This is a genomic window from Actinoplanes awajinensis subsp. mycoplanecinus (assembly GCF_001509495.1).
In the GTDB taxonomy this organism is placed as follows: Bacteria; Actinomycetota; Actinomycetes; order Mycobacteriales; family Micromonosporaceae; genus Actinoplanes; species Actinoplanes palleronii.
The window spans coordinates 108368-164879 of sequence record NZ_LLZH01000342.1 but is presented as its reverse complement, the minus strand read 5'-3'; the positions used below and the strand labels follow the sequence as shown (position 1 = coordinate 164879).

47 protein-coding genes (1 of these 47 only partly in view) are annotated in these 56512 nt (G+C 71.5%); 18 read left to right on the top strand and 29 right to left on the bottom strand.

The window, feature by feature from the left end:
* Nucleotides 1-379 precede the first annotated feature (379 nt).
* Nucleotides 380-1963 carry an ABC-F family ATP-binding cassette domain-containing protein gene (locus ADL15_RS48955; protein ID WP_067707697.1) on the bottom strand — a complete coding sequence of 528 codons (1584 nt, stop codon included), beginning with the start codon at nt 1961-1963 and terminating at the stop codon, nt 380-382.
* Nucleotides 1964-2170: 207 nt separating this feature from the next.
* On the opposite strand from ADL15_RS48955, the gene ADL15_RS48950 reads away from it, so the two are divergent.
* Nucleotides 2171-3100, top strand: a complete 930-nt coding sequence (locus ADL15_RS48950; protein ID WP_067707694.1) for a TIGR03619 family F420-dependent LLM class oxidoreductase — start codon at nt 2171-2173, stop codon at nt 3098-3100.
* Between the two features lie 126 nt (nt 3101-3226).
* On the opposite strand, the gene ADL15_RS48945 is transcribed toward ADL15_RS48950, so the two are convergent.
* A complete protein-coding gene (locus ADL15_RS48945; RefSeq protein WP_067707691.1) occupies nt 3227-5956 on the bottom strand; it encodes an ATP-binding protein in 2730 nt (909 codons plus the stop codon).
* Nucleotides 5957-6093: 137 nt separating this feature from the next.
* Between ADL15_RS48945 and ADL15_RS48940 the strand changes: the two genes are divergently transcribed.
* Both ADL15_RS48940 and ADL15_RS48935 read left to right on the top strand, forming a co-directional pair.
* Nucleotides 6094-7122 carry a permease gene (locus ADL15_RS48940; protein WP_083972644.1) on the top strand — a complete coding sequence of 343 codons (1029 nt, stop codon included), beginning with the start codon at nt 6094-6096 and terminating at the stop codon, nt 7120-7122.
* On the top strand, nt 7119-7883 hold the full coding sequence (locus ADL15_RS48935; protein WP_067707687.1) for a TIGR03943 family putative permease subunit: 765 nt from the start codon (nt 7119-7121) through the stop codon (nt 7881-7883). The genes ADL15_RS48940 and ADL15_RS48935 overlap by 4 nt, the downstream gene beginning before the upstream one ends.
* A gap of 314 nt (nt 7884-8197) precedes the next feature.
* Here the strand turns inward: ADL15_RS48935 and ADL15_RS48930 are convergent, their stop codons facing one another.
* The 3 genes from ADL15_RS48930 to ADL15_RS48920 form a co-directional block, all read right to left on the bottom strand.
* Nucleotides 8198-9265, bottom strand: coding sequence for a hypothetical protein (locus ADL15_RS48930; protein ID WP_067707684.1), 1068 nt, complete (start codon nt 9263-9265; stop codon nt 8198-8200).
* Between the two features lie 116 nt (nt 9266-9381).
* Nucleotides 9382-10548: an RtcB family protein gene (locus tag ADL15_RS48925; RefSeq protein WP_067707682.1), complete on the bottom strand. Its 1167-nt coding sequence runs from the start codon at nt 10546-10548 to the stop codon at nt 9382-9384.
* 8 nt (nt 10549-10556) lie between these two features.
* Nucleotides 10557-10898 (bottom strand): STAS domain-containing protein, encoded by a 342-nt coding sequence (locus tag ADL15_RS48920; RefSeq protein ID WP_067707679.1) that lies wholly within the window; start codon nt 10896-10898, stop codon nt 10557-10559.
* A gap of 311 nt (nt 10899-11209) precedes the next feature.
* Between ADL15_RS48920 and ADL15_RS48915 the strand changes: the two genes are divergently transcribed.
* The 4 genes from ADL15_RS48915 (at nt 11210) to ADL15_RS48900 (ending at nt 15881) form a co-directional block, all read left to right on the top strand.
* Nucleotides 11210-11989: a SigB/SigF/SigG family RNA polymerase sigma factor gene (locus tag ADL15_RS48915; RefSeq protein WP_067707676.1), complete on the top strand. Its 780-nt coding sequence runs from the start codon at nt 11210-11212 to the stop codon at nt 11987-11989.
* Between the two features lie 31 nt (nt 11990-12020).
* Nucleotides 12021-13247 carry a sensor domain-containing phosphodiesterase gene (locus ADL15_RS48910; RefSeq protein ID WP_067707673.1) on the top strand — a complete coding sequence of 409 codons (1227 nt, stop codon included), beginning with the start codon at nt 12021-12023 and terminating at the stop codon, nt 13245-13247.
* A gap of 58 nt (nt 13248-13305) precedes the next feature.
* Nucleotides 13306-14292 (top strand): anti-sigma factor RsbA family regulatory protein, encoded by a 987-nt coding sequence (locus tag ADL15_RS48905; protein WP_232345096.1) that lies wholly within the window; start codon nt 13306-13308, stop codon nt 14290-14292.
* A gap of 404 nt (nt 14293-14696) precedes the next feature.
* The gene (locus ADL15_RS48900) at nt 14697-15881 is read left to right on the top strand and encodes a zinc-dependent alcohol dehydrogenase (protein ID WP_067707665.1); all 1185 of its coding nucleotides are present in this window, start codon (nt 14697-14699) and stop codon (nt 15879-15881) included.
* 49 nt (nt 15882-15930) lie between these two features.
* Here ADL15_RS48900 and ADL15_RS48895 read toward each other — a convergent pair whose 3' ends face one another.
* Nucleotides 15931-16314: a hypothetical protein gene (locus tag ADL15_RS48895; protein ID WP_232345095.1), complete on the bottom strand. Its 384-nt coding sequence runs from the start codon at nt 16312-16314 to the stop codon at nt 15931-15933.
* Between the two features lie 300 nt (nt 16315-16614).
* On the opposite strand from ADL15_RS48895, the gene ADL15_RS48890 reads away from it, so the two are divergent.
* The gene (locus ADL15_RS48890) at nt 16615-18903 is read left to right on the top strand and encodes a putative bifunctional diguanylate cyclase/phosphodiesterase (RefSeq protein ID WP_198171345.1); all 2289 of its coding nucleotides are present in this window, start codon (nt 16615-16617) and stop codon (nt 18901-18903) included.
* 188 nt (nt 18904-19091) lie between these two features.
* Here the strand turns inward: ADL15_RS48890 and ADL15_RS48885 are convergent, their stop codons facing one another.
* The gene (locus tag ADL15_RS48885; protein ID WP_067707663.1) at nt 19092-19931 is read right to left on the bottom strand and encodes a LysR family transcriptional regulator; all 840 of its coding nucleotides are present in this window, start codon (nt 19929-19931) and stop codon (nt 19092-19094) included.
* Between the two features lie 90 nt (nt 19932-20021).
* Between ADL15_RS48885 and ADL15_RS48880 the strand changes: the two genes are divergently transcribed.
* A complete protein-coding gene (locus tag ADL15_RS48880; RefSeq protein ID WP_067707764.1) occupies nt 20022-20744 on the top strand; it encodes an SDR family oxidoreductase in 723 nt (240 codons plus the stop codon).
* A gap of 91 nt (nt 20745-20835) precedes the next feature.
* Nucleotides 20836-21324: a hypothetical protein gene (locus ADL15_RS48875; RefSeq protein ID WP_067707661.1), complete on the top strand. Its 489-nt coding sequence runs from the start codon at nt 20836-20838 to the stop codon at nt 21322-21324.
* Between the two features lie 330 nt (nt 21325-21654).
* Here ADL15_RS48875 and ADL15_RS48870 read toward each other — a convergent pair whose 3' ends face one another.
* The 3 genes from ADL15_RS48870 to ADL15_RS48860 form a co-directional block, all read right to left on the bottom strand.
* Complete coding sequence (locus tag ADL15_RS48870; protein ID WP_232345094.1) at nt 21655-22461, bottom strand: MBL fold metallo-hydrolase; 807 nt, start codon at nt 22459-22461, stop codon at nt 21655-21657.
* A gap of 257 nt (nt 22462-22718) precedes the next feature.
* Entirely contained in the window at nt 22719-25178 is a 2460-nt protein-coding gene (locus tag ADL15_RS48865; RefSeq protein WP_067707658.1) for an ABC transporter permease, read from the bottom strand.
* An 11-nt stretch (nt 25179-25189) separates the two neighbouring features.
* Nucleotides 25190-25930, bottom strand: coding sequence for an ABC transporter ATP-binding protein (locus tag ADL15_RS48860; protein ID WP_067707656.1), 741 nt, complete (start codon nt 25928-25930; stop codon nt 25190-25192).
* 78 nt (nt 25931-26008) lie between these two features.
* On the opposite strand from ADL15_RS48860, the gene ADL15_RS48855 reads away from it, so the two are divergent.
* Both ADL15_RS48855 and ADL15_RS48850 read left to right on the top strand, forming a co-directional pair.
* A complete protein-coding gene (locus ADL15_RS48855) occupies nt 26009-27301 on the top strand; it encodes a sensor histidine kinase (RefSeq protein ID WP_232345093.1) in 1293 nt (430 codons plus the stop codon).
* 67 nt (nt 27302-27368) lie between these two features.
* Nucleotides 27369-28031 carry a response regulator gene (locus tag ADL15_RS48850; protein ID WP_067707762.1) on the top strand — a complete coding sequence of 221 codons (663 nt, stop codon included), beginning with the start codon at nt 27369-27371 and terminating at the stop codon, nt 28029-28031.
* 119 nt (nt 28032-28150) lie between these two features.
* Here the strand turns inward: ADL15_RS48850 and ADL15_RS48845 are convergent, their stop codons facing one another.
* From ADL15_RS48845 to ADL15_RS48835, 3 genes are all read right to left on the bottom strand, one after another.
* On the bottom strand, nt 28151-28528 hold the full coding sequence (locus tag ADL15_RS48845) for a hypothetical protein (RefSeq protein ID WP_067707650.1): 378 nt from the start codon (nt 28526-28528) through the stop codon (nt 28151-28153).
* Nucleotides 28525-28935, bottom strand: a complete 411-nt coding sequence (locus tag ADL15_RS48840; RefSeq protein ID WP_067707648.1) for a PNPOx family protein — start codon at nt 28933-28935, stop codon at nt 28525-28527. The genes ADL15_RS48845 and ADL15_RS48840 overlap by 4 nt, the downstream gene beginning before the upstream one ends.
* A 312-nt stretch (nt 28936-29247) precedes the next feature.
* Nucleotides 29248-30282, bottom strand: coding sequence for an alpha/beta fold hydrolase (locus tag ADL15_RS48835; protein ID WP_067707647.1), 1035 nt, complete (start codon nt 30280-30282; stop codon nt 29248-29250).
* A 139-nt stretch (nt 30283-30421) separates the two neighbouring features.
* Here ADL15_RS48835 and ADL15_RS48830 point away from each other — a divergent pair, with 139 nt between their 5' ends.
* Together ADL15_RS48830 and ADL15_RS48825 are read left to right on the top strand one after the other, a co-directional pair.
* Nucleotides 30422-31309 carry an RNA polymerase sigma-70 factor gene (locus ADL15_RS48830; RefSeq protein WP_067707642.1) on the top strand — a complete coding sequence of 296 codons (888 nt, stop codon included), beginning with the start codon at nt 30422-30424 and terminating at the stop codon, nt 31307-31309.
* 402 nt (nt 31310-31711) lie between these two features.
* Nucleotides 31712-32332: a hypothetical protein gene (locus ADL15_RS48825; protein WP_157442085.1), complete on the top strand. Its 621-nt coding sequence runs from the start codon at nt 31712-31714 to the stop codon at nt 32330-32332.
* A 93-nt stretch (nt 32333-32425) separates the two neighbouring features.
* Here the strand turns inward: ADL15_RS48825 and ctaD are convergent, their stop codons facing one another.
* Complete coding sequence (ctaD, locus tag ADL15_RS48820; RefSeq protein WP_067707634.1) at nt 32426-34198, bottom strand: aa3-type cytochrome oxidase subunit I; 1773 nt, start codon at nt 34196-34198, stop codon at nt 32426-32428.
* 113 nt (nt 34199-34311) lie between these two features.
* Here ctaD and ADL15_RS54840 point away from each other — a divergent pair, with 113 nt between their 5' ends.
* Nucleotides 34312-34569, top strand: a complete 258-nt coding sequence (locus ADL15_RS54840; protein WP_067707632.1) for a DUF3040 domain-containing protein — start codon at nt 34312-34314, stop codon at nt 34567-34569.
* A gap of 325 nt (nt 34570-34894) precedes the next feature.
* Here ADL15_RS54840 and ADL15_RS48810 read toward each other — a convergent pair whose 3' ends face one another.
* The 3 genes from ADL15_RS48810 to ADL15_RS48800 all read right to left on the bottom strand — a co-directional run bounded on the left by ADL15_RS48810 (nt 34895) and on the right by ADL15_RS48800 (nt 36348).
* A complete protein-coding gene (locus ADL15_RS48810) occupies nt 34895-35080 on the bottom strand; it encodes a hypothetical protein (protein ID WP_067707630.1) in 186 nt (61 codons plus the stop codon).
* A gap of 150 nt (nt 35081-35230) precedes the next feature.
* Nucleotides 35231-35998 (bottom strand): hypothetical protein, encoded by a 768-nt coding sequence (locus ADL15_RS48805; RefSeq protein WP_157442084.1) that lies wholly within the window; start codon nt 35996-35998, stop codon nt 35231-35233.
* Nucleotides 35995-36348, bottom strand: coding sequence for a PadR family transcriptional regulator (locus tag ADL15_RS48800; protein ID WP_067707625.1), 354 nt, complete (start codon nt 36346-36348; stop codon nt 35995-35997). The genes ADL15_RS48805 and ADL15_RS48800 overlap by 4 nt, the downstream gene beginning before the upstream one ends.
* A 162-nt stretch (nt 36349-36510) precedes the next feature.
* Between ADL15_RS48800 and ADL15_RS48795 the strand changes: the two genes are divergently transcribed.
* Nucleotides 36511-36984, top strand: a complete 474-nt coding sequence (locus tag ADL15_RS48795; RefSeq protein WP_067707623.1) for a Crp/Fnr family transcriptional regulator — start codon at nt 36511-36513, stop codon at nt 36982-36984.
* Between the two features lie 3 nt (nt 36985-36987).
* On the opposite strand, the gene ADL15_RS48790 is transcribed toward ADL15_RS48795, so the two are convergent.
* The 11 genes from ADL15_RS48790 to ADL15_RS48740 form a co-directional block, all read right to left on the bottom strand.
* Complete coding sequence (locus ADL15_RS48790) at nt 36988-38178, bottom strand: low temperature requirement protein A (RefSeq protein ID WP_067707616.1); 1191 nt, start codon at nt 38176-38178, stop codon at nt 36988-36990.
* Nucleotides 38179-38918: 740 nt separating this feature from the next.
* Complete coding sequence (locus ADL15_RS48785) at nt 38919-40394, bottom strand: sensor histidine kinase (protein ID WP_232345091.1); 1476 nt, start codon at nt 40392-40394, stop codon at nt 38919-38921.
* Between the two features lie 310 nt (nt 40395-40704).
* Complete coding sequence (locus ADL15_RS48780; protein ID WP_157442083.1) at nt 40705-41361, bottom strand: response regulator transcription factor; 657 nt, start codon at nt 41359-41361, stop codon at nt 40705-40707.
* 63 nt (nt 41362-41424) lie between these two features.
* Entirely contained in the window at nt 41425-42684 is a 1260-nt protein-coding gene (locus ADL15_RS48775) for a cation:proton antiporter (RefSeq protein WP_067707610.1), read from the bottom strand.
* The gene (locus ADL15_RS48770) at nt 42681-43961 is read right to left on the bottom strand and encodes a cytochrome P450 (protein WP_067707607.1); all 1281 of its coding nucleotides are present in this window, start codon (nt 43959-43961) and stop codon (nt 42681-42683) included. The genes ADL15_RS48775 and ADL15_RS48770 overlap by 4 nt, the downstream gene beginning before the upstream one ends.
* Entirely contained in the window at nt 43958-44950 is a 993-nt protein-coding gene (locus tag ADL15_RS48765; protein WP_067707604.1) for an alpha-hydroxy acid oxidase, read from the bottom strand. The genes ADL15_RS48770 and ADL15_RS48765 overlap by 4 nt, the downstream gene beginning before the upstream one ends.
* A 1-nt stretch (nt 44951) precedes the next feature.
* Entirely contained in the window at nt 44952-46589 is a 1638-nt protein-coding gene (locus ADL15_RS48760; RefSeq protein ID WP_083972640.1) for an NAD(P)-binding domain-containing protein, read from the bottom strand.
* Between the two features lie 219 nt (nt 46590-46808).
* Nucleotides 46809-46925, bottom strand: coding sequence for an SEC-C metal-binding domain-containing protein (locus ADL15_RS57325; protein ID WP_394327006.1), 117 nt, complete (start codon nt 46923-46925; stop codon nt 46809-46811).
* 166 nt (nt 46926-47091) lie between these two features.
* Entirely contained in the window at nt 47092-48153 is a 1062-nt protein-coding gene (locus ADL15_RS48750) for an FAD-dependent monooxygenase (RefSeq protein ID WP_067707596.1), read from the bottom strand.
* Between the two features lie 163 nt (nt 48154-48316).
* The gene (locus tag ADL15_RS48745; protein ID WP_083972639.1) at nt 48317-51358 is read right to left on the bottom strand and encodes a M4 family metallopeptidase; all 3042 of its coding nucleotides are present in this window, start codon (nt 51356-51358) and stop codon (nt 48317-48319) included.
* Nucleotides 51359-51428: 70 nt separating this feature from the next.
* Nucleotides 51429-52904 carry an aromatic amino acid ammonia-lyase gene (locus tag ADL15_RS48740; RefSeq protein ID WP_067707591.1) on the bottom strand — a complete coding sequence of 492 codons (1476 nt, stop codon included), beginning with the start codon at nt 52902-52904 and terminating at the stop codon, nt 51429-51431.
* 62 nt (nt 52905-52966) lie between these two features.
* On the opposite strand from ADL15_RS48740, the gene ADL15_RS48735 reads away from it, so the two are divergent.
* Nucleotides 52967-54484: an NAD(P)-binding domain-containing protein gene (locus ADL15_RS48735; protein WP_067707588.1), complete on the top strand. Its 1518-nt coding sequence runs from the start codon at nt 52967-52969 to the stop codon at nt 54482-54484.
* Nucleotides 54485-54495: 11 nt separating this feature from the next.
* Nucleotides 54496-55908 carry a class I adenylate-forming enzyme family protein gene (locus ADL15_RS48730; RefSeq protein WP_232345089.1) on the top strand — a complete coding sequence of 471 codons (1413 nt, stop codon included), beginning with the start codon at nt 54496-54498 and terminating at the stop codon, nt 55906-55908.
* Nucleotides 55909-56304: 396 nt separating this feature from the next.
* Here ADL15_RS48730 and ADL15_RS48725 read toward each other — a convergent pair whose 3' ends face one another.
* Nucleotides 56305-56512, bottom strand: partial view of a nucleoside hydrolase gene (locus ADL15_RS48725; protein ID WP_067707586.1) — the 3' portion only. 743 nt of this gene lie beyond the right edge of the window; 208 of the gene's 951 nt are visible here — the last part of the coding sequence; its start codon lies off the right edge, out of view; it ends in the stop codon at nt 56305-56307.

The following is a 56512-nucleotide window of genomic DNA, read 5'->3' as shown; positions in this document are numbered from 1 at the left end:
ACATCCGGGCCCGAACGGTTGCGCAGCACCTCCCGAGCCCGGCTGGTCGCCAGGCCTGTCTCCGCCCAGCGCACGCACCCCTGACGACCAGCCGACTTTCGTGAGCCGGCAGCGGGCTGGCTGTCAGGGGTGCCTCCGCGTGCCGGAGGCACCCCTGAGGACCAGCCGGGGACCGGGAGGCGCGTTGCGGTCCGGGGTGGGCACGGGCGTCGCGTGGCTCCCACGGCGGGGCCTTCCACGGCGGGGCCCTTCCACAACGGGGGCTCCCATGGCGGGGGGCTCGCACGGCGGGGGCCTCCCTCAGCGGGGGCTTCCCACGGTGGGGGCCCGCGGTGGAGGCTGTCGCGTGGGCTCACGGTGCGGGGGTGGTGCCTGGGGGCTACTGGGCGGTGAGGTGGCCGGTGGACAGGTGTAGGTGGCGGGTTATGCCGATTTCGGTGAGGAAGCGTTCGTCGTGGCTCACCACCACGAACGCTCCGCGGTAGGCGGCCAGCGCCGCCTCCAGCTGACCGACACTGTCCAGATCGAGGTTGTTCGTCGGCTCGTCGAGCAGCAGCAACTGCGGTGCCGGCTCGGCGAACAGCACGCAGGCCAGGGTCGCCCGCAGCCGCTCGCCCCCGCTGAGCACCCGGACCGGCAGGTGCGCCCGGGCGCCCCGGAACAAGAACCTGGCCAGCAGGTTCATCCGTTCCGCGTCGGGCAGGGCGGGCGCCCAGGCCGTCAGGTTCTCGGCGACCGTCCGCTCCGGGTCCAGCAGGTCGAGACGTTGGGACAGATAGGCCACCCGGTGTGCCGCCGGCCGCTCGAGGATCATGCGGAGGAGGGTGGACTTGCCGGCGCCGTTCGGGCCGGTCAGCGCGATCCGCTCCGGACCGCGAATGATCAGATCCACGCCGGGGGCGGCGAACACCGGCTTCCCGTCGTACGAAATCTGCAACCGCTCCCCGTGGAAGACCGTGCGTCCGGCAGGCACCGCGGTCCCCGGCAATTCCAGGGTGATCTTGTCGTCCTGGCGGGCGGCCCGGGACGCCTGGTCGAGCCGCGCCCGGGCCTCGCCGACCCGGTCGGCCTGCGTGTCGGCGAGGCGGCCCGCGGAGACCTGCGCGTCGCGTTTCAGCCCGCCCGCCACGATCCGGGCCAGTCCGGCGTCGCCCAGGTTGCGGGCCGCCGTGGAGGCCCGCCGCGCGGAGCGTTCCCGGGCCTGCTGTGCCTCGCGCTTCTGCCGTTTGAGGTCCTGCTCGGCCGTGCGGACCTGCCGCTCGACCACGTCGCGTTCGACGGCGCGGGCTTCCTCGTACGCGGTGAAGTTCCCGCCGTACCAGCGGATCCGGCCATGCTCGAGCGCCGCGATCCGATCCATGCCGTCGAGGAGCGTCCGGTCGTGGCTGACCACCAGCAGCGTGCCGGACCAGCCGCGCAGCACCTCGGTCAGCCGGTCGCGGGCCGGGCCGTCGAGGTTGTTCGTCGGCTCGTCGAGCAGCAGCACGTCGGGCCGGCGCAGCAGCTGGCCGGCAAGGCCGAGGGAGATCACCTGGCCGCCGCTGAGCGTGCCGAGCGGCCGGTCCAGCCCGATGCCGGCGAGGCCGAGGCGGTCGAGTTCGGCGCGGGTGCGTTCCTCGATGTCCCAGTCGGTGCCGACGGTGCTGAAGTGCTCCTCGGCGGCGTCGCCGGACTCGATGGCGTGCAGCGCGGCGATGATCCGCTCGACGCCGAGCACCTCGGCCACGGTCTGGCCGGCGGCGAACGGCAGGTGCTGCGGCAGGTAGCCGAGCAGACCCGCGACGGTGATGCTGCCGCCGGTCGGCCGCAGCTCACCGGCGATCAGGCGGAGCAGCGTGCTCTTGCCGGTGCCGTTGGCGGCGACCAGCCCGGTGCGGCCGGCCGGCACGGCGACGGTCAGGTCGTCGAAGACCGGGGTGTCATCCGGCCACGAAAAGGACAGACTGGTGCAAACGATAGACATGAGAAGACCTCAAGGGACGAAGGCGGGCACGACGGCATGGGCCACGCGGACAGCGCGTTCAGACGCGCGTCGGTGGCCGCAGCGGGGGATTCACCCCGAAATGTCGTCGTCCACGGACATGGTCGCCCCAATTCCTCGAACCGGAGACGATATTAGCCCGCCGAACGGCTGGTCCTCAGTGGAGTTGTGCACCGTTAGGCTGCCGCCATGCGGCTCGGTGTCAATCTTCCCCAGACCACCAGGTACGACCTGACGCGTGACGTCACCGAGTTCGCTCGCGCGGCCGAGGACATCGGCTTCGACAGCCTTTGGGCCTACGAACGGATCCTGGCACCGGAGGACACCAGCGGCGCACACGGCCTGTACGGCGTACCCGATCTCCCGTGGCCGGAGAGCTACGCCCACACCGCGGATGCCCTGGTCACCCTGACCCTGGCGGCCGCCGTGACCAGCCGGGTCGAGCTCGGCACCGGCGTGCTGATCCCCGGCCTGCACCTGCCGTTCCGGCTGGCCCGCAGCCTGGCCGCGCTGGACGCCGCGTCCGGTGGCCGGGTGCTCGCCGGGCTGGGCAGCGGCTGGTCGATCGACGAGTTCGAGGCCACCGCGCCCCGGCCGATCGCGGAGCGGGGCGCGGCCCTCGACGAGTTCCTGGACATCGCGGCGGCGACCTGGGGGCCGGACCCGGTCACCTACGACACCGGGACGTACCGCCTGGCGCCGAGCCGGGTCAACCCGAAACCGGCCCGGCGGGTGCCGGTCTACCTGGCCGGCGGCAACCGTACGGCGCTGGGCCGGATCGCCCGGCGCGCGGACGGCTGGCTGCCGACCGGCCTCCCGCCCCAGCGGGTCGGTGAGGTGCTGGCCGGGTTGCGGGCGCAGGCCGCCGAGGCGGGACGCGACCCGGCGGCGATCGGGTGCGTGTTCCAGCTGGGCATGCGCAGCCTGGACGCGGTGCCGACGGCCGGCCGGGCGCCGTATTCCGGCAGCCCGGCACAGGTCGCCGAGGACATCGTGGCGCTGGCCGAGGTGGGCGTCGAGCACGTGTACGTGACGCTGTCGTCGGCCGCCCGGGACCTCGAGGAGCTGATCGGAGCCGCGAAGAGCCTGCACGCCGCAGTCCGCGGCGCCGGCCTCTGACCTCGGCGGATCAGCCGAGCGAGGTGGAACCGTGAACGTGGAACGAGCAGCCGGGGATGTCAGTTTTCTTCATGGCAAAAGCGTATGAAGACCATCGGTGAAGCGGTATACGTCGCCTGACGTATCTCAGCGTTCCGCGGGTACCAAATCGCGCAGTTGGGTGCGGGACGTGACACCGAGCTTGGGGTACGCCTTGTAGAGGTGCGTCGACACGGTACGCGCGGACAGGAACAGCACCCCGCCGATCTCCCGGTTCGTCAGGCCGGCCGCCGCGAGCCGGACCACCTCGCGCTCCTGCCCGGTCAGGCTCGCCCAGGCGGACGGCGCCGGCCCGGCCGCGACCACACCTGCGGCCCGCAGCTCGGCGATCGCCAGGTCGGCCCAGGGCCGGGCGCCGAGCCGCTCGAAACCGGTCAGCGCGGTCTGCAGCTCGGCGCGGGCGTCCTTCGCGCGCTGCTGCCGGCGCAGCCACGCGCCGTACTCGAGGTGGGCGCCGGCCAGCTCGAACGGCCACTGCGCCGCGTCCGGTCCGGCGGTGGCGGCGCGGTGGAACGGCTCGGCGTCGTCACCGGCGAGGTGCGCGCGGGCCCGGGCGAGCTGCAGCTGCTGGCGGGGACCGGAACCGATCAGCCGCCGGCCGGCCCGCTCCACCACCGGGCGCAGCTCGTCGACCAGGCCGGCCCGGACGCCGGTGGCGACGTAGTGGGCGAACTCGCGGTACGAGGCGTGCGGGTGCAGGGGCTCGCCGTCCGCGTCAAAAAGGGATCGGATCGCGGCCCAGGCGCCTTGCGCGTCCCGCTCGGCGAACGCCAGATACGACCGGGTCACCTGGCTGATGATCTCCAGCACCAGGAACTCGCCGGTCTCCAGGGCGGGCAGGCCCGCGCCGCACATCGCCCGGCCGGCCTCGACCTGCCCGCGCACGGCGGCGACCCGGGCCCGCAGCTCCAGGCCGTGCTCGCCGGCGAACGCGTGCCGTTCCGCGGCGGCCAGGTCGACGAGCAGCCGGCCGGACTGGTCGGCGGCGTCCAGGTCACCGACGTCGAGCTGCAGGTGAGCGAGGGTCATCAGCGAGTTGGCCATGTTCGCCGGCGCGCCGGTGCGGTAGAGCTCGACGGCCCGGCCCAGGCGCATCAGCGCGGTGCGCGGTTCGTCGTAGAGCCAGGCGGCCGCGCCGAGCATCATCTCCTGGGCGGCGACGCCGGCCGGGGCGCCGTCCAGGACCGGCGCGGTGCGCACCAGCTCGAGGACCTCGGCCGACCGGGTGAGCGGGTCGAGCTGGACGCTGATCCAGGCCCGGGACGCGGCGTTGATCTCCTGGAACGCGCTGCCCGGTACCTGCGGCACCCGGTCGTAGCGGTCGAACCAGTGCCGGACCAGCTCGGTGTCCGACCCGCGCCGGTAGGCGAGCGCGGCCAGGGTGGTCAGCGTGGTCCAGCCCCAGTTCGGGTCCTCGTCGAGCAGCAGTTCCAGGGCGTCCAGCAGCGCGGCCCGGGCGTCGCGCTGCCGGGCGGTCTGCGACATCGCGTAGGCCAGCGCGTGGCTGGCCACCGCGCGGGTGGACCGGTCGGCCGAGCCGGTACGCAACGGCCCGGCCAGCCGGGTGATCCACTCGAAGAACCCGCCGGAGGCGGCCATCCAGGACGCGCCCAGGGTCCGTTTCTCCCGGTCGGCCGGCGACGGGCTCAGGTCGGCCGCCTTGATCAGGGAGCGGACCGCCTCGGCGTACGCGCCCCGCCGGTACGCCCGGTCAGCGGCCTCCTCCAGGGCGGTGGCGACGTCCTCGTCCGCGACGACGGTGGCCTCGGCCAGGTGCCAGACCCGCCGGTCCGGGTCGTCGTCGTGTGCCGCGGCGAGCTGCCGGTGCACCCGGGCCCGGTCCGCGCCGGCGCCCAGGGCGTAGGCCGCCGACCGGGCCAGCGGGTGCCGGAACTGCACCCGGTGCCCGGCGATCGACACCAGCCCGGCCGCCTCGGCCGGGGCGAGTGCGAGCAGCAGGGCGCCGGGCTCGGTCACCCGCCCGGCCGTCCGCAGATCGCCGTCACCCGCCGCGACCAGCAGCAACGCCTGCCGGGTCGGCTCGGGCAGCAGCCGCAGCCGGGCCGCGAAGGCCAGCTCGACACTCGTCGGCACGGCGCTGTCGGTGACTGCCGCGTGACCGAGTGCGAGCAGGGCGTTGTCGGTGAGCGCCGCGTGACCGAGTTCGAGCAGGGCGCTGTTGGTGGCCGCCGCGTGACCGAGTTCGAGCAGGGCGAGGGGGTTGCCGGCGGCCCGGCCCAGCACCCGGGGCAGGTCGGCGCCGCTCACCGGCACGCCGGCCTCGTGCAGCAGCCGGATCGCGTCCGGGTCGCTCAGCGGGGCGAGCCGCACCGGCGGCAGGTCGGCCAGGGGCTCCGGGATCTCGTCGTCCCGGCACGCCGCCAGCAGTGCCAGCCCACCCCCGCGCAGCCGCCCGGCGACGAACCCGAGCACGGACAGTGACGTCTCGTCGCACCACTGGGCGTCGTCGATGATGATCAGAACCGGTCGTTCGACGGTGGCCGCTTCGAGCCAGCCGAGCACGTCGAGACGCAGCCGCAACGGATGCGGCGACGCGCCACCGGCCGGTGCCAGGCTCGCCAGCAGCTGCGGCGACCCGGCCAGCAAGCCGGCCAGCAGGCCGAAGGGCAGATGCCGATCGCTGCGGGTCCCGGTCGCGGTCAGCACCAGATCGCCCCGGTCCAGGGCATTTTCTCGTACGGCGGTGAGCACCGCCGTCTTGCCCGCGCCGGGCAGCCCGGTGATCAGGGCACCGGCGTCCGGCCCGCGGCAGAGACTCCCGACCCGGTCCAGGGTCTCCGCGCGGCCGACGAGCACTGCGCCATCCTAGGTACCCCGCCGGTGACCTGCCTGTCGACATGAACACACGCACACTCGTCCACCCCTTCATCCGCGTGGAGCGCTCGCCCGTTTCCCCAGGAGGAGGCGGTAGTTTGTGACGCGGCCCGAGGACGATGAGGGAGCCGTTTGTGAGTACGACGACCACGACGACCACGCCGGACAGCAAGAAATCCGCGGACGACGCCGACCAGGGCATCCGGCTCGGTTCGCTGGAAGTGCTGGCCGTGCTGCTTGTGCTGCTGGTGCTGGCCCGGAGCCACCTGGCCGGGCTGCTCGCGAGCCCGGGGATGCAGACCTGGGCGACGGTGTTCGTGTCGGTGCTGGTCCAGGCGGTGCCGTTCCTGGTGTTCGGGGTGGTGCTGTCCGCGGTGATCGCGGTGTTCGTCCCGCGGAGCTTCTGGGCGAAGGCCCTGCCGAGCCATCCCGCCCTGGCCGTGCCCGCGGCCGGCCTGGCCGGTGTCATCCTGCCCGGCTGCGAGTGCGGCAGCGTGCCGATCGCCGGATCCCTGATCCGCCGCGGTGTCACCCCGGCCGCGGCCCTGGCGTTCCTGCTCGCCGCCCCGGCGATCAACCCGATCGTGCTGACCGCCACCGTGATCGCGTTCCCCGGTGAGCCGCAGATGGCGATCGCCCGCGGGGTGGCCAGCCTGGTCGTCGCGGTCGCGATGGGCTGGCTGTGGCTGCGGCTCGGCAAGACCGAGTGGATCCGGCTGCCGCACCGGCCCGACCTCGACGACGCGTCGAAGGCGAAGGCGTTCTGGGCGGCCTGCCGGCACGACATCATGCACGCCGGAGGTTTCCTGGTGGTGGGCGCGGCCGCGGCCGCCACCATCAACGTCGTGATCCCGGCCGCCTGGCTGCAGAGTCTGGCCGCCGACCCGGTGATCTCGGTGATCGCGCTGGCCACCCTGGCCGTGCTGCTGTCGATCTGCAGCGAGGCGGACGCGTTCGTGGCGGCCTCGCTGTCCCAGTTCTCGCTGACCTCGCGGCTGGTCTTCCTGGTCGTCGGCCCGATGGTCGACCTGAAGCTGATCTCGATGCAGACCGGTGTCTTCGGCCGCCGCTTCGCGATGCGCTTCGCCCCGGCCACGTTCGTCGCCGCCGTCCTGGTCGGCACCGCGTTCGGGGCGGTCCTGCTGTGAGCCGGATGGCGCAAGCGGTGATCATGCTGTTGTTCGGCGGCGCGATCATCAAGGCGACGATCACCGACGTCTTCCTCCGCTATGTCAAAGAAGGCCTGCGGCCTTTCCTCTTGGTGGCCGGCATCCTGTTGGTTGCGGCCGCTTTGATGACCATTTGGTACGACCTCCGCGCGGGCCGTCAGGCGCCGTCCGAGTCGTCATCTCCGGACGGTCCGGAGCCGTCGGCTGATCCGCACGACGAGCACGACGACGGGCACGGTCATGGGCATCACGAGCCGCGGGTCGGCCGGCTGCTCCTGCTGCCGGTGCTGGGCCTGCTGCTGATCTCGCCGCCGGCGCTGGGCTCGTTCGCGGCCGGACAGGCGGGCAGTGTCGGCCTGTCGGCGGCCTCCGACTATCCGCCGCTGCCGGACGGCGACCCGATCGAGGTCAGCCTGCTCGACTACGCGTCCCGTGCGGTCTTCGACAGCGGCCGCAGCCTGACCGGCCGGAACGTGAAGCTGACCGGTTTCATCACCCCCGGCCCGGACGGCAAACCGATGATCGCCCGGATGGTGCTGACCTGCTGCGCCGCCGACGGCCGGCCGATCAAAATCGGGATGGCCGGCGTGCCGATCGACGCGCCCGCGGACGCCTGGGTCGAGGTGGTCGGTGTCTACAGCAGCCAGATCGGCACCGACCCGGTGAACCAGGCGCGGGTCGCCTACGTCGACGTCAGGTCCTGGCAGGAGATCGACGAGCCCAAACAGCCCTACGCCTGACGGCCCCGGCTGGTGCTCAGGGCGGCCTCGCGGTCCCGGAGACAACCCTGAGCACCAGCCGGGGTCCCGGCGCACGTGCGGTTTTCGGCTGGTTCTGAGGGGTGTGTCGCGGGCTCGGAGACACCCCTGAGAGCCAGCCAGCCGGGTGGGGTGGGGGTTGGGGTGGCCGTGCGCACACGCGGACGTCGCCCGGAGGGCTTCGTGTCATGGACGCGTAGCGGCCAGCGAAGCCCGCAGGGTCCCGGCGGGAGCGACGGTCTGTACCCCGGCGGACGCACGACATCATGAATTTGATCGTGAGGGTTTGCCCGCGGTCAGATGGTGCGCAGATCCAGGCTGTTGCGGACGAACGAGGACTGGTCGCCGGTGGACCACCAGAGCACCCCGCCGCGGTAGGAGATGTTGCCCGCGTCCGGGCTCACCAGCACGGTCCGGCGGGTCTTCAGGTCGTGGATCAGCAGCTCCTGGTTGCCGCTCAGGTCGGACTGCGGGCCGACCCGGGCCAGGACCTCGAACCGGTCCAGCACCGCCACGTCGGCGATCGCCGTCTCGAACGTGCCCTCGGCGACCTTGCGCCGGGCCGAGCCGTCCGGGTGGGACAGGTCGATCCGGGCGTAGCCGTCGGTGTTCAGCGAGACCATCTGGCACCACGACGGGCTGCACGCGGCCACCGTGCGATCCGCGGTGGGCACCGCGACGGTCTGGCCGGTGGTCAGGTTGCGCAGCGTGGTGGCCCCGCGCGCGGCGGTCTGCCCGTCGACCGCCCACGGCCACGCGGACAGCGCCCAGGTGCCCGGCTCGCTGGTCACCGTGACCTTGCCACCGGTCAGCGGGATCGAGCGGAACTCGGTGCGGTCGCCGGCCGCGCTGGCCGCCCAGTGCAGGTGGCCGCCTTCGATGACCAGGTCGTACTGTGAGTCGTAGAACTGCATCGCGCCGACGTCGGTGGTGAGCAGGCGGGCCTTCGGCGCCCCGGTGATGCCGCCGGTCCACAACTCCGGCTTGCCGCGCACGCTCTCCACCCAGATCAGGGTGTTCGCCGAGCTGGTCAGCGCGGCGAACGGTGCGCGGTGCTCGGCGGGGACCTTGCGCAGCTCACGGACGGTGCCGTCGGCCTGCCGGACGATCAGCCGCAGCGTGCGGGCGTCCGCGCTCTGCACCGTGCCGGCCGAGGTGTGCGCGTCGAGGAACAGCCCGGGGGAGTATTCGCTGCCGTCCGGCAGTTTGGACGGGATGCTGCCGCGCTGGGCGTTAGGCCAGGTCGCGCCGAGCGGGAGCGGCTGCGGCTCGCCGGACTGCGCGGGCGCGCCGAAGAGCAACGCGGCGCCGGCGGCGAGCGCGACACCGAGGGCGATCAGCGGGCGGAGGGGGCGGACGGGCACCCGGCGATGCTAGCGCGGGGTCAGCCATCCGCCTGGCCGTCATCATGTCCCGGGAATTCGACCAGATCACCATCAAGGTCTTTTTGTGGTGCGTCCGCCGCTGGACAGCTCTCCGGTCAGTCGCCCTTGACGTTGACCAGCTGGCGGAGGGTGTGGCGGATCGAGACCAGGTCGGCGGCGTCCCGCATGACCACGTCGATCGGCTTGTAGGCCTGCGGGATCTCGTCGAGGAAGGCGTCCGTGTCGCGGAACTCGATGCCCTTCATGGCCGTGCGCAGCTGCTCCCGGGTGAAGGTCTTACGGGCCTTCGTCCGGGAGAACGCGCGGCCCGCGCCGTGCGGCGACGAGTTCAGCGCCATGCCGTTGCCCTTGCCGACCACCACGTAGGACGCGTCGCCCATCGAGCCGGGGATCAGGCCGGGCACACCCCGGGCGGCGTTGATCGCGCCCTTGCGGGACAGCCACACCTGCTCGCCGAAGTGGGTCTCCTGCTCGGTGTAGTTGTGGTGGCACTGGACCCGTTCGCGTTCCTGGACCGGGCCGCCGACGAAGCGGCCGAAGCACTCGATCACGCGGTCCATCATCTCGTCGCGGTTGGCGAGCGCGAAGTTCTGTGCCCAGCGCAGCTCCCGCAGGTACGCGTCGAACTCCGCGGTGCCCTCCTCGAGGTACGCCAGGTCCCGGTCCGGCAGGGTGATCCCGCGCCGGGTGATCAGCTCCTGGGCCACCCGGATGTGGTGGGCGGCGATCTTGTTGCCGACGCCGCGCGAGCCGGAGTGCAGGAACAGCCACACCCGGCCGTTCTCGTCGTGGCACACCTCGATGAAGTGGTTGCCGCTGCCCAGCGTGCCGAGCTGCAGATCCCAGTTCTTCGCGTAGCTCGCCGGGTCGAAGCCGGCCCGCTCGGCCTCGGCGGCGAGCCGATCCACCCGCACCCGGGCCGACGCGGTCAGTGCGGTGTTGTACGAGCCGGCCGACAACGGCACGGCCCGCTCGATCGACGTGCGCAGCCCGGTCAGCCCCGGACGCAGCTCGTCGCGGTGGTACTGGGTGCGCACGGCGGCCATGCCGCAGCCGATGTCCACACCGACGGCGGCCGGGATCAGCGCGCCGCGGGTGGGGATCACCGACCCGACGGTGGCGCCCTTGCCCAGGTGGGCGTCCGGCATCAGGGCGATGTGCGGGTGGATGAACGGCAGCCGGGACGCCTTCTCCGCCTGCTGAAGGGTCTCGTCCTCGATGAGGTTGGCCCAATTGATCAGACGCTCGTTGATCTGCTGCACAGCGCAGATCATGCCGGGGGCGGTGTCGCCTCCTCCACCGTTTTACCGGTCAGGATCTCCTCCAGGTGGGTGACCTGCAGCAGCATCCGCACCATCGGGCCGAAGTCGCGCAACTGGAACGTCACCCCGCGGGCCAGCGCGGCCTTGCGGGTCGCGACGAACACGCCGAGCCCGGTCGAGTCGAGGAAGGACACCTTGTGCAGGTCGACTTCCAGGTGCTTGAAGTCGGCGGTCGCCACCGCCTGCCGCAGGATCTGGCGCAGCGAGCTGGTGCTGTCCGCGTCGATGTCACCCTCGGGCACGATGATGACCCGGTCGTCGAGCCGTTCGATCGAGCAGGCGAATTCCATGGTCGTGTCTCCCTGTCGCGGTGTCCGGCGGGCCGCACCGATGCCGAAGCGGTCCCCGATGGCCCGCGCCGATTCCCAGAATCTATCCACACCAAACGAGGTCTGTGTCACACGAAGAGGTGGCATCCGGGCCTGAACTGCGACGCATCATACTTTCGGCTAGCGCTGGCTCGTCCGCGCGGCTAGGGTCTTGACATCGGTCAAACAGGGTGCCGAGAAGAACCGTCCAGGTGTGCGACAGGGCATCGGGGTTCGTCTCTCGTGCCCCTGGGCCGCGAGTGCCTGACCTCCGCCCGGTGAAGGGAGAGTCCATGCGCTCGTCAGCAAGCGTGGTCGACATCGACGAGACGGACGATCCCGCCTCGATCGACCTGGTCTCCGCGCTGGCCGCGATGCCCGTCGGCCCGGCCCGGACGTCGGCCCGGCAGGAGGCGATCGCCGCGTGGCTGCCGATGGCCCGGCGGCTGGCCCGCCGGTACGCCAGCCGTGGCGAGGACCTGGACGACCTCACCCAGGTCGCCACGGTCGGACTGATCAAGGCGGTCGACGGGTTCGCGCCGGACCGCGGCACCGACTTCGCCGGCTACGCGATCCCGACCATCCTGGGCGAGCTCAAGCGGCACTTCCGGGACCGGATGTGGAACATCCGGGTGCCCCGCCGGCTGCAGGAACTGAACATGGCGATCAACAAGGCGCGCGGCCGGCTGGTGCAGACGCTCGGCCGGACCCCGACGGTCGCCGACATCGCCCAGCACCTGGGCATCGGCGAGGAAGAGGTGATCGAGGGCCTGGAGGGCGCGCACGCCTACCGCCCCGCCTCGCTCTCCACCCCGATCAGCACCGACGGGGACGCCACCCTCGGCGACACCCTGGGCACCGCCGAGCCCGGGTACCGGGAGACCGAGCTGCACCTGTCCCTGGGCGCCGCGATGACCTGCCTGGACGAGCGGGAACAGCAGATCGTCGCGCTGCGGTTCTTCGGTCACCTGACCCAGAGCGAGATCGGCGCGAAGATCGGCGTGTCCCAGATGCACGTCTCCCGGCTGCTCACCCAGGCCCTGGCGAAGCTACGCGTGCGGTTGAGCAACTAAAGTACGGCCGTTCGCCGCCGATCGTCGCCCCGTGCAGGATATTCACGCAGTGCTCGACCAGCGCGCGATCACCCCGGTGTTCCAGCCGCTTGTCGATCTGACCTTCGGCCGGGTCATCGGGTACGAAGCGCTGAGCCGAGGCCCCGCCGGTACGCCGTGGCGCGAGCCGATGGCGCTGTTCGCGGCCGCCCGCAAGGTCGGCCGGGACGCGGAACTCGACTGGATCTGCCGGGCGAACGCGTACCGGGAGGCGATGCGGGCCGGGTTCGGGCGTGAGCTGAACCTGTTCGTCAACATGGAGCCGACCGCGTGGCGCGCCGAGTGCCCGGCCGACCTGACCCCGATCGTCGACCAGGCCCGGAACCGGCTGCGGGTGGTCACCGAGATGACCGAGCGGGCGATCGCCGACGACCCGGCGTCACTGCTCGCGGCGACCGCAAACTGCCGGGAGAACGGTTGGGGGGTGGCGCTCGACGACGTCGGGGCCGACCCGATGTCGCTGGCGCTGATGCCGTTCGTGCACCCCGACGTGGTCAAGCTGGACATGCAGCTGCTGCAGGCGCCGGGTGACCAGAACACCGCCCGGGTGGTGGCCGCGGTCGCCGCGTACGCCGAGGCGAGCGGGGCGCTCGTGCTGGCCGAGGGGGTGGAGACCGCCGAGCAGATGGCGGTGGCGCGGAGCATGGGCGCGACCATCGGGCAGGGCTGGCACCTCGGCCGGCCCGGGCCGCTGCCCGAGGAGCTGCCCGAGGCGAGCGCGTTGCCGCTGGTGCGCCGGTCGCCGGGGGACGCGCGGACACCGTTCGACATCGTGGCGGCCGAGCGGCCGGTCACCCGTACGTCGAAATCGCAGCTCATGCCGATGAGCCGGCACCTGGAAGCGCTGGCCGGCACCGGCCCGGAGCCGCCGGTCCTGCTCGCCTGCTTCCAGAACGCCCGGCACTTCACCCCGGCCACCGCGCGGCGGTTCACCCGGATCGCGGCGCACAGCCCGTTCGTCGCGGCGGTCGGCACCGGGCTGGGTGACGAGCCGGCGCCGGGCGTCCGGGGCGCGCACCTGCCCGCCGCGGACAACCTGCGCGACGAGTGGAACGTCATCGTGGTTGGCCCGCACCGGGCGGCCGCGCTCGTCGCCCGCGACCTCGGTGACACCGGCCCGGAGGCGGAGCGCCGCTTCGACTTCGCCCTCACCCACGACCGCCGGCTGGTGGTCGCGGCGGCCCGCGCGATGCTGCACCGCCTGGCGCCGGTGTCCTGATCCCTACCGGCACGATCGGGCATCGGCGCGGTAACCGGCAGGGGATACCCTTGCTGCGGTGAAAGGGGACGTGATGGTCGACACGACCCTTGAGGGCCTGAGTGCGGTCGGTGACACGACGACCGGCTTCGACCATCCCGGTCTGCTGTACCACGATCGTGACGACTACCTCGGCGGCGCCCGCGCGTTCGCCCGCGCCGCGGTGGCGGCCGGCGGGCCGGTGCTGGTCGCCGTGCCCGGGTCGAACCTGGCCGCGCTGCGGGACGCACTGAGCGATCTCGGCGACGCGGTCCACTACGCCGACATGGCGGTGGCCGGCCGCAACCCCGGCCGGATTATCCCCGGGGTGCTGCTCGCGTTTGCGGCCGCGCACCCCGGACGACGGGTTTCGATCATCGGCGAGCCGGTCTGGCCGGGTCGCACCGCGATGGAGTACCCCGCCTGCGGCCAGCACGAGGCACTGATCAACGCGGTGTTCGCCGGCCGGGACGCCGCGATCCTCTGCCCGTACGACGCCGCCCTGCTCGACCAGGACCGGATCGACGACGTGTGGCGCACCCACCCGTGGATGATCGGCGCCGACGGCCGACGGCCCAGCCCCTGGTTCGCCGGCGCGTTCGCCGCCGCCGACCGGTTCAACCGGCCGCTCCCGCCGGTGCCGTCCGCCGCGGCGACCCTGCCCTACGTGGTGATCGCCGAGTTGTCCCGGGTCCGCGCGTTCACGGCGGGGCAGGCGCGGTCCGCGGGGCTCACCGTGGACCAGACCGAGGATCTGATCGTCGCGGTCAACGAGCTGGCCGAGAACACCATCCGGCACACCCCGGCCGGCGGCACGGTGTCGTTCTGGACCGAGCCGGGCCACCTGGTCTGCCAGGTCGACGACGCCGGCCACCTGGTCAACCCGTTGGCCGGCCGGATCCCGCCGGCCGTCACCAGCGAGGGCGGGCGCGGTCTGCTCCTGGTCAACCAGCTGTGCGACCTGGTCCGCATCCACACCCGCCCGACGGGCACCACCATCCGCATGCACATGACCCTCACCCCCTGAAATTCCTTTTGTGTACGCACACCGAGCCCTCGCCTCGCCGGCGCCCAGCCGGCGGACCGCGAGCGCGGCCGGTCCCGCGGCGACGCCGTGCCGCGGTTCCGGGATCGGCTGGTGCTCAGGGGTGTCTCGCGGGGGTTGAGGCACCCCTGAGCACCAGCCGGGCGGGCCGTGGGCGCGGCTGGGCCTTGGGTGGGGTGGGTGTCGCGTGGGGTGACCGGGACCGCCCACGGGCGTCGCCCCGGAGGGCTTCGCGTTCTGGACGCGTAGCGGCCAGCGAAGCCCGGAGGGGTCCCGGCGGGAGCGGCGGTCTGTACCCCAGCGGACGCACGACATCGATCTTCTGAATTTGATCTTGATTTTCGGGGTGGGGGAGTAAACGCGGTCCGGCGGGGCATCCGGGCGGTATGCGAGCGCTGACATGGCAAGGCACCGGCAAGGTCTCCGTCGAGACCGTGGCAGACCCGAAGATTCAGGAACCGACCGATGCGATCGTGCGGATCACGTCGACCGCGATCTGCGGGTCCGATCTGCACCTCTACGACGTGCTCGGGATGTACCTCGACAAGGGTGACGTGCTCGGGCACGAGCCGATGGGGATCGTCGAGGAGGTCGGGCCGGAGGTCACGCACATCAAGGCCGGCGACCGGGTGGTGGTGCCGTTCAACATCTCCTGCGGGCACTGCTGGATGTGCACGCGCGGCTTCTTCGCGCAGTGTGAGACGACCCAGGTGACCGCGGAGGGCAAGGGTGCGTCGCTGTTCGGCTACACCAAGCTCTACGGCCAGGTGCCCGGCGGGCAGGCCGAATACCTGCGGGTACCGCAGGCGCAGTTCGGGCCGATCAAGGTGCCGGACGGGCATCCGGACGAGCGCTACCTGTTCCTCTCCGACGTGCTGACCACGTCGTGGCAGGCGGCGAAATATGCGGACATCTCCCGGGGCGACACCGTGCTGGTCACCGGGCTCGGGCCGATCGGGCAGATGTCCGCCCGGATCGCGTTGCACCTCGGCGCGGGTCGGGTGATCGCGGTCGACAACGTGCCGGAGCGGCTCGCCATGGCGCAGCGGCACGGCATCGAGGTGCTCAACACGGACAGCATCGACGACATCCCGGCGGCCGTGCTGCAGCTGACCCAGGGGCGCGGCGCGGACAGTGTGATCGAGGCGGTCGGCATGGAGGCGCACGGGTCGCCGCTGCAGGCCGCGGCCATGAAAGCGGCCGGGATGCTGCCCGACGCGCTGGCCCGTAAGGCCACCGAGGCGATCGGCATCGACCGGATGGCCGCGCTGACCACCGCGTTCGCCTCGGTCCGCCGGGCCGGCACCGTCTCGATCATCGGGGTGTACGGCGGGAACGCCGACCCGATGCCGATGATGGACCTCTTCGACAAGGGTGTGACGCTCCGGATGGGGCAGGCGCACGTGAAGCGCTGGGTGGACGACATCATGCCGCTGCTCACCGGCGATGCCGACCCGCTCGGCGTGGACGACCTGGTCACCCATCGGATCCCGTTGGAGGACGCGCCGCGCGGGTACGACATCTTCAAGCAGAAGCAGGACGGCTGCATCAAGGTCGTCCTGAAACCCTGAGCCGGCGGGTCCCCTCGGCGGCCCCTTCAGCGGTCCTTGGCCGGGTCCTTCAGCGGGTCCGTAGGTAGATGAAGGCGATCACGACCAGGACGATCGCGGCGATGTTGAAGGCGTGGACGGTCTTGAAGCCGGCCGACTTCTGCTGGCCGGCCGGGCCGAGCGAGCCCTTGGCGAAGGTGACCGACGGGGCCATGTACTCCATCGAGACGCCCTGCTCGGCGATGACCAGGTCGACCGAGGCGCGGCCGGCGCGGCGGGGGAAGACGTAGGGGACCCAGACCTCGACGCGGTGCGGGCCGGGCGGGACGTCGAACAGGTACTGGCCCCAGTCCGGGACCTGGTGATCGATGCCGTCGATCACCAGCTTGGGCTTGGTGACGTTGTAGAGGAAGGCACCGGCGGGGTGCCGCAGGTCGATTGCCAGACCGGCCATCGGGTCGCTCACAGGTCTCGGTGGGGAGAGGTGTGAGCACTCTAGACGAGCGCCGGCGGTGCGGAAAAGACCGGCCGTTCGGATAGGGCGAGCCGTCCGGGCGACCCTGGCGGGAGATCCACGCCGATATGATCAACGGGTATCGTGGCCGAGCTCGGCGCCCGTGCCGCCACGTCGATCCACGCCTGCGGGAAAGGTGCTCCGACGGTGACGGCCCGAAGCCCGGCGACGAACATGAGGTCCGCAAGCTACTCGGACGCTAACGTTCAATCCCGCCGCTCGTGGGCCGATGGGGTCGCTGTGACCGATCCGCCCGTGGTGCCGCCCTGGCGGCTGACCAGGACCCTCGCCGTCGCCGGCGGGCTGGTGCTGGTCGGCGCACTGTGGTTCTGTGTCGGTCTGACGCACCGCACCCCGCCGGTGTTCGGCTGGCTGCTGCTGGCGGTCGCGGTGCCGGTCGCCACGGCCACCTCCTGGCGGGCCGCGGCCGAGGGCCGGACCATGTGGCGGTACGTGTCCGCCGGCATCCTGCTGATCGGCGTGGCCGCCGTGAGCAACGCGTACGACTACTTCGTCGGCAAGCTCGAGGGCCAGCACATCAGCGGCCGGACCGCCGGGATCTACATCGCCGGCCTGCTCGCCATGCTGGTCGGCCTGATGCGCATCCCGGGCGCCCGCCGCTCGCGGATCGAGTGGCTGCGGTTCGGCCTGGACATCGCCACCGTGATCGTCACCGTGCTGACCTTCTGCTGGCACCTGGTCTACCCGCGCTGGCACAGCTGGCTCAGCGACAGCGTGGCCGGCGCGATCACCATTCTGATCGTGGTGGCGGCCGGTTTCATCTGCGTCTTCGCGTTCATCAAGGTTGCCTTCACCGGCACCGGGCTGATCGACCGGCGGGCGCTGCACCTGCTGGCGCTGACCGGGGCGGTCGGCGCGGGCGGCGGGTCGCTGGCGCCGCTGATCGCCGACAAGCCGTATCTCAACACCGCGCACGTGCTGCTGCCGACCACCAGCATGTTCCTGTGCTTCGCCGCGGACCGGCAGCTGCGGGCCACCCGCGCCGGTCGGCCGGTGCCGCGCCCGATCACCCGGCGGCTGAGCGTGATGCCGTACGCGGCGGTGCTGGCCACCGGTGGGCTGCTGCTGTTCAGCGCGATGACGCACACCGCCGACCTGGTCGCCATCGCGGCCGCCTCGGTGATCGTGACGGTGCTCGTCGCCGGGCGGCAGATGGTCGCGCTGCGGGACAACAAGCTGCTGCTCGACGACCTGGACGCGCGTCAGCAGGAGCTGGCCCACCAGGCGGCGCACGATGTGCTGACCGGGCTGCCGAACCGTGCCGTGCTGGTCCGGGAGATCACCGCGGCGCTGGCGGCCGGCCCGGCCGGGGTCAGCGTGGCGTTGATCGACCTCGACGACTTCAAGTCGATCAACGATGATCTCGGGCACGCCGTCGGCGACGCGCTGCTGATCTCGGTGGCCGACCGGATCGCGGCCCAGCTGCCCGCCGACGCGACGGTGGCCCGGCTCGGCGGCGACGAGTACGCGCTGCTGCTGCGCGACGGTGACCACGTCGCGATCCTGGACGCGATCGCCGCCCGGCTGCGCCTCCCGGTCCGGGCGGCCGGTCACGAGCTGGTGGTCGAGGCGAGTTTCGGGCTGGCGCCGGCCCGCCCCGGCGACACCGCCGACGAGCTGCTGCGCCGCGCCGACGTGGCGATGTACGAGGCGAAGGGGCAGGGCAAGGGCCGGCAGGTGGCGTACACCGCGGCGATGGACCAGCGCACCGCGGAGCAGTCCCGGCTCGCCGCCGACCTGCGGATCGCGCTCGACACCGAGCAGCTGTACCTGCTCTACCAGCCGATCGTCGCGATACCGAGCGGCGAGCTCTACGGGGTGGAGGCGCTGGTCCGCTGGACGCATCCGGAACGGGGCCCGGTCGGGCCGGCCGTGTTCATCCCGGCCGCCGAACGTACCGGCCTGATCGTGCCGCTGGGCGCGTGGATCCTGCAGGAGGCGTGCGAGCAGGCGGTCCGGTGGCTCGAGGAGCTGGGCGACGCCGCTCCGCGGACGGTGACCGTGAACGTGTCCGCCCGGCAGCTGCGCGAGGCCGGGTTCGCCGGGGAGGTGGAGGCGGTGCTGAGGCGTACCGGGCTGCCGGCGTACGTGCTGACCGTGGAGGTGACCGAGACCGCGGTGTTCGACGGCGGGACGGCGCTGACCGAGCTGCACGCGATCGCCGCGCTGGGTGTCAACATCGCGCTCGACGACTTCGGCACCGGGCACTCGTCGCTCGGGCTGCTGCGGACCTGCCCGGCCGACATCCTCAAGGTCGACAAGTCGTTCGTCGACGACATCACCGAGGGCGGGCAGAACGCGGTGGTGGTGGCGGCGCTGATCGGGATCTGCGACGGGCTGCAGCTGCGGGCGGTGGCCGAGGGTGTGGAGACCGCGGAGCAGGCGGCGGAGCTGGTGCGGCTGGGGTATCGGTATGCGCAGGGGTATCACTACGCGCGACCGCTGCCGGCCGGGCAGGTGGCGGCGTATCGGCCGCCGGATGCGGCGGTGCGGCTCACCGCCGCGTAGGGATTCTGCGGCCGTTGTTGCGGCCGCTCTTTCTTGTTGCTCTTTCTTGCGCCTGGCTTGTGTTGCTCTTTCTTGCGCCTGGCTTGTGTTGCTCTTTCTTGCGCCTGGCTTGTGTTGCTCTTTCTTGCGCCTGCCTTGCGCTGCTCCTTCCTGCGGCTGTCTCGCGCTGCTCTTTCCTGTGGCTGTTCTTACAGGCGGGTGGCGGTGCGGACCAGGGCGGCCAGGGCTCGGGAGCGGCTGTGCGGGGGCCAGGCGATCACCGTGGTCACCCGGGGTGCGTCCAGGACCGGCACCGCGACTAGGCCCTCGTGCAGCTGGGTGCGGCACGACTCCGGGGCGACCATGCACGCCCGGCCGAGCGAGACCAGTTGCAGCACCTGAGTGTGGGTGGTGACCTGCGGCCCGGCACCGTCCGGGTAGGTGCCGTCGCGCCGGGGCCAGCGCGGCATCGGCAGGCCGGGCAGGTCGGCGAGGTCGGCCATCAGCAGGTGCGGGCACCCGGTCAGCGGGTGCCCGGCCGGCAGGATCGCCACCTGATCCTCGGTGCCCAGGTCCTCGCTGTCGAACCCGGCCGTCGAGTCGAACGGCAGGTGCAGCAGCGCCACGTCGGCCTGGCCCTCGCGGAGCATGCGCTCCTGCTCGGCGACCCCGCTGAGGATCACGTCGACGGTGATCGCGTCCGGCTCCACCGCGTACGCGTCAAGCAGCTTGGCCAGCAACTCGCTGGACGCCCCGGCCTTCGCGACCAGCACCAACGTCGGGGTTCCGGTTGCGGCGCGGACCGTGCGCCGCTCTGCGGCAGCGACCGCGTCGAGCACCGCGCGGGCCTCCTGGAGCAGCACCGACCCGGCGTCGGTCAGCGTCGCACCGCGACTCGTGCGCTCCAGCAGCGGCACGCCGAGCCGCCGCTCCAGCTGGCTGATCGCCCGGGACAGCGGCGGCTGGGCGATCCCGAGGCGCTGGGCGGCCCGGCCGAAGTGCAGTTCCTCGGCGACGGCGATGAAATAGCGCAGCTCACGCGTCTCCATGGCGGCAACGCTACCGCCGATACCCGCAAGGTATCGAGCCCCACCTGATCGGTGTTGGCCGCCGTGCCGTCCGACGACAGGATCAAAGACATGAGTGTACGAACAATCGCGCTGGTCACCGGCGCCAACAAGGGAATCGGCTACGAGATCGCGGCGGGCCTCGGCGCGCTCGGCTGGAGCATCGGCGTCGGCGCTCGGGACGCGGAGCGTGGCGAGGTCGCGGTGGCGAAACTGCGCGCGGCCGGGGTGGACGCGTTCGCCGTGCCGCTGGACGTCACGAGCCCCTCGTCGGTGACCGCCGCCGCGGAACTGCTCGCGGCCCGGGGTGGCCTGGACGTGCTGGTCAACAACGCCGGCATCACCGGCGGCGGCCCGCAGGAGCCGACCCTGGTCGACCCGGAGATCATCCGCACGGTCGTGGAGACGAACGTCCTGGGCGTCATCCGGGTCACGAACGCGCTGCTCCCGCTGCTGCGCCGCTCGCCGTCCCCGCGGATCGTGAACATGTCCAGCAGCGTCGGCTCGCTGACCCGGCAGAGCGCGCCGGGCGCCGAGACCGGCCCGATCGCGGCCGCCTACTCGCCGTCGAAGACGTTCCTGAACGCGATCACGGTGCAGTACGCGAAGGAACTCCGCGACACGAACATCCTGATCAACGCGTCCTGCCCGGGGTACTGCGCGACCGATCTGAACGGGTTCCGCGGCCATCGGACCGCGGAACAGGGCGCGGTCGCCGCGATCCGCCTCGCGACGCTGCCGGACGGGGGACCGAGCGGCGGCTTCTTCGACGAGGAGGGCGAGGTGCCCTGGTAGTTGCGGCTGGGCTCGGGGTCCGGCGCCTCTCGGTCCTCGTGCTCGCTTGCCACGTGTTGTGGTCGTGCGTCGCGGTCGGTGGTTCCGGGCCGTGGCGTTCGCGGCTGCGGTGCCGTTCGTGGCCGGTGCGTGGGCCCGCCAGGTCCGGGCGACGACGGCGATCCTGGCGGTGCTCGCGTTCCCGAGCGTCGCGGTTTATCTCGGCTGGCTTTATGTCCGGTGGCGGTTCGTCGGCACCGCCTTCGGCGGGCCGTCCCACCCGGGACCGGCGGAGGCGGTGGACCTGGCCCGCGGTGCGGTTACGGTGCTCTCGGCCCTAGGTCATTGCCTGATGTACGTGGTGATCGGCGTCGCCGTGGGAGTGCGGCGGCGGAGCGCGCTGCCCGCCTATCTCCTGCCGGTGGTGGTTCTGGTCGCACTGGTGGCGGTAGGGGTGCCACAGTCGGCCCTGGTGGTGAACCTGTTCCTGACCGCGGTGGCGGTGACCGCGATCCGCGCCCCGCTGAGCCGCCGGGAGTGGGCGGGGCTGACCGCCCTGGCGGCGGGCCAGGTGGTGATGACCTTGACCTGGAGCCCATGATCCAGGCAGGTCTCGCCCCGTTCGGTCTCTTGCTTTCGTCTTCTTGCTTCGTTGTGCGCCGCTTCGCTATCACACTGTGTAGTTGTGTCCGCACCTTAAGTCTCGTCTGTTCGTCTGCCTGTCTCGGTCCTCCCTTCCGCTTGGTCTGGCCTGGTTCCTCTGCGCTCGGACGTTGTCCGCCGTCGGTCGGTGTCGCGGTCAGACGTGTGTGGTCAGCGGCCCTCCGTTGTAGGTGACCGCGTCGCTGAACGCCGCGATCAGATCCAGTTCCGTGCCGTGGTGATCGGCGTAGTAGCGGTGCAGGTTGAGCACGACCCGTTCGGCGTTCGCTTAGCTTGCGAACTCGCCCAGGTCCACCGCGCGGGCGGCGTCCAGCGCGGACCGGCCCCGCGCGATCCCGTCCGCCCCGGCCTGCAGGACCAGGCGGCAGTAGCGGCGGTGCTCGTCCAGCACCCGGCCGATGTCGTCACCGGTCAGGACCGGGCCGTGCCCGGGGACCAACACCTCCGGACCGAACCCGGCCAGCCAGTCGATCGCGGCCAGCGCACCCGGCACGGACCCCATGAAGACCAGCGGGGTCAGCCCGGAGAAGACCAGGTCGCCGGTGAACAGCACCCGCTCGTGCGGCACCCAGGCAATCAGATCCCCGGTGGTGTGCGCCGGTCCGCCCGGATGCCGCAGCTCCACCCGCCGGTCGCCCAGATGCACGGTGAGCGCGTCATCGACCGTCACATCCGGCAGCCGCCGTTCGACGTCACCCCAGTCCGGCACCGGACTCCAGAACGGCGGGCACCCGTCGATGATCGGATCGACACGCAGCCCCTCCCGCATCTTCTCCTGCCCGATCAGCACCGTCGTGCCCGGCAGCAGACTGTTCCCATACGTATGGTCACCGTGCTGATGAGTGTTGACCGCGAGCTTCGGCATCATCCCGGTGGCCTCGCCCAGCGCCTCCAGGAAGCGCCGCGCTCGCGTGGCCGTCGCACACGTGTCGATCACGAGCTGAGCCGTGCCGATGGTGACCGCGCCGGCGTTGTTCAGCCACCACGATCCGTCCGGCTGCACCCAGGCGTGAACCCCGGGCCGCACCTCGACCAACTCTGCCTGTCCCTTCGCGAATACCGTCATATCGCTCATCCCCGTGAGGTTAGTGCCGGCCGCTGCCGGCTTCTGGCACCCCACCGACAGCTTCTCTCGCCGGTGGTTCGTCTTCTGTGACACCCAGCCATCGCTTCCCGGCCGGGTTTCCGAGTCCTCCTTTTTCTCGGTGGTCGCTCCTTGGCGGCGTCTGGTCGACGACTTCCGCTGGTGGCCGGCCTCAGTGGAACCCGCCATCTCTTGCCGTTGGCCGGGCCTCCTGCGGTGCGGCGCCCTGTTTACTTGCCGGCGGTTGGTCACAGGTCCGCCTCCGGTAGCCGGAGTGCGCCGGCCCGCAGCATGCGCCGGGTGGGGAGGGCACTCGCTGCCAGCGCGAGCAGCAGGCACAGCCCGACCACCAGACCGATGACCGGCCACGGCACCACCAGCGGGACCGCGGCGCCGACCTGCTCGCTCAGCCCGGCGCGGATCGCGAGCAGCGCGCCGAGGGCGACCAGCCCGCCGAGCAGCGTCCCGATCAGAACCACCAGCGTCGACTCCGCCGCGACGTAGCCGGAGACCTGCCGCCGAGTCGCCCCGGCCAGCCGGACCGTCCGCAGGTCGGACGCACGTCCCTGAGCCGCCATCAACAGCGTGTTGGCTACCGCGATCGCCCCATAACCCGCCGACACTCCGATCAGCATCAGCGTGAACAGCCAGACCAGACGATCCTCGGCGCTGTCGGCCTCGGCGGCCCATATCGCCACGTCGACCACTCGCGCTCCTGCACTGGCCGGTGCTGCATCGGCCGCTCCGGCATCGGTCGGTGCTGCGCCGGCCGTTCCGGCACTGGCCGGTCCTGCATCGGCGAGACCATTCACCGGGTGGCCATCGGTCAGGTGGACCGCTGAGGTCAACGCGGACGGGTCGTGCAGGCGGACCGTCGCATCGGACAGCAGGAGATCGGCACGGATCGAGCCGTCGGCGACCACACCGACCACTCGCAGCGCGATCAGCCGCCCATCCGCGAAGGTCAGCGGATACGTCGCACCCACCCCGGTGTGCGCCGACTCCGTGACCACCACGGCGTCCGGCCCGCGGAGACCGTCCAGCGCACCGGCGGTCAGCCGTGCGCCCTGATCAGCCTGGCCGAAGGTGGCCGGGTCGATACCGAGTCCGCTCAACGCTCGAAGGTCCGGGGTGAACACCGTCGTCGGCAGGATCGCGGCGCCGGCCACAGTGGCCACCGCGGCATCCGACAGGCCCGGGGTGTCGTCCGGCACCAGTACCCGCCCACCGGTGACGTCCGCAGCGCGGCCCGCCGCGTACGCCGCGGTCGAGGTCCGCACCATGCCGGCGACGAGCACGGCGAACGCCACGGTCAGCAGCACCGGGGCGGCGGTGGAAGCGGTACGCCGGGTGGCCGTCCGTGCGCCCTGCCGCACCAGCAGGCCGATCGCTCCGCCGCCACGCCGCAGCGGGAGACGCCACAGAGCCACGATCGGCGGGATCACCGCTGGTGCGAGCACCGCCATCCCGGTGACCAGAGCCATCGCACTGAGCAGCGCGTCCGTCGCTCCATCCTGCGGATCCGCCGAGCCGGCCGTTGCGATCGCGAGCACCACACCGGCCGCGATCAGCGTTCCGCCGGTGATCCAGCGTGTCCGGCCCATCCGGCGTTGCTCGACGGCGGCCTCACGCAACGCCTCCAGCGGGCGGACCCGAGCCGCCCGGCGGGCCGCCGACCAGGCCCCCGCCAGGGCGACCAGCGGCCCCAGCAGGAGACCGGCCAGCAGTGGCAACGGGCTGTACCGCACCTCATACGTCGCCGGCTCGAACCCGGCGTCGATGAGGACCCGTCCGAGGGCCGGGGCCACGGCCGCGCCCGTCACGACGCCGAGGACCGCCCCGGCACTGCCGACCAGCAGCGCCTCGCCGTAGACCATCCGGCGTACCTGCCGTGACGTCGCGCCGATTGCCCGGATCAGGCCCAACTCGCGCCGGCGCTGAGTCACGGTGAACGCGAATGTCGACGCGACGACGAACACCGTGACGAACCCGGCGAGCGCGGAGACCCCGGTGAGGACCTGCATGCCGATCCAGCGCGTGCGAGCATCGCCCCGTGGCTCCAGCGCGCCTCGCTCGGCACCCGTCAGAACCGTCCCGCCGGCGCCGACCAGTTCGCGAGCATCGGTATCCACCGCGGCCGTGTCCGCGCCCGGTTCGAGGACCAGACCGATCGCCGTCACTCCGGGCGCCAGCCGCCCGGCCACCTCGTCAGCCACCAGAAGTCCCGGCCGGTCAGACAACCCGGTCACCGTGTACGGCGTCGGGCCGGCCGCCGTCAGCAGCGTCACCGGGTCTCCGGGCCGGAATCCCAGTGCTCGGTCCACCACGACCTCACCCGGCCGCCGCGGTGGCTCGCCGGACACCAGGTGCATGCCGCCGAGCCGGACCGAGGCCCAGCCATATCCCTCGGTCGTGGAGCCGGAGGCCCGCCCGCCGATGATGACCTGACCGTAGAAGTGTCGATCCACGACCGCGGCATCGACGCCGGGGAGACCGGCGAGTCGCCCGCTCCACTCCTGGGCCTTCGCCTGGGACCAGGGGATCGTGGGTGGGAACGGGTCGGCGGGACTGTTGCTCGCCGGGGGCTGGACGACGACCGCCGCGCCGGCCAACCGGTCGGGAATCTTCGGCCTGCCCGCGACGAGCAGCAACAGGGCGACCGTGACCAGTGTTATGCCGATCATGACGGCGACCAGCGCTCCGGTCATGCGGCGCAGCCTCAGCACGGCTTTACCACCTGGTGAGTGGTGCGGGCCGCGATCGCTTCCGCGGTCAGCGGCACCCGGGCGTCGTCGGTGATCCGGCCGTCGGCGAGGAACACGATCCGGTCGGCACGGGCGGCGGCGACCGGATCGTGGGTCACCATCACCACCGTCTGCCGATGCTCGTCGACCAGCGCCCGCAGCAGGTCGAGGATGCTCCGGGAGGTCACGCTGTCCAGCGCTCCGGTCGGCTCGTCGGCGAACACCACCGCGGGCCGGCTGATCAGCGCGCGGGCGAGCGCCACCCGCTGCTGCTCGCCGCCGGAGAGCTCGCTCGGACGGTGCCGGCGGCGGCCGGCCAGCCCGACGGCGGTCAGCGCGGCGGCGACATCCGCGGCCGGCGGGCGTCGCCCGGCCAGCCGGGCCGGCAATGCCACGTTCTCCTCGGCGGTCAGCGACGACACGAGGTTGAACGCCTGGAACACGAACCCGATCCGGTCGCGCCGCAGTCGCGTGACGTCGTCCTCGGTCAGCCCGTCGAGCACGACTCCGTCGATCGTGATCGAACCGGTGACCGGGCGATCGAGCCCGGCCGCACAATGCAGCAGAGTCGACTTGCCCGACCCGGACGGCCCCATCACCGCCGAGAAGGTGCCACGCTCGAACGTCACCGAGACGCCGTCGAGCGCGACCAGCTGCCGGTCGCCGGTGCCGTAGGTGGCCCGGACATCTCTCAGCACAACCGTCTGCGTCGTCATGCCGAGAACGATGCCGGGCCGGGCCGGGGCAGCACATCGGACCGGGATGGACACTTCACGTTCGACCCACAGTGGTACGTGGCGCCGGGAACGGCCGGTTCGTCATCCCTGGGGATGACGGCTCCCAGGCCGACGCGCCCATCGATCCCACCGATTACCGTTCTGCGCATGGACGCGACCCAGCTGATCAGGCGCCTCCGCCCGACCGAGCTCTTCGCGCTCGACACGGTCACGGCGGGGGTCGTCACGCTGATCTGCTTGCTGGCCGCGGCCGAGACACCGAAGGACGGACTGCCGGCGGAGCCGGGCTGGGCCTCATTGCTCACCGCTCTGCTGATCGGGCTTCCGATCGCGGTCCGCCGGCGCTGGCCCTACCTGGTCGCGATCACAGTCACCGTCGCTTCCTCGATCGCCCTGGGGCTCGAAGTCATCCCCGCCTTCGCGGCACCCGGCCCGGCCTGCGCACTGGTCCTGGCCTTCTACACCTTCGGCGCCGCAGCCCGCGATCGCCGGGCCTTCGTGATCGAGGCGGCCTGCTCATTCCTGCTGAGCCTCAGCCTGGTCGGTCCGATGCTCCTCGCCGGGCACGAGGATCCCGGGCCGGACGCGCCGTCGATGTTCATGTCGGTGCTCTTCGGGGGCTTGGTCGTCGCGCCGCCCGCCATCCTCGGGTTCGCGATCGGCGAGCGGCGCGCGCAGAACGCGCAGCGCAGCGAGCAGGTGCGACGGGAGGCTGCGATCCAGGAACGACTCCGGCTGGCCCGCGAGCTGCACGACATCATCGCCCACACGATGACGCTCATCGTGGTGAAGGCCTCGATCGGCAATCATGTGGCCGAGCGGGATCCGGCCGAGGCCCGCGACGCGCTTCAGGTCATCGAGAAGACCGGCCGGGCCGCGATGCTCGAGGTGCACAAGATGCTGGACACGCTGCGGGACGACACCCCTTATGCGCCCATGCCCGGCCTCGACGACCTGCCGGCGCTCGTGGCGATGGCGTCGTCGAGTGGTGCCCGTGTGACGCTCACTGTCGATCGTCCGGAAGGTCCCGCGAACGCGTGGATGCCGGAGTCGGTCCAGCTGGCGGTGTACCGGATCGTGCAGGAGTCGGTGACCAATGTGGTCAAGCACGCTGCGCCCGCCCAATGCCAGGTCACCGTGGTGGTCGGCGTCACCACCGTGCAGATCGAGGTGATCGACGACGGGACGCGCCCGCCCGGCGCGACGAGGACCGGGCACGGTCTCATCGGGATGCGCGAGAGAGTGGCATTGCACGGGGGGACTTTCAGAGCCGGGCCACGTGACGGTGGTGGTTTCTCCGTGACCGCGTTGCTGCCGGTCGATGGCCCGCCATCAGGAGGCGACGTATGACCGGTGCGAGACGCACGACGGGCTGGCCGGTTCCCCGGATCGATTCGGCGACGGGTGGTGTGGTGGCGTGATCCGGGTGCTGATCGCGGATGACCAGGCGTTGCTGCGTGGCAGTTTCCACGTGCTGGTCGACAGCAGCGACGACTGCCGCACCGTGGGAGAGGCCGGGACGGGCGCCGAGGCAGTCCGCCTGGCGGGCGAGTCCAAGCCTGATGTCGTGTTGATGGACATTCGGATGCCGGAGCTGGACGGGATCGAGGCCACCCGCCAGATCTGCGGCGATCCGGCGCTGGCCGAGGTGCGCGTGCTGATCTTGAGCACGTTCGGCCTCGATGAGTATGTGTATGCCTCGCTCCGGGCGGGCGCGAGCGGCTTCCTCGTCAAGGACACCCCGCCAGCCGAACTGTTGAGAGGGATCCGGGTCGTCGCGGGTGGGGAGGCGTTGCTGTCCCCATCGGTGACTCAGCGGCTGATCGCGGAGTTCGCGCGACGGCCCCAGCCGGAACGGCCGATCCCGCGCCGGCTGGACGGCGTGACCGACCGTGAGCGTGAGGTTCTCACGCTTGTGGGCCGCGGCATGTCGAATTCCGAGATCGCTGACCACCTCGCGCTGAGCCTGGCCACCGTGAAGACCCACGTGGGCCGAATCCTCGCGAAACTCGACGTCCGCGACCGAGCCCAGTTGGTGATCGTCGCCTACGAGACGGGGTTGGTCACCGTGGGCACGTGACCGGCACCGACACCGGCACCGGCCGGCACCGGCACCGGCCGGCACCGCGACCTGCCGCACCGATAGCGCCGCCGGGCCGTAAGGCGACGAGCACAGATCGGGAACGGCGAGCGCTCGGTTCAAGACCCGGCGTCGGGATGCCATCGAGACTGCTCGGTATGAGCGAGATCGCTTTCACCCCAGCGCTGGCACCTGTCCGCTTCTACGATCCCGTGGTCGCTCTCACCCGTCACCTCCGCCGACGGAAACCGAGCCGTGAGGTCCGGGCGCCGAGCCGTGAGGTCCAAGGACCGTGCCGCGACCTCGGGGGACCGGCCCGCGAGGTCCAGAGACGGGAGCGGGAGGTCCAGGGACCACAACGCGATGTCCGGCGGCGAGACCGCGACGTCCAGGGGCCGGGAGGCGATGACGATCTGGAACGCGGCGTGGCAATCGAGCCCGCCGTCACCCATCGGGCCGTGATACGCCGCGTACCCGTCGCCGATGGTGAAGGTCACCTCACGATGGTGCCAACCCGATGCAGTACGAGCCAGGCGTCCGCCGGGAACAGTTTCCGGGCGATCGTCCAGGCGAAGCGCGAGTAGTATGGCCGGGCGGCCACCGCGTCGACGATCCGGGGCCCGTCGAACCGGTGCTCGACGCCCTTCCAGCGGATCGTGCACCCGCCCGCGGTGACGACGTTGCGAACCCAGTTCGTGTGCGCGCCCCACGGCAGGTTGATGACAAAACCGTCCGGGGTAGGTGTGACCGCGACCGGCACGGACAATGCCCGGCCGGAGACGCGGCCGCGATGGTGCACCACCGCCCACGCCGGGAACCAGCGCCGCCCGGCCAGGACCCGGACGGCAGGCGCGGTGGCCCGGGCGAAACGCCAGGAGGTGTTAGCGGGAACCGAGGTCGTCATACCTCGATCCTGCGCGCCGGGCAGCCGCGAGCGCGTCCCGGCGATCCACCACCCGGCATAACGGAAACCCGCCATGCCGAAGCCATGCGGGACTCCATGCGGAAACCGACGAAAGCCATGCCGGGCGTCACGTGGAAACCGGCGAAAGCCCTGCCGGGCGTTACGTGGAAACCGGCGAAAGCCCTGCCGGACGCCACGCGGAAACCGGCGAAAGTCACGCCGGATAACACGCGGAAACCGACGAAAGCCACGCTGGACGGCACGCTGGAAGCCGGCGGAGGCCACGCGGGAAGCCACGACGACACACCCGGATCACCCCCGCGATCGCCGTATCGCATAAGCCACCGCATCGGTCCGCCCCCGCGCGCCGATCTTCCGATACAGATTGGCCAGATGCCGTTCGACCGTGTGCACCGCGATCCCCAGCCGCCGGGCGATCTCCAGATTGGCGTCCCCGGCCGCCAGCAACGCGAGCACCTCGCGCTCCCGTGGCGTCAGAACATCCGCGACGACCGCCGGCCGGCCCACGACCCCGCCACCTACGAACCCGGTGACCAGCCGCAGATCAGCCGCGGCATCCTCGATGAACAGGGTCGGTGTCGATCCGGGCAACTCCACCAGCCGCGCGTCCGGCAACCGCTCGGCCAGCCGCCGGAAGACCTCCACCGGAATCTGCTGATCCCCTTGCCGGTGCAGGACCAGGGCCGGCGCCCGGACCAGGCCGACCTCGTCGCTCACGTCGATCCGTTCCGCGGCGCCGAACCACGCCTTGGCCACCGGCGCCGTCGTCGCGGTCCGGAACGCCTCGGCCACCCACCGCCCGGACGGTGCCGCGTCCCAGCCCAGCCAGGCTGTCGCGGCGGCGTCGGCGAACAACCCCCAGTCCTGCTCCACCAGGGACAACAACGCCTGGGTCTGCGCCGGGCGCATCGCCTCGCGCAGCCGCGGCGCCCCGCCGAACAGGACCATCCGGTCCACCCGGCCGGGCGATCGCGCGGCGAAAGCGATCGCGGTCGTGACCGAGTGGTAGTACCCGAGCAGGGACGCCCGGGCGATGCCCGCGGCGTCCAGGACGGCGTGCAGGTCCCGCAGGTGCGCGTCGACACCGAGGTCGCCGAGGTCGATCCGCCGATCGGAAGTGCCCATGCCCCGGCCGTCGTAGAGGACCACGGTCAGGTGGCGGGCCAGTTCGAGGTACGCCGATCGCAGCGCCGGGATCCGCCACTGCGCGAGAATGTTGCTCAGCGACGGCATCCACACCAGCACCGGCCCGTTCCCGAAGATCTGATAACCGATCGTCACGTCGTCGTCGGTCCGCGCGAAATGCACCTCGGGAAGGCTCTGCACCCGCCCATCATCCGCTCCGGGCGCGGCTCACGTCGTACCGGAAAATGGGTTTGGTCTGTGACCGTCGCCTCGGAAGGCTGCGCGAAACGGCACTATCGGCACACGATGAGCGGTCGGACAAAGCGGATGGGGGCCAGCGGTGACGGAGTCGACGGCGCGGACCGCGGACGATCTGGAGGAGGCCGCGCGGATCTTCACCGGGGTGCGGCCGCGGCTGTTCGGGATCGCCTACCGGATGCTGAGCAGCGCCGGCGAGGCCGAGGACCTGGTGCAGGACGTGTGGCTGCGCTGGCAGGGGTATGACCGGAGCACTGTCACGAACCCGGCCGCGTTCCTGGCGACCACCACTACCCGGATGGCGATCAACGTGTTGCAGTCCGCGCGGGTGCGGCGCGAGACGTACATCGGCCCGTGGCTGCCCGAACCCGTCGACACCAGCGCGGATCCCTACCTCGGTGCGGAGCGGGGCGAGGCTCTGGAGTTCGCGGCGCTGCTGCTGATGGAGCGGCTGACCCCCAGCGAACGCGCCGCGTATGTGCTCCGGGAGGCGTTCGATTATCCGTACGGTCAGATCGCCGAGATCCTGCAGTCGACCGAACCCGCGGTCCGTCAGCTGGTCAGTCGCGCCCGCAAACATGTCGCGGGGGAGCGGCGCACGCCGGTCGCGCCGCAGGCGCAGAAGGACCTGCTCGCCCGGTTCATCGTCGCGGCCCGGACCGGTGACATGACCGCTTTGGAACGGCTCTTCGCGGCCGACGTGGCGAGTGTCTCGGACGGCAACGGCGCGGTCCGGGTCGCGCGTCGCCCGGTGGTCGGCGCGGAGCGGGTGGCGAAGTTCTTCACCGCGCTGTCCGGCTGGTACTGGGTGGATGTCGAGGTCAGCTGGGTGACGGCGAACGGCGGGCCCGCAGCGGTGCTGCGCCGCAACGGTGTCCTGGAGGGCGTGATCACGATGGTGGTCTCGGCGGACGGCATCGAGCGGATCCTCTGGATCGTCACCCCGGAGAAGATCGCCGCCTTCGCCTGACCGATCCGGATCACGCCTTCCGGCGTCGCGCCCGCGGCCCGTCGAAGCGATTCGACGGGTCGTGCCCTGCCGGGTGCGACAACCGGTGTATGGTGCCGCGCGGACATTGATGAACATCTAAGGCAATGAGGAGTACGGGTGGGCTCGGGCGCGGCGGATCGGGAGCGGGAGGCCGGAGACGGCGCGGAGTATGCGGACGATCGCGCGGCCGCGTTGCGCCGGATCTTCCCGGCTCGGCAGTCAGGCGTGATCGGGGTGCCGGCTGCCGTCCCGGCGAGTCCGGTCGTCACTCCGAGGTCAGGCACCCCGAGGTCGGGCGCTCTGAATCCAGGCACCTCGAAGCCAGGCGCCTCGAAGTCGGACGCCCCGAAACGGCGCCGCGGCCGAGGGCTGATCGTCACCGTGGGAGTGTTCGCGCTGCTCGCCGGTGGTGCGCTGTTTGCTGTTCGTTTGCTGAGCGCCGGCGCGCCCGCCGTTTCCGCCCCGCTCGCGGAGAGCTTCCCGGTGGTGCTCCCGCCCTCGCCCGCCGCGTCATCGGAAGGCCCTGCTCCGGCCGGGGAGAACGCCGGCACGATGCCCTCGCGCCGGTCCGCGGCGACCGCACTCCCGGCCTCCGCGGCCTCCGGTCCAGCCACCGCCCCGTCGAAGGCCGGGCCGATCACCGCCTACGCCGCCTGTTCGACCAGCACCGCGGTGAGATTCACGGCGACCTTCAGCGTCACCTACGCATACCGGCACGTCTTCATCGACACCGACGCGAACGGTGCCACCGGCTACCGGGTTCCGGACATCATCGGCAGCCTCGGCGCCGAGTACATGATCGAGAACGATCTGCTCTACCGCTCCACCGGTGCGACCTGGTCGTGGGCGGAGGTGGCCGGGGTCAAGCCGCTGCTCTCGCACTCCGGCGGGACGTATCGCTGGCGGGTCAAGCCGTCGTATGGGGGCGTGCGGGTGCTGTTCAACGGGACTGATGGCAACGAGGAGGTCTCGACGCCGATCCTGCCCGTCACCATCTGTTGACAAGCAGGTCGGGCGGCAACGACCACCGGCCTTCAGCAAAAAGGACCTGCCCACCGCCAGGAGGCGAGTGGGCAGGTCCTCTCATCGTACGATCTAGCGCTTTTTCTTCTTGCGGTCCCGATCCGAAGCGATGTCCTCGGAATAGCTCGCCCCTCCGTCGGACTCCCTGGTCAGCGGCCGCGCGCCGCCCTCCGGCGGCCCGGCCAGCGACTGCTCGCCAGCGGCGAGATGCGGGAACTTCAGGTCGAAAGCGGGCCGCTCGGACCGGATCCGCGGCATCGTGTCGAAGTTCCGCAGCGGCGGCGGGCTGCTGGTCGCCCATTCCAGCGAGTTGCCATAACCCCACGGGTCATCAGCGGTGGTGACCTTGCCGAACTTGTACGTGCGCCACACGTTGTAGAGGAACGGCAGCGTGGCCAGGCCCAGGATGAACGAGCCGATGGTGGAGATCGTGTTCAGCGTGGTGAAGCCGTCGCTGGGCAGGTAGTCGGCGTAGCGCCGCGGCATGCCCTGGGTGCCGACCCAGTGCTGGACCAGGAACGTGGTGTGGAAACCGATGAACGTCAGCCAGAAGTGGATCTTGCCGAGGCGTTCGTCGAGCATCCGGCCGAACATCTTCGGGAACCAGAAGTAGATGCCCGCGAAGACCGCGAACACGATCGTCCCGAACAGCACGTAGTGGAAGTGCGCCACCACGAAGTACGAGTCGGAGACGTGGAAGTCCATCGGCGGCGAGGCGAGCACGATGCCGGACAGGCCACCGAACAGGAACGTGACCAGGAAGCCGACCGCCCACACCATCGGCGTCTCGAAGCTGATCTGGCCGCGCCACATGGTGCCGATCCAGGTGAAGAACTTCATGCCGGTCGGCACGCCGATCATGAAGGTGAGGAAGCTGAAGAACGGCAGCAGCACCTGACCGGTCGCGTACATGTGGTGTGCCCACACGCTCATCGACAGCGCCGCGATGCCGAGCGTCGCGGCGACCAGACCCTTGTACCCGAAGAGCGGTTTGCGGCTGAACACCGGGATGACCTCGGTGATGATGCCGAAGAACGGCAACGCGATGATGTAGACCTCGGGATGGCCGAAGAACCAGAACAGGTGCTGCCACAGCATCGGCCCGCCGGTGTTCACGTCGAAGACGTGCGCGCCGAGCACCCGGTCGGCAGCCAGAGCGAAGAGCGCGGCCGCCAGGAACGGGAAGACCATGATCGCCAGCAGCGCGGTGACCAGCATGTTCCAGCACATGATCGGCATTCGGAACATGGTCATGCCGGGAGCGCGCAGGGTCAGGATCGTGGTGATCAGGTTGACCGAGCCGAGGATCGTGCCGAGACCACCGATGGCCAGCCCGACCACCCAGCAGTTCCCGCCGATGCCCGGCGAGTGCAGCGAGTCGCTCAGCGGCGTGTAGGCGAACCAGCCGAAGTCGGCCGCGCCGCCCGGGGTGAGGAAGCCGCTCATCGCGATGATCGTGCCGAACAGGTAGAGCCAGTAGGCGAACGCGTTCAGCCGGGGGAACGCCACGTCCGGCGCGCCGATCTGGATCGGGACGACGAAGTTGCCGAACGCGAACACGATCGGCGTTGCGAAGAACAGCAGCATGGCCGTGCCGTGCATGGTGAACAGCTGGTTGAACTGCTCCGGCGACAGCATCTGCATGCCGGGTCGGGCCAACTCGGCGCGCATCAGCAGCGCCATGATCCCGCCGACCATGTAGAAGACGATCGAAGTGATCAGGTACATGATCCCGATCTGCTTCGCATCGGTGGTTCGCAGGGTCCGGGCGAATGCGGAACCCCTCACCTGTCGGCGTACCGGATGTGGCCGAACGGGTGTCGGCCTCGGGGCGACGGTGGTCATCCAAGCTCCTCGGCTGCGCATACGGAGAACTACTGCTCACCCTCTGTTATAGGCTTCTAACGCTTCAATTCGTGCCAGATCGGCTATTCCTCTTTTGTCGGTCAGGGGGATGCATGCTGGAAGAGCAGGACAGCCGCGTGCTCGCGGACATCGAGCGTCGCCTGTGCTCCACCGACCCGGCCTTCGCGCGTCGTATGCGCTCCGGCACTGGTGGCCGCGCGTTTCCGGCCGTCTCGGTGGTCTGTGTGCTGGCATTCCTCGCCCTGCCGTTCGTCGGTCTGTTCCTGGGGCCGCGCGGCGCGCTGCTCGTGCTGGACGCCGCCGCGATCCTGGTGATGGTGATCCTCGCGGTCCGGTTCACCCGAAGGTGACGGTCACGTGCTCCCGTCGGTCTGGCGCAAGATCGCTGCGGTCCGGCGCCGCTTGAAGATCAAATTCATGATGTCGTGCGTCCGCTGGTGTACAGATCGTCGCTCCCGCCGGGACCCCTCCGGGCTTCGCTGGCCGCTGGCGCGTCCATGACGCGAAGCCCTCCGGGGCGACGTCCGTGGGCGGTCGCGGTAGAAACCCCCGATCCTCTCGCTGGCTGGTTCTTCCCCGCCGGGCTCCCCTGATCACCCGGGTCCGGGTCGGGGCCGCGGGTCGCTCGGCTCGGGCCCGGGGTCCGCGTTGGGTCCGGGGTGCGAGGTGTCCGGATTAGATCGTGCCTCGTGCCTCCTCGCTGTCGGGCTGGCTGGGGCCGGGCTGGGTGGCGCGGGAGCCGGTGCCGAACAGGCTCTCCCGGAAGGCCAGAGCGAGACACGCCAGGGTGATAGTGCCGGTGATCGTCTGCCACCACACGCCGTCGATGGCGGCCGAGACCGTGTAGACGGCGAGCCACAAGAGGACAGCGAACCGCGCCGCCCGCGCCGCAGCCGGACGTCGCCACCACGCGGCCCGGCGCTCAGGCTCCTGCTCGGCGAGGTCCCGGGCATATTCGGCAAGGGACGGGAACTCCTCCCGTGGCGTGGTGCCGGCCGCCGTGACGTGGGCTCACGCCTGCTCGACAAGGTCGGTAGCACGGTCAGCGGGCACATCGAACCGGCCGGCGAGCAGGCCGTGCAACCGCGCGAACCAGGCTTCCGGTTCCGCCGGCCCGGCCGTGTCCGCCGAACTGCCCGACCGTGCGGGGTCTGCCGGCCCGGCCCCGGACACCGCCTGGTGGCCGGTGGCCTGTTTCGGGGCTCGGGCCGGCCGGGTCAGCAACCAGCACAAAGCGAGCGATACGACCAGCGGCACCAGAGTGGGGATCGCCCCGAAACGCTCGCGGGGGAGCCAGGCGAAGGCGGCGACTGTGGCGACGAACAGCATGGCAGCGGCCGCGAAGCTCCCATTCGCCAGCCGCGGCCGACCGGCGGCCCGGAGTGCGCCGGGAGCTGCGACGAGGACCAGCATGGTGGCCACGAGCAGGACAGTGCCGAGCGTGCCGGACACGGTGAGCGGCAGCATCAGGCCGCTCACCCCGATCGCCACCAGAGACGCCGGCACCCCGTTGACCGCCAGCAGGAACAGGCCGTTGCTGAGGTGGTCCGCGGAAGTCCGCCCCTGGGTGTCCCGCCGGGCCTGGGCGGCCGGGCGGGCAGCGGCGACCTCCTCGGCGAATTCCTCTGGCGAGCCCAGGGCCTGCCACGGGTCCGTGCCGCTCTCCTCGACGTGCGCCCGGGCGTCGTCGATCAGCGGGCTGGCCTCGTGGTACTCGATGCCGCGGTCGCCCAGGGCGATGCGGGCGCGGAACTCCCAGCGGTCGAAGGTCTTCATCATTGCCCCGTTGTCTGCTGCAGGAACTGGTCGAACGTGGAGGTGAAGCGGTGCCAGGACGCCCGCTGCCCGGCGAGCCGGAGCCGGCCGTCCTCGGTGATCGCGTAGACCTTCTTGCCCGGACCGGCCTGGCCGGCGTGCCAGCTGGAGCTGACCACCGCCTCGATCTCCATCCGGTTGAGCACCGGGTAGAGCACGCCGCCCTTCACCGGGCCGAGCCCCTGCTCGCCGAGGCGCTGGGCGACGGCATACCCGTGCCGGTCGCTCTCGGCCAGCACGGCGAGCACCGCCAGCTCCAGCGTGGCCCGCACCCATCCTGGTTCCAGATCTGGCTGCTCTGCTGCCTTCGTCATGCGCCCTCCCGTGTCGCGTCCCATCAGAGTAGTACGAACTTGCGAATAGTCAAGTCTCAGACTAGTGTGGGCCGGGACGAAGCGACGGTGAGAGGAGGACTTCCGCTCCTGCCCGGCGGGCCCTGCCACTCCTAGCGTGAGAGGCGAGCCCAGGGAGGCGTCATGACGGCGTTGAGCGTTTTTGATCAGTTGGCGTTGCACCCGTTCGCCGAGGACCTGCCATCCGACTGGCTGCACCGGTGGTCCGTCCACGGACGTCCGGTGTTCCGCCCCAGCCGGCACCGGCTGTTCTCGGCGGGCGACCCGGCGAACAAGTTCTGGCTGCTCAATGCCGGTGTCGTGGTGTTGGACATGGCGGTCCCGGGCCGCGGCGACATCGTCGTCGAGCGGCTGCGCCCCGGTGCGGTCATCGGCTGGTCGTGGCTGATGGCGCCCTACCGGTGGCGCTTCGGTGCCCTGGTCGCCGAGGACATCCATGCCATCGAGTTCGACGCCGTCCGGATCCGCGACATGATCGCGGGCGAGCCCGAACTCGGCCGCGACCTCAACGCCCGCTTCCTGGCGGTCCTCGCCGACCGCCTCGAAGCATCCCGTCGCCGCCTGGCCGAGCTGTACGCCTATCCCGAGACCTTCTGAAGGTCAGCTGCCGGCGTGCTGGCGGTACGAGACCTGCCACAGAGCCAGCGCGAGGAGGCCCGCCACCAGTACCCACCCCGCGAGAGGAGCGCCGAATGCCCCCAGCAGCACCGCCCCGGTCACCGACGGCAGCGCCCACCCGAGGCTCCACCGCCGAGCCGCGCCGGAGACCCCGAGCGGCCCTCCGACCAGGAAGTACACCGCTGCCCCGCCGCACAGGATCCACCGGCCGACCGGTCCGGTGTGCTCGCTCTCGCCGGCCGCCAGCCCACCCACTCCGGCTGCGATGGCCACGATCGCCGCAGTGGTCAGGTAGTGCGCCGGCATGGTCAACCGCAGCGCCCGGGTCCAGGCGCCGGAGACCGGTGCCGCCGTCGACCCGTTCTGCAGGGTCAGCCACCACAGCGAGACCAGCAGGCCGAAACCGGTCACCACCAGCAGCCAGCTCCGGTAGGACCACACCTCGACTCCGGCGGCCTCGTTCACCAGCTGCGCGACCGCCTCGCCGAGCACGATGATGACGAACAGCCCGAGCCGTTCACCCAGGTGCGGCCGGTCGGCAGTGACCGCTCTTGGCTCCGGATCGGCTACCACTTTCGCGCCGAACCGTCGGCTCAGCCGGGCCACCCACCCCTGCTGCTCCCGTTCGTACTCACGGCGTTCCTCGGCGAGCAGCCGTTCCGGTGAGCGGGACGCGAGCACGGTGTACCCGAGGTCGAAGACGATGCCGGCCAGCCACAGCCAGTACCGGATCGGCGCGTCGAAACCGAGCGAGGCGATCCACGGGATCAGGCCGACTGCCTGGTGCACGCCGGGCCATTCGGTCATCACTTCGGCGGACCGTTTCCAGGACGCGATCGCGAGCATCCGGCAGGCGACGTAGGCGACGATGAACGGCTGCGGCCGGTCGTGCTCGGTGAGCTGCGGAATCGACGCGGCCATCACCGCGATGCCGAACATTGCGGCCAGCATGGTGAGCAGCCGTGTCCGGGTGGCCGCCACGTTCGCGTACAGGGTGAAGCCGGTCCAGACGCTCCACATCGCGTAGTAGAGCACCGCGAAGATCAGCAGCAGCTGCCCGTCCGGTTCGCCGTGCAGCAGGTGGGCCAGCTGGGCGACGGCGGCCACGACCACCAGATCGAAGAAGAGCTCGAGCCAGGTGGCATGCCGCTCCTCAGCGACCGTTTCCGACATGCTCGGAACCTAGCGTGTGTCGATCCTTCTCCGCCGCCCGGGCCCGTCACTCCGCCGCTCCATCACTCCACCACTCCCGCAGCGCCCCGCGCTCCCGCAGGCGTCACCCTCGCGGCCGACGCCACTCCCGGTCACCCCGCCCGCACGCGCGACGCCGCCTCGGTCCTCATAGGGGCGCCCGTCCGCAGCTACAGAACCGAGCGCCGTGCTGGCCCCACGCGACCCCGTCCCGTTACCAGGCCGTGCCGCGCCCCCACCCCCCCCCGGCTGGTCACCAGAGGTGCCTCAACCCCTCGACCACACCCCTGAGAGCCAGCCGACACCGCGAGCCACCCCACGGTCCGAGGTGGTAGCGATCCTGGGTGGCTGCGGTCCGAGGTGTGTGCGGCCCGAGGTGGCTGCGGTCCGGAGTAGCCGGGTTCCGTGAGGGACGGCCGACCCGTACTGCCACCCGGACTTGTCCTGCACCTCCCGTCCCGGCTGGTGCTGAGGGCTCCCTGGAGCCATCGAAAGCAGCCCTCACCACCAGCCGCGACAGGTCGGCTGGTGATGAGGGTTGTGTCAGCGGTCTGGAGGCAGCCCTGAGCGCCAGCCGCGGCAGGTTGGCTGGTGGTTAGGGTTGTGTCAGCGGTCTGGAGGCAGCCCTGAGCGCCAGCCGCGGCAGGTTGGCTGGTGGTGAGGGCGGTCTCGGGTGGGTGGAGGCAGCCCTCACCACCAGCCGGAGTCGGGGCCAGCGGTGGTCAGTGGGGATCGGTGGCGACCAGGGCGCGGTTGGGCGTGTGACCGTTGCTTGGTGCTGGCGCGAGGGGGAGCCGGACGGTGAAGGTGGCGCCGGTGCCGGGATGACCGTCGGCGGTGATGGTTCCGCCGTGGCTGGTGACCACCTCGCGGAGCAGAGCCAGGCCGAGACCGAAGCGGCGTTGCCCGTAACTAAAACCGTAACCAGGACCAGGACCAGCCGCGGGACCAGGACTAGGACCGGGAGCGGCCGCGGGACCAGGACCAGTGACAGGGCTGGAGCTGGGGGTGGCTGCGGTATCGGGGCTGGTTGCTGGGCCGCGGTGGAAGCGGTCGAAGATCCGTTCGGCGTCGGCCGGGTCGAAGCCGTCGCCGGTGTCTGACACGACCATCTCCGCGATCCCGCCACGGAAGGCGCGGTTCGGTGGGGCGGTTCGGACGGTGACCGTGAGATGGCCGCCGGTGGTGTGGGTGAGGGCGTTCGCCAGCAGTTCGGCGGCTACCCTTCGCAGCGCGGATTCCACCCCGACGACCGGCACCGGGTTCGTCGGCACGTCCACTGTGACCGAAACCGATCGTTCAGCGGCCCGTTCCGCGGCGGCCGAGACCGCGTCGCCGGCGAGCCAGGCCAGGTCGACCGGCTGGTTCATCGGACGGCCCGTCGGATCCGGATGCCGGCCGCTGATCCGGCGGCCGAGGCGCTGCCCGAGTCGTTGGGCCGGGGCGGGCAGGGCGATCGGGTCGGCGGCCAGGCGCGCCGAGAGCAGCAGGTCGTCGACGATCTCGCCGAGTCGCCGGGTGGCGCCGACCAGGCGGTCGAGTTCGCGGCGGTCGGTTTCGGCGGAGGCGCGGCGGGCCAGCAGCTGGGCCCGGGTGTGCACCTGGGCAATCGGCGTGCGCAGCTCGTGGCTGGCGTCGGCGACGAACCGGCGTTGCCGGCCGAGCGCCTCGACGAGCGGAGCGACCGCCCGCCGTCCGACCGTCACCGCGGTGAGCGCCGCCGCGAACAGCCCGGCCAGGGCGGCGCTGAGGAACGCGGTCAGCAGGTGACGCCGGTCGGCGAGCTGGAAGCGCGCGTCGAAGACCGCCTGGACGATCTGGTCGCCGCGGCGTTCGGTGCGGATCCAGTACGTGGTGCCGTCCCGGTCCACCTGCACGGTCTGCCCCGCGCCGGTGGCGGCCACCTCGGCGACCGCGTCCCGCATCGGGAAGCCCGGCGGAGCGGCCCGGTCGCCGCTGGCCACGGTCCCGTCGTCGGCGAACGCGAAGATCCAGCTGCAGGCCGGCGGCCCGGCGATCACACCGGTGCGCACGCCATAGGCGAGTTCGCGCCCGATCTGCTCCTCCTGGCTGTGCCGCAGCACCTCATACGAGATCGCCCCGAGCATCGCCAGCAGCGTCCCGATCGCCAGCCCGACGAGGAGCCCGATCCGCCAGCGAGCCCGCCGCACCGCCCCCAACTCCGGAGAACGGTTCACCGCACGCCCATCCAAGATCCATGCCCGACCACGCCGCACACGCCATGAGGCCGCGAAAGCAGGGGCGGCCGCGAAAGGAGGGGCCGCGAAGGGAAGGGCCGTGCGAGGAGGGGCCGTGCGAGGAGGGGCCGCGCAAGGAGGGGCCGCGCAAGGAGGGGCCGCGCAAGGAAGGGCCGCGCGAGGAAGGACGGCCGCGCAAGGAGGAGCCGCGCGAGGAAGGGCACCCGCGCAAGGAAGGGCAGCGCGAGGAAGCGCCACGCACGGAAGGAGCGCGGGAGGACGAACCCCGCCCAAAACCCAGCAAAGGGCTTCACAGCGCCCCCATCCGATACCCCAGCCCATGCACCGTCCGCACCACCTTGCGGCCCAGCTTCCGCCGCAGGTAATACACATACGTATCCACGATCGACGCCGCCGCGGCCTCGTCGAAGACCAGGCTTCGCAACATCGCGCGGGAATGCACCGCCGTCGGCCGCGCCGCGAGCACCCGCAACAGCTCGAACTCGCGGGCCGACAGCGGCACCCGGCTCCCGTCCGGCAGGACCGCGTCGCGCAGACCCAGGTCGAGCACCCCGCCCCCGATCCGCAGCGCCTCCGTGGCGTCGGCCGTGCGCCGGCACAGCGCGCGGATCCGGGCGCTCAGCTCGTCCAGATCGAATGGTTTGACCAGGTAGTCGTCGGCGCCCGCGTCCAGTCCGGCGACACGGTCGTCGATGGTGCCGAGGGCGGTCAGGATCAACGCCCGGGCGGCCACCGCCCGCGCCCGCAGCCGGGTGATCAGGTCCAGGCCGTCGAGTGCGGGCAGCCGGCGGTCGATGACGAGCACGTCGTATGGCCTGGTCAGGCCCAGGTGCAGCCCGCGCTGGCCATCCGGTGCCTGGTCGACGTGATAACCCTCGTCGACAAGGGTCTCGGCGACCATCTCGCGCAGATCGGAATCGTCCTCAACCACAAGCAACCGGCGCATGACATCGAAGATCTCATATGGATGGACGCACCGGGAGGAAAGTTTGCTTTTTCAATCAAATTCTTAAGGTACGGCCAAAGCGGGCTCCCTGACCGGAGCGGCCCGGCGCTCGCGACGCTCCAGCAGTGTCAGCAACGGCGTCGTCATCAACGTCGTCACCAACGCGACGAGCACCAGCACGGTGAACAGCGACGAGTTCACGATCCCGGCCTCCAGCCCCACGTTCAGCGCGATCAACTGCATCAGCCCGCGCGCGTTCATCAGCGCGCCGACCTTGAGCGCCACCCCGTTCGGCTCCCCGCGCAGCCGCGCCGCCGCCCAGCAGGCCCCGAACTTGCCGGCCACCGCGAGCACGATGCACGCCCCCGCGAAGATCAGCACCCGCGGATCGCCGAGCAGCCCGAACTCGGTCCGCAGCCCGGAGAACGTGAAGAACAGCGGCAGGAACACCGCCGACGCGACCGGGGTGAGCGTCTCCACCACCTGCTCGGTGCGCTCGTGCTGCGGCATCACCACGCCGACCGCGAACGCGCCGAACACCGCGTAGAGCCCGATCTCGTCGGTGTACCAGGCGATCAGGAAGAGCAGGGCGACGGTGCCGAGCATCCGGGCCCGGCCGTCGAGCCGGTCGCTGCGGATCAGCACACCGGTCACCCGTGGCCCGGCCAGCCACATCACCAGGCCGAAGATGACCGCTCCGCCCGCGGTGACGATCGCCGGGCCGGCCTCGCCGGACGCGAACGCCAGCACCACGGCCAGCATGATCCAGGCGACCATGTCGTCGATCGCGCCGCTGGCCAGGGCGAGCGAGCCGTGCCGGGTGCCGGCCTGCCCGCGCTCGGTGATGATCCGGGCGAGCATCGGGAACGCGGTGATCGACAGCGCCACGCCGACGAACGCCGCGGACACCCCGAGCGAGACACCGTCCGGGCGGATCGGCGCGGCGTCGCCGGTCATCACCACCAGCAGCACGCCGAGCAGCAGCGGCGCGGTGATCCCGGCGAGCGACACCGCGCCCGCGGTGCCGGCCAGGTTGGTGACCCGGTGGGAGCGGAACGCGTACCCGGCCTGGAACATGAACAGCACCAGGCCGACCTGGCCGACCACGTAGAGCACCGGCAGCAGCGGGGCCGGGAAGAGCGCGGCCTGCACCTGCGGGAAGAGCAGGCCGAGCAGTGACGGGCCGAGTAGCACGCCGGCCAGCATCTCGCTGACCACCGGTGGCTGACCGGCCTTGCCCAGCAGCCAGGAGACCAGCTTGCAGAACAGCAGGATGACCGCGACCGCGATGAAGAACCGCGGGGCGAGCTCGGTGGGTGTCATGAGCGGGCCTCCTCCGTGGTGAACGGGGCGAAGTAGGTGGTGCAGAGCTTCTGGCGGCGGGCGTCCAGGACCATCCAGGTGCCGAGGACGAGCTGCTTCACCGACCGCCCGGCGTCCGCGATCCGATCCGCGTGGCGCAGGGCGGCCAGGCGGGCGCTGCTCGGCCCGGCCTGACCGATCGGGGTCAGGTAGGCGGGGCCCCGGTTGGGCAGCGAGCGGGTGTGCGCGGCCGGCGCGGCCAGGGTGAACCGGCGCAGCACCGCACGGGTGACGGCGCGCAGCATCACGGGTGCGGCACCGCGCGCCGGGCACGCCCGGTTGGCGGTTATCCCGTACGGGATGAAGTGCGCCTCCTTGCGCGACAGCGACCGCCAGCGTTCCGGGTCGAAGGTGTCGTCGGGTGCCGGTCCGGTGCGCTGAAAGGCCAGGTAGTTGAAGAGCAGCACGGACCCGGCGGGCAGCACGGTGTCCGCGTCGACGGCGATCGGCGCTGACGTGATCCGGTGCGCGACGCCGAACAGCGGATGCACCCGCAGCGTCTCGTCGATGATCCGGTCGAGCGACTCGTCGGAGAGATCGCTGAGATCAGAAACGGTCGAAGCGCCAAGCAGGATGTGCGCCATCGCCTCGGACATCTGCACCACCGCGGTGTTGAAGAACGCGCCCTGCAGATACCAGGCGGTCTCCTGCGCGGTGAACGGCTCGGGCAGCACGACCGGGCAGGTCCCGGCGTTGATCCGGCCGAGCAGGTACCGGGTCAGCCGGTCCCGCCGGCGCATGTGCCGCAGGCTCAGCCCCTTCAGCGCGGTCACCACGTCGTCCGCGTTGGCCACGATCAGGTCCCGGACCGGTCGCGGACAGGGCTCGCCGAACACCTGCTCGTAGAAGATCTCGGCCCAGACCGGCATCATCAGGTCGCGCAGCCGCACCAGCACGGAACGTCCGCGGGGCAGCTCGTCCAGGATCCGCCCGGCCGCCGCGGTCGCCAGCGCGTCCGAGCGGGCGTGCGGCACCGCCAGAACCTTCCGCGTCGTGCGCGCCACTGTCTGATAGCGATCACCGGGTTCGAGGTGCTCCTGGTGCATCTGCGGTCCGGGGGCCAGCCAGTACCAGAACAGGTCGGACAACCCGGCGCCGCGACTGCGCCCGTCGGCGGCCGGATCGCTGTAGACCCGCTCGAAATGTTCCGCGCCGACCAGCGGGCCGGGCACCGGGATGCCCTCGGTCCCGTTCACCCGCTGGAAGATCCACTCCCGGAGCCGGACCACCGCGTTCACCGCGCCACCGCCACCAGGTCGGGGGTCAGGTCGGCCGGTCGCCGCGCTCCGGCCAGGGCCATCACGTGGTCCAGGTCCGCCGTCAACGTCCGCAAATGATCGCGTACGCCAGCAGCGCCCCCGCCCCCCAGCGCCGTGATCACCGGCCGCCCGACCAGCACCGCCGTCGCACCCAGCGCCAGCGCGACCAGTACGTCGGTGCCCCGCCGGATCCCGCCGTCGACGAGCACCGGGATCCGCCCGCCGACCGCCTCGGCCACGGCGGGCAACGCGTCCACCGAGGCGATCGCCCCGTCCAGCTGCCGCCCGCCGTGGTTCGAGACGATCAGCCCGTCCATCCCGTGCTCGACGGCCAGCCGTGCGTCCGCCGGGTGCAGGATCCCCTTGACCAGGATCGGCAGCCCGGTCACCGTGCGCAACCAGCCGAGCCGGTCCCAGCCCAGCCCCGGATCCATCACTATGTCCCGCGCCCGGCCGGTCGCGTCGCGCATGTTCTCGCAGGCCAGACCGGCCGGCAGGTCGGTGAACCCGTTGCGGGTGTCGCGCTCGCGCCGCCCGAACACCGGGGAGTCCACGGTGACCACCAGCGCCCGGCACCCGGCCTTCTCGGCGCGGCGCACCACGTGCTCGGTGAAGGCCAGGTCCGGCTGCGGATACAGCTGGAACCACAGCGGGCCGCCGGCCTCGGCGATCCGTTCGACCGGCTGGGTCGCGGCCATGCTGACCACCATCACGGTGCCGGCCGCGGCCGCCCCCTCAGCGGTCGCGGCCTCCCCGCTGGGGTGCGCGAGCAGGTGGAACGCGGTCGGCGCGACCAGCACCGGGGTGGCCAGCCCGGTGCCGAACAGCGTGATCCGCAGGTCCCGGTCACCGGTCGCGCGCAGCACCCGGGGCACGATCCGCAGCCGGTCGTACGCGGTGACGTTCGCCCGCAGCGTCCGCTCCTCGCCGGCCCCGCCCGCGAAGAAGTCGGCGTGCACCGGGTCCACGTCAGCTCTCGGAACCGGGCTGGTTCTCCGGGGTGTCTCGACCGTGCTGAGACACCGCGGGGAGCCAGCCGGGGCCGTGACCGGTGAGCGGCAGCGACAGGCAGCGGGCCACGAACGCGGCCAGCGGCTTGACGTGCACGTCCGGCCGGTCCCACTCGTTCTCCAGGTTCTCGGCCAGGTGGTGCACGGCGGTCACCGCGCCGTCCCGGTGGTGCCGGACCACCGGGTGCAGGTAGGCGGCGTCGTGGGCCTGACCGGGCACGTCCTGCGCCACCCGGCCGACGGTGATGTCGAACGGGTCGACCTGGTCGTGCTCGGGGCCGTACTCCAGGGTGACCACGAACGCGTCCGAGTACTCGTGACCGAGAGTGGCCAGCCCGTGCCGGGTGAACCAGTCGACCGGCACCTCGTCGTGGTACCGGGCGTCCGCCCCGGCCACGGTCACCACGTCGGCCAGGAAACCGAACTGCTGCCACAGTGCCGAGGACCGGTTCACCCGCGCGATGATCGCCTCGGTGACCGTTTCCGGCGAGGCGTCCAGCTTCTCGGCCGGCCAGGTGCTCCCGTCGTACGAAAGCTCCAGGGTTGTGGAAAGAGCGCGCACCGCATAGCGGAAGCCATGGATGAAACCGCTGGTGGATTTCTTGAAGTCCCGGACCTGGGAGATCGTGCCGGCGAAGAACAGGCCTGGCACGTTGACCGATTCCCATCCCTCGGTCTGTGCCGGGAAGCGGTCCTTGATGGTCAGCTCCGGCCGGCAGGACTCATCGAAGATCGTCGCGTCGAACTGGAAGCCGGTGCAGGCCAGCACCCGGTCGTAACGCAGCTTCTTGATCACTTCCTGGACCCGGGAGAACGCGAAGGTGACCGTGAAGCCGTCGCCGTCGCGTTCGATGCTGCGGACCTCGCCGTCCAGGACCGCGTTCGCGGACTTCAGCTGGTACGTGTCGAGGAAGTTGTTGTTGACCGCGCGCAGGTGCCCGACGTAGTGGGTGCGCCAGGCCAGCCGGATCGAGCTGGGCCCGGCCAGGTGGATCAGCGTGGTCGTCTCCATCAGGGCATCCGCGGTCTCGAACGCCGAGTTGCCCTTCCCGATGATCAGCACCCGCTGGTCGAGGTAGTCGCGCGGATCGACGGACATCTCCGCGTAGCCCTCGGCGAGTTCGAAACCGGGGATGTCCGGCCGGTAGGCGCGGGAGACGCCGGTCGCCACGATCACCCGCCTGGCCTGCCACGTCCGGTCGCCGGCCGCGACGGTGAACAGGTCGCCGTCCCGGCTGATTCTGGTCACTCGCGCGTGATATTCGATCTTCAGGCCTTTACTGAAGTCGTCGAGGTAGCGCAGCATCACGTCGGCGTCCGGGAAATACCGCTCGGTGTACCTGGTGAACCGCAGCGCCGGGTCGTCGCTGAGCAGCGAGTTCCAGTCCAGCCGCAGGTTCAGCTCGGGGTCGTCGGAACCGGTGTGCGGTTTGTTGATCGAGATCAGCGTGCGGTGCCGGGGGAAACGCTCGAAGAACGCGCCCGGCCGGTCCGCGCCCTCCAGCACCAGGTAGTCGCGCCTGCCGTCGGCCTCCAGCAGTGCGGCGAGCTGAAGCCCGGCCGGTCCGGCCCCGATGATCACGTAATCAAGCGGCATGCCGCGACCGTACGAATCAGATTTCAGAGAAATATCAGGGCGTTCCGGCGCCGGCTGGTCCTGAGGGGTGCCCGGAAGGCGGTGAGGCACCGCTGGGGGCCAGCCGGGGTCTGGTGTCGGCTGGTTGTGGGGGGTGTCTGGAGGGCGGTGAGGCACCGCTGGGGGCCAGCCGGGGTCCGCGCCGGCGACCGTTGCGGGCCGCCGGTGCGGGAACCTCAGTCACGGACGTAGTAGTGGCCGTTGGTGTCGTCGTAGCGACCCTTGCTGCGGCAGCACCGGCGGAAACCGCCGTCCGGAGCCGCACGGGCACGGGTCCTTGCCGCCGAGCTTCTCGATCAGCTCCTTGCCGCCGACGACGCCGGCGGCGACGCCACCGACGACGCGGTCTCCGCGCTTGACCTGAGTTTCGCTACGGATACCCCCTACGACGTTTACTGGTCAGTTCAAAAGGACAGCTCTTCGCGGCGCATGGTGGCCTCCCTGGTGTGTCGGTAGGTGCACGTTAGGCGGCCGGGTCCGGGGGCGCGACCGATTTTGACGCGGTCAGGCGCGCGCTGGCCGCGACCGTCTGTTCGGTTTCGGTCCGGCGCAGATTTTCGTACGCGGTGAAGGCGGCCGCCGGGTCACCGTGCTCACCCAACGCCCCCGCGAGGGCCACCGCGTCCTGCAGAGCCATCGACGCACCCTGCGCCGCGGCCGGGGTGGTGGCGTGTGCGGCGTCCCCGGCCAGCACCATCCGCTCGTTGTGCCAGTGCGGCGTGGTCGGGATGTCGTAGGACTCCCCGCCGATCACGTCCGTGCCGGAGGCCGTGATGATCGCGGTCAGCGGGGTGGCGTCGTCCCGGCACACGTCGAGCGCGCGATCGCGCCACGACGCGGGGGAGTCGCCCGGCTGCCCGCCGCCGACCCGGGCGAACCACCAGGTCCGGCCGTCCCCGCCGGGCGCCGTGAAGCCGAAGAACGCCCGGCTGCCGTGCACCATGTGGAACCCGTCCGGGTCGACGCCGGCCGGGTTGCCGGGCGCGTAGCCGTAGATCACGTGGCCGCCGCTGAACCGGGGCTCGGGCGCGGCCGGGTCGATCAGCCGGCGGGTCCGGGAGCGGATGCCGTCGGCCCCGACGAGCACGTCCCCGGCGACCGTGGTCCCGTCGGCGAACGCCACCTCGACACCATCGGCCCGGTTCACCGCGGACGTCATCCGCCGGCCGTGACGCACCGGGATGCCCCGCTCGGTGGCGAGCTGTTGCAGCGCGCGGTACAGGGCGGCGCGGGTGATCGACCGCGCCCCGCCCGCTATCGGCCGGTGCCCGACCTGCTGCCCGGCGGCGTCCCAGAGCGTCACCGTCGGCGCCGGATAGGAGACCGCCTCGACCGCGGCGGTCGCGCCGATCTCGGCGAGGGCCGCCATCCCGTTGCCCATCAGGGTCAGGAACGCGCCCGCGTCCGCCCCGCCGGCCTCGTGCGCCTCGTGGACCTCGGCCGGGATGCCGGCCCGGTGCAGGGCCAGTGCGGTTGCGGTCCCGGCGACCCCACCGCCCACGATGATCACTCTGCCTACCGTCATGCCACCCATCCTCCACGTAGGACCAAACCGCGGAACGGACCCGCTGGGCGAGATCGCTGGGCGGACCCGCCGGGCGAGACCGCGGAACGGACCCGCCGGGCGAGACCGCGGAACGGACCCGCCGGGCGGGACCGCAGGGCGGGACCGCGGGACGACAAGCGGGTCAGGTGACTTTCAGTTTCAGGGCGGCACTCGTCGCACTCGCGTTCAGGGCGCCGCCCGTGGCCACCACACGCAGCGTCCAGGTGCCACGTTTGAAGGCCCGGGAGAACGTGTACGCCCCGCTCGCCGTCGTCCTCGTTCTGGTCACGGTCACCCACTTGGTGCCGGACCTGCGCTGCAGCGTGATCGTGACTCCGGATCGAGCCGGCTTCGCCGTACCGTAAATCTTGGTTTTGGTGGTGTTCGCCTTGACCGTGACGGTGTAGCGGACGGTGACCGTCGTGGTCGCCGAGGTGGCCGGCCAGACGCCGGTGGCACCCGGATAGGTGACGCGGTAGGCGGTGCGGGTCGCCGGTTTCAGGGTGGCCCGCCAGGCGCCCTTCGCGTCGGTCCTCACCGTGGTGACCCGGCTCCACGTGGTGCGCCCGGCCGGTCGCTGTTCCACGGTCAGCACCGCACCGGCGATCGTGCCGCCGCCCCGCACCACCCGGCCACTGAGCACCGTCGCCTGACCGAAACCGATCGTGGCGGGAGAGAGGGCCAGCGGCAGACCGGCCGGGGTCAGGGTGACCGTCTTCTCCGCGCCGGGGCCGATCGCGCTGGTCGCCCGGATCCCGACGGTGTACGACTTCCGCGGGTCCAGCCCGGTCAGCGGCATCGACCGGGCGGTCCCGGCCAGCGTCGTCGTGCTGCCCGGCGTCACCCGGACGACATACCCGGTGACCTGCACATCGCCGGTGGTGTACCGGGGCTTGTCCCACTCCAGCAGCGGCGCGCCGGGGCTGCCGGTGAGGCGGACGCCGAGCGGGGCGGCCGGCGCGTGGGCCGGCAGCACCCGCCACGGCGCCGACGCGGTCACCCGTTCACCGTCGGCGTCGACGGCGGTCAGCACGGTGGTGCCCGCACCGGCGGTGGTGGGAATCCCGGCGATCCCGACGGTGTAGACGCCCGAGACCGGCCGGCTCACCGACAGGTCGAGACCGTCCGGCAGACCGGTCGCGGTCACCGCGAGCAGGACCGTGTCGACCATGTGGTCCGGCGCGTCGGCGAAGGTCATCCGGTAGTTGCCGAACGCGCCGATGCCCAGCTGCATGTTCATCGCCACCGGGGCCGACCGGACCTCCGGCGGGCCCTTGACGATCCACCACATCAGCTCCCGGGCGGCGTTGCCGTCCGGGTCGGTGGCGATGATGTCGCTCGGGTACTCACCCCGGGTGCCGGGCGCTCCGGTGATCAGGCCGGCCGCGTCGATCGACACGCCGGGCGGCAGGCCGGTGGCGCTGAAGGTGACCGGCTGGCCCTGCGGGTCGCGGGCGCCGACCTGGATGCGCACCGGCTCGCCGACCCGCGGCGACGGCGTGTGGTCGGCGAACGGCAACAGCTCCGGGGTGCCGTACGCGGCGTCCGAGCCGTCCACCCCGGCGGCCAGCCAGGCGGCGTCGACGGTGTGCCGTTCGGTGCTGTCCGGGCCGTAGAGGTCGGCGGCGGCGAGCAGGGTGGCCTGCCGCGCGCCGGCGTAGTTGGTGTTCGAGACCATGTAGACGGTCAGCGCGCGGTACCAGATCTGCGCGGCGCGGTCGTTGCCCAGGCCGGTGACCGGTGCCGCGTCGCCGCACGGCGGGCTGTCGCCCCACTGCGTGACGCCGCTGCCGGCCGCCAGGGTGTAGAAGAACTTCCCGCCGATGCCGGACGAGCGGTGCACGTCCAGGTCCTTGACCGCCGGCGTCCAGCAGGAGGCCGACTTGCCGTTGCGGCTCGGCTCGTCCATCCGGCGCAGCGGCGCGGCGCCGGTCTGCTCGCCGATCAGGTAGTCGGGGGCGTCGGCCGGGTTGTTCGCCGCGAACTCGACGAGTGTGCCGAAGATGTCGCTGCTGGCCTCGTTCAGGGCGCCGGACTCGCCGGAGTAGACCAGTCGGGCGGTGTGGGAGGTGAGACCGTGCGCCATCTCGTGCGCGACGACGTCGAGCGAGGTGAACGGGCGGCCCGCCGGGGAGCCGTCGCCGAACATCACGCACTCGCAGTAGTTGCTCCACGAGGCGTTGGCCTGGTCGACCGAGTGGTGGACATAACCGGTCAGCCCGGTGCCGTCGTTGCGGATGCCGGCCCGGCCGAACGTGTCCCGCAGGTAGTCGAAGGTGCGGGCCAGGCCGTACTGCACGTCCACGGCGGCGGTGGCGCGGTCGGTGCGGGTGCCGTCGCCCCACACGTCGTCGGCGTCGGTGAACTCGGCGAACTTCACCGGCTTCAGCGTGTAGTACTCGTTCAGCGCGTCCCGGACACTGATGCCGCCCCGGTCCGGGTCGACGAGCGCGTACGAGCCGTCGTCGCGCCGGGTGGTGCCCAGCGGCACGTCACCGACCTGCAGGCCGTGGCCGGTGCCGGACTCGGCGGTGTGCACCTCGTCGTAGTCGCGGCGGACCGTCCCGGTGGTCGCGTCGACGATCACCACGTGGCCGCCGGCGGTCACCTCCCAGGCCAGCGCCGGCTTCCCGGCGAACGCGTCGACGACCTGCCGCGCCCGGCTCGCCGCGCCCTGCCCGGCCACCGTGATCGCCCGGCTCCGGCTGATCTTCGCGGTCGCCGGCACGTCGACGGCGTGGTCCTGTGCGACGGTGGCGCCGGCGAACCGGCCGTTCGCTCCGGTGTGCACGACGAAGTCGCCGCCGAGCACGTCGAGTCCGCGGTGCGTCCGTGCGAACCGGACGTGCCGTTCGCCGCCGGCGTCGACCACCGCGTCCACCGGCTGGTACTTCTCGCCCGGCGCGGAGCGGACCACGGCTCCGTTGCGGCGGATCGCGGCCTGCGCGTCACCGACCGCCCGGGCCCGGGTCGCCGACGGCTTCGGTGCGGGGGCGGTCGCGGTGGCGGTCACTGCCGCGGCTTCCGGAACGATCGCGGTTCCGGCCGGGGCGGTTGGCGGCGTCCCGGCCGCTTCCGGTCGCGGTTCGCCTGCGGCGCTCTGGTGTACGACCACAGCCGCGCCCCCGGCCAGCACCAGCACCACGGAGAGCGCCATCAGGCCACGTCGATGCCGCACTGCCATGCCGATAGTCCCCCGTCGATCGCCGATGAGGGTGGAACGATACCGGACCGGCGCGGGGCACCCGACCCCGTCATCGAAGGTCTTCGACGATCCGGGCGGCGCGGCGGACGTCCTCGTCGAGCGGGCGGTCCGGGTCGATCGGCGCGATGGCCTCGCTCAGCGCGTCGACGATCGCCGCACACCCGGGTGCGGTCGGCCGCCTGCCGCCCACGTGCACCGCCTGCCGCAGCCCCAGCGCCAGCGAGCCGGTGATCAGGCTGAGCAGCCGGGACTGGTCCAGGGCGCGCAGCGCCGCCTGGGTGCCGAACGGGACCACGTCCTGGTTGTGCAGGTTGGTGGGCAGGCTCTGCATGGCGGCCGGCACCACGTCCCGGCGGATCTCGGCGATCAGCGCGGTCGACGCCAGCTGCACACCCTGCAGGCCGTGCTGCTGTCCCGGGCCGGCCGCCAGCATCGGCGGCAGCCCGCCGTTGCGGACCGGGTCGACGAGCAGGTCCAGCTGACGTTCGGCCAGGTTGCCGAGCTGGGCGAGCACGTTGGTGAGCAGGTCGGCGGCGAACGCGGCCGGCTGGCCGAAGAAGTTGCCGCCGTGCACCACCCGGTCGCCGTCCGGGAAGAACATCGGGTTGTCACTCACGCCGGCCAGGTCGGCGGCGACCACACCGTCCACGTAGCGCAGCGCGTCCTCGGCCGCACCGAGCAGCTGCGGGGTGCACCGGATGCTGTACGGCTCCTGCAAGGGGCGGGTGCCGGACGGCGTGGTGCCGGCCAGGACCGTGCGCATGGTGGTGGCCACCTCGATCGCTCCGCAGTGGCCGTACCGGTCGAGCAGGCCGGCGTCGAGGAACTGCGGGTCGCAGCCGAGCAGGTCGGCCAGCACGCAGGTGAGCTGCTGGATCACCCGGTGCGAGGTGCGGACCCGGTCGAGGGCCAGGGCGAGCGCGGCGGTGGTCAGCGAGGTGCCGTTGACCAGGGCGAGCGCGTCCCGGCCGTCGAGGGGGAGCGGGGTCAGCCCGGCGCGGTCGAGGGCTTCGGCGGCCGGCATGCGTACGTCGTACAGATAAGCGTTTCCCCGGCCGCGCAACGCCTGCGCCGCGGCACCCAGCGGGATGAGATCGCCGCTCGCGCCGACCGAACCGAGGCGCGGCATGGCCGGGCTGAACGTGGTGCCCAGCGCGGCCGCGAGCGCGTCCACCACGTGCGGCGACACGCCCGAGGCGCCCTGGGCGAGCGAGTGCGCGCGGACCAGCAGGGTGGCCCGGGCCAGCGCCGGGTCGAGGTCCGGACCCTGGCCGGCGCCCAGGTGCGCGAGGGTGTTGTCGGCCTGATCGCGCTGGTCGGCGCGGCCCGCGTAGCCGACCAGCGCGCCGAAACCGGTGGTGTTGCCGTAGACCGCCCGGTCGTCGCCGAGCACCTTGGCCAGAAAGACACGCCCGGCGGTCAGCCGGTCCCGGACCTCCGGACCGGCCAGCACCGTGATCGGCTCGCGTGCGGCGCGCAGGTCCGCGATGCGCAGCGGAGCGGCCAGATCCACCTCGATCGTCATGGTTCGGACGCTAGCCACGAGTTCTCAGAGCGTTCTGAAATCGGATCGGTAGCTTGCGGCGCATGACGCACGACTACCTCATCATCGGCGCCGGGCCGGCCGGCCTGCAGCTCGCCGCCCTGTTGGAGCGCGATGGTCATGACTACGTCGTCCTGGAGGCCGGCGCGGCGCCGGGGACGTTCTTCACCCGGTATCCGCGGCACCGGCAGCTGATCTCGATCAACAAGGTGTGGACCGGGTCGGAGGACGCCGAGTTCAACCTGCGGTCGGACTGGAACTCGCTGCTGACCGACGACCCGGCGCTGCAGTTCAAGAACTACAGCTCGCGGTACTTCCCGTCGGCGGACGATCTCGTACGGTATCTGGCCGATTTTGCCCAGGGGTTGAACGTCTCCTACGGGGTGCGGGCCGACGGCGTGTCCTTTGGAGACGGACATTTCACCGTCACCGCCGGCTCGTCCTCGTGGCAGGCTCGCCGGGTCGTCGTCGCCACCGGCGTCTCCCAGCTCCACGTCCCGCCGATCGAGGGCGCCGAGCTCTGCGAACGCTACGACACGGTCAGCGTCGACCCGCAGGACTTCGTCAATCAGCGGGTGCTGATCATCGGCAAGGGGAACTCGGCGTTCGAGACCGCGGACGCGCTGGTCGAGACGGCCGCGGTGATCCACGTGGCCGGTCCGCACGCGATCCGGCTGGCCTGGCAGACCCACTACGTCGGGCACCTGCGCGCGGTCAACAACAACTTCCTCGACACCTACCAGCTCAAGTCGCAGAACGCCGTGCTGGACGGAACCGTCGAGCGCATCGTCGGCCGTGACGGCGGCGGGTTCACCATCACGTTCCGGTACGCCCGGACCAGCGAACGCCTGCGCGAGATCGACTACGACCGGATCATCCTGGCCACCGGCTTCCAGTTCGACGCGTCGATCTTCGGCGACTCCGCGCGGCCCCGGCTGGTGATCAACGACCGGTTCCCGGAACAGTCACCGGCGTTCGAGTCGGTGAACGTGCCCGGCCTCTACTTCGCCGGCACCCTCACCCAGCAGCGCGACTTCAAGAAGTCCACAAACGGTTTCATCCACGGCTTCCGGTATGGCGTCCGCGCCCTGCACCGGATCCTGAACAGCCGCTACCACGACACCCCGTGGCCGTCGGTCACCGTCGACGCGAGTCCGGAAGCGATCACCGACGCGATCATCGAGCGGATCAACGTGTCGTCGGCGCTGTGGCAGCAGTTCGGTGTGCTCGCCGACGTGGTCACGGTCGCCGGCGGCGTGGCCCGCTACCAGCAGGAGGTGCCGGTCGCCCACCTCGGCCCGGAACCGCTCGCCCTCGTGATCACCCTGGAGTACGGCCCGGAGCACGACCAGGTCGACCCGTTCGACATCACCGTGCCGCGGATCGCCGAGAACGACGCCGGCGCCGCGCACGACGCCAGCTATCTGCACCCGGTCGTCCGGGTCCGCCGCGACGGCGCCGTGGTCGCCGAGCACCACCTGGCCGAGAACCTGGAGAACCACTGGAACATCCCGGCCGTGCACCAGCAGCCCCTGGCGCACTTCCTCAAGGGCGTCCTCTGAGCACGTGGCCGGTGCCCGCCCTGGCCGATCCGCTGACCGTGTGGCCGGCGCCGGTGCTCGAGCTGCTCGCCGGCGGCGGGGACCGGCCGGTCTTCGAGGACGGCGCCACCGTGGTGACGGCGGCCGGGATGTCCGAGCTGATCCGGCGGATCGCGGCCGGGCTGCGCGCGTCCGGGATCGGGCCGGGGCGCGGGGTGGCGCTGCGGCTCGGGGTGAACGCGGCGGCGTTCGCCGCGACGATCGCCGCGTTCGCGGTCGGCGCGCGGGTGTCCGGGCTGCCCGGCGGGCTCGCCGAGGGGCAGCTGGCCCACCTGCTGGAACGGGACGACGCGGTGCTGATCGACGACGCGTTCGTGGCCCAGCTGGCCGGGTTCCCCGCTGATCCGCTGGTCCCGGCGGGGCGCGCCGAGGACATCGCACGGATCATCTACACCAGCGGGAGCACCGGGAACCCGAAGGGCTGCGCGCAGACGTATTCCGCGATGTCGGCCGCGTGGGCGCCCTACCCGGACCGCTGGCCACCGGCGATCGCCGAGCTCGCCCGGCGGCTGGACCGCTACCTGGTCTTCGGGTCGCTGAGCAGCCAGGTCATGCTGGAATACGGCATCCTCACGCTCGCCGCCGGCGGCACCCTGGTCGCCGCGCAACGACCGGTCTTCCCGGACGCGCTCGTCGAGCACCGGGCCACCGCCAGCGTGATCACCGTCGGCAAGCTGCACCAGCTGGTCCGCGCGCAACAGGCGAACCCGGCCGACCTGAGCGGCCTGCGGGCGCTGATGGTCTCCGGATCACCACTGTCCCCGGCGCGGCTGCGCTCGGCGATCGACGTGCTCGGCCCGGTGATCTTCCACGGCTACGGGCAGACCGAGACCGGCATGATCGCGATGGTGACGCCGGGGGAGATGGCCGCTTTCGCCGGCACGGTGGGGCGTCCGCCGCCGGTCACCGCGATCTCACTCCGCGACGGTGAGCTCTATGTGCGAACTCCGGCACAGGCCTCGTCCTACTGGCAGGACCCCTCGGAGTCGGCCGAGGTCTTCGTCGACGGCTGGGTCCGCACCCGCGACCTCGCGACCCTCGACGCCGACGGCTACCTCCACCTGCACGGACGCACCCGCGACGTGATCATCGTCCAGGCGACGCTGGTCTACGCCGGCCCGATCGAACAGCTCCTCACCACCGACCCCGCGGTGGCCGAGGCCTACGTGGTCGCCCACCCCGACGACCACACCGGCGAGTCCGTCCACGCCTACATCGTCCCCACCCCGAACGCCACCCCTGACCTGCCGGCCCTCCGCGCCCTGGTCACCACCCACCTGGGCCCGGCCTCCACCCCGCAGTCGTTGACGATCATCGATCAGGCCCCGTTGACCCCCAACGGGAAACCCGACAAATCCGCCCTCTCCCGCTCAACCCATATTTAGTACGAATAAGGAGCGCCCGCCCGCAGGCGACGAGCCGAGTCCCGTGACGGTCTCGCGCGACACCGCCCCACTCCCGACCGCAGTGCGCGTCCAGATCCCGGCTGGTTCTGGGGGGGGTGTGTCCGAGCCCGCGAGGCACCCCTGAGGACCAGCCGGGGCCCGGGAGTCGCGCAGCTCCCGGCGCGTGCCTGCCCACCGCGCGACGCCCGCCCCACTCCCGACCGCAACGCGCTGCGAGGCCCCGGCTGGTGCTGGCGGCTGCCTCGGGATCGCTGAGGGGACCGCGAGCGCCAGCCGGGATCTGGACGCGCGCTGCGGCCGGGAGTGGGGGCGGCGTCGCGCGAGACCATCACGGGACGTGGCTCGTAGCCTGCGGGCGGCCGCTCCGTATTCGTACTAAATGGGGGTTGGAATTGGCAGTTGGCGGACCGTGGTGAGCAGGAGGTTCCAGAAGGCGGGGACGTCGAGGGCTACCGCCACGTCGGCGTTCGGTGGGAGGCCGGTGCGGGCGTGGAGGTCGACGACGGTCGCGCCGCGGGTGTGTGTGCCGGTCAGTTCGACGGTGACCGGGGCGGGGACGGTGTGGACGATCGACGGGTCGAGG

Excerpts from the sequence above, each read along its gene's own strand:
- ADL15_RS48805 (WP_157442084.1), bottom strand. The coding sequence starts at position 35,998 with ATGATGAAGACCTTCGACCGCTGGGAGTTCCGCGCCCGCATCGCCCTG.
- ADL15_RS48940 (WP_083972644.1), top strand. The coding sequence starts at position 6,094 with ATGAGGGAGCCGTTTGTGAGTACGACGACCACGACGACCACGCCGGAC.
- ADL15_RS48840 (WP_067707648.1), bottom strand. The coding sequence starts at position 28,935 with ATGACGACCTCGGTTCCCGCTAACACCTCCTGGCGTTTCGCCCGGGCC.
- ADL15_RS48740 (WP_067707591.1), bottom strand. The coding sequence starts at position 52,904 with ATGACGATCGAGGTGGATCTGGCCGCTCCGCTGCGCATCGCGGACCTG.
- ADL15_RS48865 (WP_067707658.1), bottom strand. The coding sequence starts at position 25,178 with ATGACCGGAGCGCTGGTCGCCGTCATGATCGGCATAACACTGGTCACG.
- ADL15_RS48900 (WP_067707665.1), top strand. The coding sequence starts at position 14,697 with ATGCGAGCGCTGACATGGCAAGGCACCGGCAAGGTCTCCGTCGAGACC.
- ADL15_RS48800 (WP_067707625.1), bottom strand. The coding sequence starts at position 36,348 with ATGACGAAGGCAGCAGAGCAGCCAGATCTGGAACCAGGATGGGTGCGG.
- ADL15_RS48870 (WP_232345094.1), bottom strand. The coding sequence starts at position 22,461 with ATGAGCGATATGACGGTATTCGCGAAGGGACAGGCAGAGTTGGTCGAG.
- ADL15_RS48790 (WP_067707616.1), bottom strand. The coding sequence starts at position 38,178 with ATGTCGGAAACGGTCGCTGAGGAGCGGCATGCCACCTGGCTCGAGCTC.
- ADL15_RS48880 (WP_067707764.1), top strand. The coding sequence starts at position 20,022 with ATGAGTGTACGAACAATCGCGCTGGTCACCGGCGCCAACAAGGGAATC.
- ADL15_RS48885 (WP_067707663.1), bottom strand. The coding sequence starts at position 19,931 with ATGGAGACGCGTGAGCTGCGCTATTTCATCGCCGTCGCCGAGGAACTG.
- ctaD (WP_067707634.1), bottom strand. The coding sequence starts at position 34,198 with ATGACCACCGTCGCCCCGAGGCCGACACCCGTTCGGCCACATCCGGTA.
- ADL15_RS48895 (WP_232345095.1), bottom strand. The coding sequence starts at position 16,314 with ATGGCCGGTCTGGCAATCGACCTGCGGCACCCCGCCGGTGCCTTCCTC.
- ADL15_RS48735 (WP_067707588.1), top strand. The coding sequence starts at position 52,967 with ATGACGCACGACTACCTCATCATCGGCGCCGGGCCGGCCGGCCTGCAG.
- ADL15_RS48915 (WP_067707676.1), top strand. The coding sequence starts at position 11,210 with ATGCGCTCGTCAGCAAGCGTGGTCGACATCGACGAGACGGACGATCCC.
- ADL15_RS48795 (WP_067707623.1), top strand. The coding sequence starts at position 36,511 with ATGACGGCGTTGAGCGTTTTTGATCAGTTGGCGTTGCACCCGTTCGCC.
- ADL15_RS48745 (WP_083972639.1), bottom strand. The coding sequence starts at position 51,358 with ATGGCAGTGCGGCATCGACGTGGCCTGATGGCGCTCTCCGTGGTGCTG.
- ADL15_RS48775 (WP_067707610.1), bottom strand. The coding sequence starts at position 42,684 with ATGACACCCACCGAGCTCGCCCCGCGGTTCTTCATCGCGGTCGCGGTC.
- ADL15_RS48760 (WP_083972640.1), bottom strand. The coding sequence starts at position 46,589 with ATGCCGCTTGATTACGTGATCATCGGGGCCGGACCGGCCGGGCTTCAG.
- ADL15_RS48955 (WP_067707697.1), bottom strand. The coding sequence starts at position 1,963 with ATGTCTATCGTTTGCACCAGTCTGTCCTTTTCGTGGCCGGATGACACC.
- ADL15_RS48860 (WP_067707656.1), bottom strand. The coding sequence starts at position 25,930 with ATGACGACGCAGACGGTTGTGCTGAGAGATGTCCGGGCCACCTACGGC.
- ADL15_RS54840 (WP_067707632.1), top strand. The coding sequence starts at position 34,312 with ATGCTGGAAGAGCAGGACAGCCGCGTGCTCGCGGACATCGAGCGTCGC.
- ADL15_RS48920 (WP_067707679.1), bottom strand. The coding sequence starts at position 10,898 with ATGGAATTCGCCTGCTCGATCGAACGGCTCGACGACCGGGTCATCATC.
- ADL15_RS48780 (WP_157442083.1), bottom strand. The coding sequence starts at position 41,361 with ATGCGCCGGTTGCTTGTGGTTGAGGACGATTCCGATCTGCGCGAGATG.
- ADL15_RS48750 (WP_067707596.1), bottom strand. The coding sequence starts at position 48,153 with ATGACGGTAGGCAGAGTGATCATCGTGGGCGGTGGGGTCGCCGGGACC.
- ADL15_RS48950 (WP_067707694.1), top strand. The coding sequence starts at position 2,171 with ATGCGGCTCGGTGTCAATCTTCCCCAGACCACCAGGTACGACCTGACG.